The organism is Pseudomonas sp. GW823-FHT06E10 (genome assembly GCF_058794995.1).
Window position 1 is genome coordinate 57672 of the sequence record NZ_JBXAHJ010000006.1, and the last position, 57006, is coordinate 114677.

At 61.3% G+C, this 57006-nt stretch carries 50 protein-coding genes (1 of these 50 cut by a window edge); 29 read left to right on the forward strand and 21 right to left on the reverse strand.

Annotated elements, in window-relative coordinates:
* Positions 1–223: 223 nt before the first annotated feature.
* The 3 genes from ydcS to AC1Q6Y_RS11735 form a co-directional block, all read right to left on the reverse strand.
* The gene (gene ydcS, locus AC1Q6Y_RS11725; protein WP_057716218.1) at positions 224–1375 is read right to left on the reverse strand and encodes a putative ABC transporter substrate-binding protein YdcS; all 1152 of its coding nucleotides are present in this window, start codon (positions 1373–1375) and stop codon (positions 224–226) included.
* An 83-nt stretch (positions 1376–1458) separates the two neighbouring features.
* The gene (locus tag AC1Q6Y_RS11730) at positions 1459–2916 is read right to left on the reverse strand and encodes a gamma-aminobutyraldehyde dehydrogenase (protein ID WP_492587741.1); all 1458 of its coding nucleotides are present in this window, start codon (positions 2914–2916) and stop codon (positions 1459–1461) included.
* A gap of 147 nt (positions 2917–3063) precedes the next feature.
* Positions 3064–3978 carry a LysR family transcriptional regulator gene (locus tag AC1Q6Y_RS11735; protein WP_057716216.1) on the reverse strand — a complete coding sequence of 305 codons (915 nt, stop codon included), beginning with the start codon at positions 3976–3978 and terminating at the stop codon, positions 3064–3066.
* 195 nt (positions 3979–4173) lie between these two features.
* On the opposite strand from AC1Q6Y_RS11735, the gene AC1Q6Y_RS11740 reads away from it, so the two are divergent.
* The 15 genes from AC1Q6Y_RS11740 (at position 4174) to AC1Q6Y_RS11810 (ending at position 20708) form a co-directional block, all read left to right on the forward strand.
* A complete protein-coding gene (locus AC1Q6Y_RS11740) occupies positions 4174–4866 on the forward strand; it encodes a tellurite resistance TerB family protein (protein WP_492624604.1) in 693 nt (230 codons plus the stop codon).
* A gap of 177 nt (positions 4867–5043) precedes the next feature.
* Positions 5044–6666: a methyl-accepting chemotaxis protein gene (locus tag AC1Q6Y_RS11745; RefSeq protein ID WP_492587742.1), complete on the forward strand. Its 1623-nt coding sequence runs from the start codon at positions 5044–5046 to the stop codon at positions 6664–6666.
* Positions 6666–7202, forward strand: a complete 537-nt coding sequence (locus AC1Q6Y_RS11750) for a chemotaxis protein CheW (RefSeq protein WP_090453329.1) — start codon at positions 6666–6668, stop codon at positions 7200–7202. Before AC1Q6Y_RS11745 ends, AC1Q6Y_RS11750 begins: the two co-directional genes overlap by 1 nt.
* Positions 7199–8476 carry a CheR family methyltransferase gene (locus AC1Q6Y_RS11755; RefSeq protein WP_492624605.1) on the forward strand — a complete coding sequence of 426 codons (1278 nt, stop codon included), beginning with the start codon at positions 7199–7201 and terminating at the stop codon, positions 8474–8476. The genes AC1Q6Y_RS11750 and AC1Q6Y_RS11755 overlap by 4 nt, the downstream gene beginning before the upstream one ends.
* Positions 8473–9153: a chemotaxis protein CheW gene (locus AC1Q6Y_RS11760; protein ID WP_492624606.1), complete on the forward strand. Its 681-nt coding sequence runs from the start codon at positions 8473–8475 to the stop codon at positions 9151–9153. Before AC1Q6Y_RS11755 ends, AC1Q6Y_RS11760 begins: the two co-directional genes overlap by 4 nt.
* Positions 9150–11429, forward strand: coding sequence for a hybrid sensor histidine kinase/response regulator (locus AC1Q6Y_RS11765; protein ID WP_492624607.1), 2280 nt, complete (start codon positions 9150–9152; stop codon positions 11427–11429). The genes AC1Q6Y_RS11760 and AC1Q6Y_RS11765 overlap by 4 nt, the downstream gene beginning before the upstream one ends.
* Positions 11426–12436 carry a chemotaxis response regulator protein-glutamate methylesterase gene (locus AC1Q6Y_RS11770; protein WP_492624608.1) on the forward strand — a complete coding sequence of 337 codons (1011 nt, stop codon included), beginning with the start codon at positions 11426–11428 and terminating at the stop codon, positions 12434–12436. The genes AC1Q6Y_RS11765 and AC1Q6Y_RS11770 overlap by 4 nt, the downstream gene beginning before the upstream one ends.
* A 48-nt stretch (positions 12437–12484) precedes the next feature.
* On the forward strand, positions 12485–13486 hold the full coding sequence (locus AC1Q6Y_RS11775) for a response regulator (protein ID WP_057716208.1): 1002 nt from the start codon (positions 12485–12487) through the stop codon (positions 13484–13486).
* A 208-nt stretch (positions 13487–13694) separates the two neighbouring features.
* Positions 13695–14790 (forward strand): peptide chain release factor 2 gene (gene prfB / locus AC1Q6Y_RS11780; protein WP_109790603.1). Its coding sequence is split into 2 segments (ribosomal slippage): positions 13695–13766 and positions 13768–14790, totalling 1095 coding nucleotides; the frame shifts between segments, so codons are not numbered across the junction.
* Between the two features lie 114 nt (positions 14791–14904).
* Complete coding sequence (gene lysS / locus AC1Q6Y_RS11785; protein ID WP_057716207.1) at positions 14905–16407, forward strand: lysine--tRNA ligase; 1503 nt, start codon at positions 14905–14907, stop codon at positions 16405–16407.
* 98 nt (positions 16408–16505) lie between these two features.
* Positions 16506–17222 carry a TetR/AcrR family transcriptional regulator gene (locus AC1Q6Y_RS11790; protein ID WP_174245502.1) on the forward strand — a complete coding sequence of 239 codons (717 nt, stop codon included), beginning with the start codon at positions 16506–16508 and terminating at the stop codon, positions 17220–17222.
* 232 nt (positions 17223–17454) lie between these two features.
* Positions 17455–18009 carry a hypothetical protein gene (locus AC1Q6Y_RS11795; protein ID WP_090453338.1) on the forward strand — a complete coding sequence of 185 codons (555 nt, stop codon included), beginning with the start codon at positions 17455–17457 and terminating at the stop codon, positions 18007–18009.
* Between the two features lie 32 nt (positions 18010–18041).
* Positions 18042–19319 carry a flavohemoglobin expression-modulating QEGLA motif protein gene (locus AC1Q6Y_RS11800; RefSeq protein ID WP_057716204.1) on the forward strand — a complete coding sequence of 426 codons (1278 nt, stop codon included), beginning with the start codon at positions 18042–18044 and terminating at the stop codon, positions 19317–19319.
* Between the two features lie 148 nt (positions 19320–19467).
* Positions 19468–20382, forward strand: coding sequence for an alpha/beta hydrolase (locus AC1Q6Y_RS11805; RefSeq protein WP_218495024.1), 915 nt, complete (start codon positions 19468–19470; stop codon positions 20380–20382).
* Positions 20379–20708: a PA3694 family proteiin gene (locus AC1Q6Y_RS11810; protein ID WP_057716202.1), complete on the forward strand. Its 330-nt coding sequence runs from the start codon at positions 20379–20381 to the stop codon at positions 20706–20708. Before AC1Q6Y_RS11805 ends, AC1Q6Y_RS11810 begins: the two co-directional genes overlap by 4 nt.
* 138 nt (positions 20709–20846) lie before the next feature.
* Here AC1Q6Y_RS11810 and lptF read toward each other — a convergent pair whose 3' ends face one another.
* From lptF to AC1Q6Y_RS11825, 3 genes are all read right to left on the reverse strand, one after another.
* Positions 20847–21644 carry a lipotoxin F family OmpA-related lipoprotein LptF gene (gene lptF, locus AC1Q6Y_RS11815; RefSeq protein WP_492624609.1) on the reverse strand — a complete coding sequence of 266 codons (798 nt, stop codon included), beginning with the start codon at positions 21642–21644 and terminating at the stop codon, positions 20847–20849.
* A 45-nt stretch (positions 21645–21689) separates the two neighbouring features.
* On the reverse strand, positions 21690–22103 hold the full coding sequence (locus tag AC1Q6Y_RS11820; RefSeq protein ID WP_057716200.1) for a DUF4398 domain-containing protein: 414 nt from the start codon (positions 22101–22103) through the stop codon (positions 21690–21692).
* A 316-nt stretch (positions 22104–22419) separates the two neighbouring features.
* Positions 22420–22764 (reverse strand): hypothetical protein, encoded by a 345-nt coding sequence (locus tag AC1Q6Y_RS11825; protein ID WP_056721034.1) that lies wholly within the window; start codon positions 22762–22764, stop codon positions 22420–22422.
* A 202-nt stretch (positions 22765–22966) separates the two neighbouring features.
* Between AC1Q6Y_RS11825 and ppc the strand changes: the two genes are divergently transcribed.
* The 6 genes from ppc to AC1Q6Y_RS11855 all read left to right on the forward strand — a co-directional run bounded on the left by ppc (position 22967) and on the right by AC1Q6Y_RS11855 (position 29578).
* Positions 22967–25597: a phosphoenolpyruvate carboxylase gene (ppc, locus tag AC1Q6Y_RS11830; protein ID WP_492624610.1), complete on the forward strand. Its 2631-nt coding sequence runs from the start codon at positions 22967–22969 to the stop codon at positions 25595–25597.
* A 288-nt stretch (positions 25598–25885) separates the two neighbouring features.
* The gene (gene adk / locus AC1Q6Y_RS11835; protein WP_057716198.1) at positions 25886–26533 is read left to right on the forward strand and encodes an adenylate kinase; all 648 of its coding nucleotides are present in this window, start codon (positions 25886–25888) and stop codon (positions 26531–26533) included.
* A gap of 94 nt (positions 26534–26627) precedes the next feature.
* Positions 26628–27302: a tRNA (adenosine(37)-N6)-threonylcarbamoyltransferase complex dimerization subunit type 1 TsaB gene (gene tsaB / locus AC1Q6Y_RS11840; RefSeq protein ID WP_057716197.1), complete on the forward strand. Its 675-nt coding sequence runs from the start codon at positions 26628–26630 to the stop codon at positions 27300–27302.
* Positions 27303–27556: 254 nt separating this feature from the next.
* Positions 27557–27862, forward strand: coding sequence for a hypothetical protein (locus AC1Q6Y_RS11845; protein WP_057716196.1), 306 nt, complete (start codon positions 27557–27559; stop codon positions 27860–27862).
* On the forward strand, positions 27862–28722 hold the full coding sequence (locus tag AC1Q6Y_RS11850) for a DUF72 domain-containing protein (RefSeq protein ID WP_492624611.1): 861 nt from the start codon (positions 27862–27864) through the stop codon (positions 28720–28722). The genes AC1Q6Y_RS11845 and AC1Q6Y_RS11850 overlap by 1 nt, the downstream gene beginning before the upstream one ends.
* A gap of 34 nt (positions 28723–28756) precedes the next feature.
* Positions 28757–29578: an isocitrate lyase/PEP mutase family protein gene (locus AC1Q6Y_RS11855; protein ID WP_429520669.1), complete on the forward strand. Its 822-nt coding sequence runs from the start codon at positions 28757–28759 to the stop codon at positions 29576–29578.
* A gap of 22 nt (positions 29579–29600) precedes the next feature.
* On the opposite strand, the gene AC1Q6Y_RS11860 is transcribed toward AC1Q6Y_RS11855, so the two are convergent.
* Entirely contained in the window at positions 29601–30221 is a 621-nt protein-coding gene (locus AC1Q6Y_RS11860; RefSeq protein ID WP_492624612.1) for an energy transducer TonB, read from the reverse strand.
* A gap of 93 nt (positions 30222–30314) precedes the next feature.
* Here AC1Q6Y_RS11860 and AC1Q6Y_RS11865 point away from each other — a divergent pair, with 93 nt between their 5' ends.
* Positions 30315–31097, forward strand: coding sequence for a class I SAM-dependent methyltransferase (locus AC1Q6Y_RS11865; protein ID WP_492624613.1), 783 nt, complete (start codon positions 30315–30317; stop codon positions 31095–31097).
* A 112-nt stretch (positions 31098–31209) separates the two neighbouring features.
* On the opposite strand, the gene AC1Q6Y_RS11870 is transcribed toward AC1Q6Y_RS11865, so the two are convergent.
* Positions 31210–31848: a TetR/AcrR family transcriptional regulator gene (locus AC1Q6Y_RS11870; protein ID WP_340315477.1), complete on the reverse strand. Its 639-nt coding sequence runs from the start codon at positions 31846–31848 to the stop codon at positions 31210–31212.
* Between the two features lie 93 nt (positions 31849–31941).
* Here AC1Q6Y_RS11870 and AC1Q6Y_RS11875 point away from each other — a divergent pair, with 93 nt between their 5' ends.
* From AC1Q6Y_RS11875 to AC1Q6Y_RS11890, 4 genes are all read left to right on the forward strand, one after another.
* A complete protein-coding gene (locus AC1Q6Y_RS11875) occupies positions 31942–33042 on the forward strand; it encodes an efflux RND transporter periplasmic adaptor subunit (RefSeq protein ID WP_223504703.1) in 1101 nt (366 codons plus the stop codon).
* Positions 33043–33048: 6 nt separating this feature from the next.
* The gene (locus tag AC1Q6Y_RS11880; RefSeq protein ID WP_057716189.1) at positions 33049–36114 is read left to right on the forward strand and encodes an efflux RND transporter permease subunit; all 3066 of its coding nucleotides are present in this window, start codon (positions 33049–33051) and stop codon (positions 36112–36114) included.
* A gap of 902 nt (positions 36115–37016) precedes the next feature.
* Positions 37017–37298 carry a DUF6124 family protein gene (locus tag AC1Q6Y_RS11885; protein ID WP_492624614.1) on the forward strand — a complete coding sequence of 94 codons (282 nt, stop codon included), beginning with the start codon at positions 37017–37019 and terminating at the stop codon, positions 37296–37298.
* Between the two features lie 143 nt (positions 37299–37441).
* Positions 37442–38788, forward strand: a complete 1347-nt coding sequence (locus AC1Q6Y_RS11890) for a Fic family protein (protein ID WP_154861819.1) — start codon at positions 37442–37444, stop codon at positions 38786–38788.
* 45 nt (positions 38789–38833) lie between these two features.
* Here AC1Q6Y_RS11890 and AC1Q6Y_RS11895 read toward each other — a convergent pair whose 3' ends face one another.
* From AC1Q6Y_RS11895 to plsB, 3 genes are read right to left on the reverse strand one after another with little or no spacing between them, the layout of a single operon-like run.
* Entirely contained in the window at positions 38834–39523 is a 690-nt protein-coding gene (locus AC1Q6Y_RS11895) for a DUF4197 domain-containing protein (protein ID WP_057716186.1), read from the reverse strand.
* 27 nt (positions 39524–39550) lie between these two features.
* Positions 39551–39949 (reverse strand): YbaY family lipoprotein, encoded by a 399-nt coding sequence (locus AC1Q6Y_RS11900; RefSeq protein WP_090453364.1) that lies wholly within the window; start codon positions 39947–39949, stop codon positions 39551–39553.
* A gap of 60 nt (positions 39950–40009) precedes the next feature.
* Positions 40010–42502, reverse strand: coding sequence for a glycerol-3-phosphate 1-O-acyltransferase PlsB (plsB, locus tag AC1Q6Y_RS11905; protein ID WP_492624615.1), 2493 nt, complete (start codon positions 42500–42502; stop codon positions 40010–40012).
* Between the two features lie 236 nt (positions 42503–42738).
* Between plsB and AC1Q6Y_RS11910 the strand changes: the two genes are divergently transcribed.
* Positions 42739–42948 (forward strand): cold shock domain-containing protein, encoded by a 210-nt coding sequence (locus AC1Q6Y_RS11910; RefSeq protein WP_007954750.1) that lies wholly within the window; start codon positions 42739–42741, stop codon positions 42946–42948.
* Between the two features lie 136 nt (positions 42949–43084).
* Here the strand turns inward: AC1Q6Y_RS11910 and AC1Q6Y_RS11915 are convergent, their stop codons facing one another.
* The 4 genes from AC1Q6Y_RS11915 to AC1Q6Y_RS11930 form a co-directional block, all read right to left on the reverse strand.
* Entirely contained in the window at positions 43085–43462 is a 378-nt protein-coding gene (locus AC1Q6Y_RS11915) for a hypothetical protein (protein ID WP_057716183.1), read from the reverse strand.
* 81 nt (positions 43463–43543) lie between these two features.
* Positions 43544–44353, reverse strand: coding sequence for a putative RNA methyltransferase (locus AC1Q6Y_RS11920; protein ID WP_090453368.1), 810 nt, complete (start codon positions 44351–44353; stop codon positions 43544–43546).
* Complete coding sequence (gene dapE / locus AC1Q6Y_RS11925) at positions 44353–45504, reverse strand: succinyl-diaminopimelate desuccinylase (protein ID WP_223458812.1); 1152 nt, start codon at positions 45502–45504, stop codon at positions 44353–44355. Before dapE ends, AC1Q6Y_RS11920 begins: the two co-directional genes overlap by 1 nt.
* Positions 45505–45741: 237 nt before the next feature.
* Positions 45742–48333, reverse strand: coding sequence for a glycosyltransferase (locus AC1Q6Y_RS11930; protein WP_218495033.1), 2592 nt, complete (start codon positions 48331–48333; stop codon positions 45742–45744).
* A gap of 264 nt (positions 48334–48597) precedes the next feature.
* On the opposite strand from AC1Q6Y_RS11930, the gene tcdA reads away from it, so the two are divergent.
* Positions 48598–49416 (forward strand): tRNA cyclic N6-threonylcarbamoyladenosine(37) synthase TcdA, encoded by an 819-nt coding sequence (gene tcdA / locus AC1Q6Y_RS11935; RefSeq protein WP_046041104.1) that lies wholly within the window; start codon positions 48598–48600, stop codon positions 49414–49416.
* A gap of 104 nt (positions 49417–49520) precedes the next feature.
* Here tcdA and AC1Q6Y_RS11940 read toward each other — a convergent pair whose 3' ends face one another.
* The 4 genes from AC1Q6Y_RS11940 to AC1Q6Y_RS11955 form a co-directional block, all read right to left on the reverse strand.
* A complete protein-coding gene (locus AC1Q6Y_RS11940) occupies positions 49521–49925 on the reverse strand; it encodes a SufE family protein (RefSeq protein ID WP_057716179.1) in 405 nt (134 codons plus the stop codon).
* Positions 49922–51127 (reverse strand): aminotransferase class V-fold PLP-dependent enzyme, encoded by a 1206-nt coding sequence (locus AC1Q6Y_RS11945; protein WP_492624616.1) that lies wholly within the window; start codon positions 51125–51127, stop codon positions 49922–49924. Before AC1Q6Y_RS11945 ends, AC1Q6Y_RS11940 begins: the two co-directional genes overlap by 4 nt.
* 145 nt (positions 51128–51272) lie before the next feature.
* Positions 51273–52307: a 2,3,4,5-tetrahydropyridine-2,6-dicarboxylate N-succinyltransferase gene (gene dapD / locus AC1Q6Y_RS11950; protein WP_102669823.1), complete on the reverse strand. Its 1035-nt coding sequence runs from the start codon at positions 52305–52307 to the stop codon at positions 51273–51275.
* Positions 52308–52339: 32 nt separating this feature from the next.
* Positions 52340–52702, reverse strand: a complete 363-nt coding sequence (locus AC1Q6Y_RS11955; RefSeq protein ID WP_008052792.1) for an ArsC family reductase — start codon at positions 52700–52702, stop codon at positions 52340–52342.
* Between the two features lie 313 nt (positions 52703–53015).
* On the opposite strand from AC1Q6Y_RS11955, the gene AC1Q6Y_RS11960 reads away from it, so the two are divergent.
* The gene (locus AC1Q6Y_RS11960) at positions 53016–54647 is read left to right on the forward strand and encodes a Na+/H+ antiporter (protein ID WP_223502393.1); all 1632 of its coding nucleotides are present in this window, start codon (positions 53016–53018) and stop codon (positions 54645–54647) included.
* 20 nt (positions 54648–54667) lie between these two features.
* On the opposite strand, the gene dapC is transcribed toward AC1Q6Y_RS11960, so the two are convergent.
* Both dapC and AC1Q6Y_RS11970 read right to left on the reverse strand, forming a co-directional pair.
* Positions 54668–55867 (reverse strand): succinyldiaminopimelate transaminase, encoded by a 1200-nt coding sequence (gene dapC / locus AC1Q6Y_RS11965; RefSeq protein WP_492624617.1) that lies wholly within the window; start codon positions 55865–55867, stop codon positions 54668–54670.
* Positions 55868–56025: 158 nt separating this feature from the next.
* Positions 56026–57006, reverse strand: partial view of a [protein-PII] uridylyltransferase gene (locus AC1Q6Y_RS11970; protein ID WP_057716175.1) — the final stretch only. It continues 1722 nt past the right edge of the window; the window shows 981 of its 2703 coding nt (coding positions 1723–2703); its start codon lies off the right edge, out of view; the stop codon is at positions 56026–56028.

Below are 57006 nucleotides of genomic sequence, written 5' to 3' on the forward strand. Positions count from 1 at the left end.
AGCGGCCCTGCCTGGACTTCTGAAAAAACTGAATCGTGTTCGCGCATGTGTGGCTGGAATACTGACTGTGGCGAGGGGGCTTGCCCCCGTTGGGCTGCGCAGCAGCCCTGAAAACGGTGGGCGCGGCCTGCCAGACCGCAGTGACGGACTAGGGGAGGGCTTCGCCCTCCAACGGGGGCAAGCCCCCTCGCCACAAAAGCGTTTTTGCCACAGAAGCGGTGTGTTACCTGCCGCCCATGATCGCGATGTAGTCCTGGGTCCAGCGGCTGTACGGCACGAACTTGCCGCCTTCAGCCTGCGGGGTTTTCCAGAAGGCGATCTTGTCGAAATTGTCGAAACCGTTGGTCTTGCAGCCTTCGGCGCCGAGCAATTCACTGCCCTTGCACGCTGCCGGCACCGCTGGCAACGAACCGAACCAGGCCGCTACGTCACCCTGGACTTTCGGTTGCAGCGACCAGTCCATCCACTTGTAGGCGCAATTGGGGTGCTTGGCTTCGGCATGCAGCATGGTGGTGTCGGCCCACCCGGTGGCGCCTTCTTTCGGGATGGTCGAGGCAATTGGCTGCTTCTCGTTCATCAGGCCGTTGACCTGATATGGCCAGGCACCGGAGGCGACCACGCCTTCGTTCTTGAAATCGCTCATTTGCACAGTGGTGTCGTGCCAGTAGCGGTGGATCAACGGCTGCTGGGCGCGCAGCAGATCGAGCACGGCCTTGTACTGGGCTTCGGTCAGTTCGTACGGGCTCTGGATGCCCAGTTCCGGCTTGGCGGACTTCAGGTACAGCGCTGCGTCGGCGATGTAGATCGGGCCGTCATAGGCCTGCACGCGACCCTTGTTCGGCTTGCCGTCCGGCAGGTTTTCCGCGTTGAACAACACGCCCCAGCTGGTGGGCGCAGTCTTGAACACGTTGGTGTTGTACATCAGCACGTTCGGGCCCCATTGGTACGGGGTGCCGTAGGTCTGCTTGTTGACCACGTACCAGGGTGCATCCTTGAGGCGCGGGTCGAGGTTCTTCCAGTTCGGGATCAACGCGGTGTTGATCGGTTGCACACGCTTGCCAACGATCAGGCGCAGGGAGGCGTCGCCGGACGCCGTGACCAGGTCGTAACCGCCCTTGGCCATCAGGCTGACCATTTCATCGGAGGTGGCGGCGGTCTTGACGTTGACCTTGCAGCCGGTTTCCTTCTCGAAACCGGTCACCCAGTCGTAGGCCTTGTCGCTCTCGCCACGTTCGATGTAGCCGGGCCAGGCCACAATATCCAGTTGGCCTTCGCCCGCCCCGACAGCTTTGAGCGGCTCGGCGGCCTGGACACTGGCGCTGGCCAGCAGCGCGGTGGTGATTGCACTGAGCAGTGCGGTCTTGTGCACGAACATGGGAATTCCCTCTTCTTTAAATTATGGTCGGGGCAGTTGTGAACGTGGTGAAGCATGCCGTTGGCGGCTTGTTATTAGCTTAGTCAGAGATGTTCGCCATGGCGGGCCATGATGTGCCGCACCACGCTGTAGTCCTGAAGCGAATCGCTGGACAGGTCCTTGCCGTAGCCCGAACGTTTCAGGCCGCCATGGGGCATTTCGCTGACCAGCATGAAGTGGCTGTTGATCCAGGTGCAGCCGTACTGCAAGCGCGCCGCGACCTGCATGGCCTTGTCGAGGTTCTGGGTCCAGACCGACGAGGCCAGGCCGTATTCCGAGTCGTTGGCCCAGTCCACCGCTTGTTCCAGCTCATCGAAGCGGGTCACGGTGACCACCGGCCCGAACACTTCGCGCTGGACGATCTCGTCACTTTGCTTGCAACCGGCGAGCAGGGTTGGCTGGTAATAGAAGCCGGCGCCGGAGTGCACCGCTGCGCCGGTCACCCGCTCGATGTGCGGCTGGCCCAAGGCACGTTCGACGAAACTGGCTACGCGGTCGCGTTGGCGGGTACTGATCAGCGGGCCGATTTCGTTGTCGGCATCGCGCTTGCCGGCGAAACGCAGGCTACTGACGGCCGCACCGAGCTCGGCCACCAGGCGGTCATGAATCCCGGCCTGGGCGTAAATGCGGCAAGCGGCGGTGCAATCCTGTCCGGCGTTGTAGTAGCCGTAGGTGCGTACGCCTTCGACCACGGCCTGAATGTCGGCATCGTTGCAGACGATCACCGGGGCCTTGCCACCGAGTTCGAGGTGGGTGCGTTTGAGTGTCTTCGACGCGGCCTGGAGAATCTTTTGGCCGGTGACGATATCGCCGGTCAGCGACACCATGCGCACTTTAGGGTGGCTCACCAGGTGGCTGCCGACGCCTTCGCCGCCACCGCAAATAATGTTGATTACACCGCGCGGCAGGATCTCGGCCAGCGCTGGCGCCAGGGCCAGGATCGACAGCGGCGTGTGTTCCGACGGCTTGAACACCAGGGTGTTGCCGGCGGCGAGGGCCGGGGCGATTTTCCACGCGGCCATCATGATCGGGTAGTTCCACGGCGCAATCGACGCCACGACCCCGATAGGATCGCGCCGGACCATGCTGGTGTAACCCGGCAGGTATTCGCCGCTGAGCTGGCCGGTCTGGCAACGCACGGCACCGGCGAAGAAGCGGAACACGTCGACCGTGGCATTGAGGTCATCCTGACGGGCCAGGTGCAGTGGCTTGCCGCAATTCAGGGCTTCGAGACGGGCGAGATGGTCGGCGTTTTTTTCGATGGCGTTGGCGATCTCCAACAGCAGGTTTGAGCGCTGTTGTGGCGTGGTGCGCGACCAACCGGCAAAGGCGCGGTGGGCGGCGAGGATGGCTGCTTCGACTTGTTCGGTGCTGGCTTCGGCGATTTGCGTCAGGATTTCGCCGGTGGCCGGATTGATGATGGGTTCGGCAAAGCCTTGCCCTGCGACTATTTCACCATCGATCAACAAGGCGGTGAACAACGGGGTCTGCGCACCAGCCATTTTTCGGGTTCTCGTTTTTTGTGTGGCTTGTTGTGTAGACATGGCAGCGCTCCCTGTGACTGGGGCCCGGCCGTCTTTATTAGATGCAACAAGACTAGTTCGCGGACCCGAGGACAACAAATACTAAATACTGAAGGTAGCGTTCGATTAAATAGATGGCTTGCGCCCGCCATGGGGTTGTTCGCGCGCGACCGTGAGGAAGGGGTCCACCAATGCCGGCCGCGCGGTGCCGCGACGCCAGGCCAGGCCGACATCCAGGGTCTGGCTGAGGTCGGCGATCGGCCGCGCTTCGATGATGTCGCCCTCCAGTGACCACGGGCGATAGGTCATGTCGGGCTGGATCGATACGCCCAGGCCAGCGGCCACAAGGCTTCGCACCGCTTCGGTCGAGGCCGTGCGCAGGGTGATGCGCGGTTGCAAGGAGGCTGCCGACCACATGCGTTGGGCGTTGCGGTCCATTTCATCGACGTTCAGTTGAATCAATGGCTCGCGGGCCACGTCGGCGAGGTTGATGCTGTCGTGTTCCAGCAGCGGGTGCTGGGCCGGCAGCCATAGCCGGTGCGGCGAGCGGGTCAACACTTCGGTCTGCAATGCGTGGCGGTCTTCGAGGTTGGACAGGATCAACACGCCGACATCGATCTCGCCGCTGACCAGCAAATGCTCGATGTACGGGCGCTCATCCTCCATCACGCGGATTTCCACGTTGGGGTAGGCGCGCTGGAAACGGGTGAGCAGATCCGCCAGGTAATAACCGGCCACCAGGCTGGTCACGCCGACGATCAGTTGCCCGGCGACCTGGTCGGTGCTCTGTTGCAGGCTGCGCTTGGCGTTATCCACCGTGGCCAGGATCAAGTGCGCCTGACGCAGGAATTGATGCCCCTGGTGGGTCAGGGTCATGCCCTTGGCATGGCGGCTGAACAGGCTGACGCCGATTTCCTCCTCCAGTTGCTGGATCGCCAGGGTCAGGGTCGACTGGGAAATGAACGCAGTTTGCGCGGCGGCCGAGATCGAACCGGTCTCGGCCACGGCGATGAAATGACGGATCTGACGCAAGGTCATCATGGGGAAGCACCCGGTGGGCTGTTTTTATCGATTGGCGAGAGTGTATATCGTTTTTTCTGATGGGTCGGCGCAAGCGGCAATGGGCGCATTGAGGGGAGTGCAACATCTGGAAGCACTCTCGCCCACGGGGCGTGGGCACTTTCGTTTTAGGCTGGTGGTCTTGGTTTCAGGTTAAACGTCTTGTGGAGGCGGTAAATGAATACCCGTGGATTGCTCGATCAACTACTCAAGTCCGGCCAGGACCTGTTGCAGAACAAGGCCGGCAGCCCGCAGCAAAAGGGTGCGAGCGGTGGCAACGGAGGCCTCGGCAGTTTGCTCTCCGGCGCGAGTGGCGGGGCATTGGCGGCAGGCGCCATGGGCTTGCTGCTCGGCAGCAAAAAGGCCCGTAAAGTCGGGGGCAAGGTCGCGGTCTACGGCGGTCTCGCCGCGTTGGGCGTGCTGGCCTATAAAGCCTACGGTAACTGGCAGGCGCAGCAGGGCGGTGCGACCGGTGCGCAACCGCAAACCCTGGACCGCGTACCGGACGCGCAAGTCGAGCTGCACAGTCAGGCGATTCTCAAGGCGCTGGTTGCCGCGGCCAAGGCTGACGGTCATGTCGATGAGCGTGAGCGTGCCTTGATCGAAGGCGAATTCACCCGGCTCGACAGCGATCAGGAGCTGCAGCGCTGGCTGCACGCCGAGCTCAACAAACCACTGGACCCGAGCGATGTCGCCCGCGCCGCCCGCTCCCCGGAAATCGCCGCCGAGATGTACATCGCCAGCGTGATGATGGTGGACGAGGAAAACTTCATGGAGAAGGCCTATCTCGATGAGCTGGCGCGGCAGCTCAAGCTGGAGCCGGGGTTGAAGGCCGAGCTTGAGAAGCAGGTTCGCCAGGCTTCCTTGTAAACCTTCAGTCCGCCCCACATCCCCAATGACCATTCTACGGTCCCTTTCTGCCTAATCACCCCAGGCACCCATCCCGCCTTTTTTGGCGGGATGAGAAGTAGCGCGCAACCGTCTTATAAATGAAACACCGCCCTCGGCTATACTCCCCGCATTTCGAATCGGCTCCGAGGAATGACTGTGAAGAACTGGACGTTACGCCAACGCATTTTGGCGAGCTTTGCGGTAATTATCGCCATCATGTTGCTGATGGTGGTTGTCTCGTATTCGCGGCTGTTGAAGATCGAAAAAAGCGAGGCCAGCGTGCGTGAGGACGCTCTGCCAGGGTTGTATTACAGCTCGATGGTTCGTGGCGCGTGGTCCGACAGTTATGTACGCATTCAGGCCATGCTCGGCCTGGAGGAAGGGCAGAGCTTCACTGCCGAGGATGCCGCGAGCTTCAAGGGCTACGCCGAGCGGTTGAAAGAGCAGATGGACCTCTACCGTGGAACGATTGCCGACGAAGAAGACAGGGTCGAGTTCGCCGCGTTCGAAAAGCTTCATGAGGACTACCACCGGATTCTGGCCGCGGTGATCGAGTTGTATAAACGCAACCAGAACGCCGAGGCCGTCAACATGTTCAAGGGTGAACTGACCCCGACCTGGACAGCGGGTCGAATGAAGGTCAATGAAATCCTGCGCCACAACAAGTCTGTGGCGGACGCAGACATCGCGGCCATTGACGATGCAGTGCTCACCGCCAAAGTCATCATGGGTATTTCCCTGGTGATCGCGGTGCTGGCGGCCGCTCTCTGTGGTCTGTTGCTGATGCGCGCCATCATGGCGCCGATGAACCGCATCGTGAGAATCCTCGAAATCATGCGCACCGGCGACCTCAGCAGCCGCCTGAACCTGGAGCGCAAGGACGAATTCGGCGCGGTAGAGACCGGGTTCAACGACATGATGACCGAGCTCACTTCTCTGGTGTCCCAGGCCCAGCGCTCGTCGGTGCAGGTGACCACGTCGGTGACCGAGATCGCCGCGACGTCCAAGCAGCAACAAGCCACCGCCACCGAAACCGCCGCCACCACCACGGAAATCGGCGCGACCTCCCGTGAGATCGCCGCCACTTCCCGGGATCTGGTACGCACCATGACCGAGGTCTCCACCGCCGCCGATCAGGCTTCCGTGGCGGCCGGTTCCGGTCAGCAAGGCCTGGCACGCATGGAAGAAACCATGCACTCGGTGATGGGCGCGGCCGATCTGGTCAACGCCAAGCTGGCGATCCTCAACGAGAAGGCCGGCAACATCAATCAGGTGGTGGTGACCATCGTCAAGGTCGCCGACCAGACCAACCTGTTGTCGCTCAACGCCGCCATCGAGGCCGAGAAGGCCGGGGAATACGGACGCGGCTTTGCCGTGGTCGCCACCGAAGTGCGGCGCCTGGCGGACCAGACCGCTGTCGCCACCTACGACATCGAGCAAATGGTGCGCGAGATCCAGTCGGCGGTGTCGGCCGGGGTCATGGGCATGGACAAGTTTTCCGAAGAGGTGCGTCGCGGCATGTCCGAGGTGCAGCAGGTCGGCGAGCAGTTGTCGCAGATCATCCATCAGGTCCAGGCGCTGGCGCCGCGGGTGCTGATGGTCAACGAAGGCATGCAGGCCCAGGCCACCGGTGCCGAGCAGATCAACCATGCGCTGGTGCAGTTGGGTGATGCCAGCAGCCAGACGGTCGAGTCTCTGCGCCAGGCCAGTTTCGCCATCGATGAACTGAGCCAGGTGGCCGTCGGGCTGCGCAGCGGCGTTTCGCGATTCAAAGTCTGATGAGCGAAATCACGGCCAAACGCTCCGCCGTGAAGCAGGCGCTGCATGCCTTGTTTCTGGTGTTTCGCGTCGGCAACGAGCGCTATGCCTTGAAGGCTATCGAAGTGGCTGAAGTGCTGCCGCGCCTGCCGTTGAAGCCCATTCCCCATGCCCCCGCCTGGGTCGCCGGGGTGTTCGCCTATCGGGGCACCGTGGTGCCGGTGATCGACTTGAGCGCACTGACCTTTGGCATGCCCGCACAGGCCCGTACCAGCACGCGACTGGTGCTGGTCAACTATCGCCCGGATGAAACCGCCGAGACACAACTGCTCGGGCTGATTCTGGAACAGGCGACTGACACCTTGCGCTGCGATCCGGCGGATTTTCAGCCCTATGGCCTGGACAATCGCCAGACGCCTTACCTCGGGCCGGTGCGCAAGGACGAGCGGGGGTTGCTGCAATGGGTGCGGGTCGGCGATCTGCTGGACGATCAGGTGCGCGCATTGTTGTTTCCCTCGCCGCCAATGGATCCGGCACTGCTGCAGGAGCGGCCATGAACAGCGATCAGCGTTTTTTCGACTTTCTCAAGGAAACTATCGGACTCGACGTGACCTCGGTAGGGCCTGCGATCATCGAGCGAGCGGTGCGCCAGCGCAGCATCGTTTCGCAAGCAGTGTCGGCCGATGAGTATTGGCACACCTTGCAGGGCTCGCGGGACGAGCAGCAGGCCTTGATCGAGGCGGTGATCGTTCCGGAAACCTGGTTCTTCCGCTATCCGGAGTCCTTCGTCACCCTGGCGAAACTGGCAAGCAAGCGTCTGGCCGAGATCAACAACCTGCGCGCACTGCGAATTCTCAGCCTGCCATGCTCCACGGGCGAAGAACCGTACTCGATCGCCATGGCGTTGCTCGATGTCGGGCTCAAACCGCACCAGTTCAAGGTCGACGGCCTGGACGTCAGCCCGTTGTCAGTGGAAAAAGCCCGTCGGGCGTTGTACGGCAAGAATTCCTTTCGGGGTGACGACATTGCGTTTCGCGACCGTCATTTCATCGCCGAAGGCGAGAGCTATCGCCTCGATCAGCGGGTGCTCGAGCAAGTGCGCCTGCAGGTAGGCAATCTGCTGGATCCGGCCTTGCTGGCCGGTGAACCGCCATTCGATTTCGTGTTTTGTCGCAACCTGCTGATCTACTTCGACCAGCCGACCCAGAAGCTAGTCTTCGAAGTGCTCAAGTGCCTGACCCACGTTGACGGCGTGCTGTTTATCGGCCCGGCCGAAGGCGGTCTGCTGGGGCGTTTGGGGATGCGCTCGATTGGTATCGCGCAGTCCTTCGCGTTCAGTCGACAGGGAACTGCGGACCCTGATCCCTTGCCGACGTTCGTTCCTGCGCCATTGCCGGTGCCGCAACCGTTGCGCAATCCACCGCCTGCGCCAGTGCGCAGCCGTCCGTTTGCCCGGGTTGCGCCGCTGCGGCCTGCGCCTGCGCCTGCAACCTCCGGCTCCGACACTGCCGCGCTGCTGGCCAATATCGCCGTGCTGGCCGATGAAGGCAAAAGCGCCGAGGCGCGAGCAGCGTGTGAAAGCTACTTGCGCAGCCATGAGCCGGTGGCTCAGGTCTTTTATTGGTTGGGGCTGCTCAGCGATGTGGCTGGCAATACCCTTGAAGCACAGGGTTTTTACCGCAAGGCGTTGTACCTGGAACCGCAACATCCTGAAGCGTTGATGCACCTGGCCGGCTTGCTGCAGGCCCAGGGCGACGCGATGGGAGCCAGACGATTGCAGGAGCGTGCCGCCCGCAGCGCACGTTCCGTCGACAGTGAGCGTAAACGATGATCGCCTCCGATACCTTCAGCGTCACCCGGGATGCCCAGGCCATCGACGATTGCTGGAACCGCATTGGTATCCACGGTGACAAGTCCTGCCCGCTGCTCAGCGACCATATTCATTGCCGCAATTGTGCGGTGTATTCGGCGGCTGCCACACGCTTGCTCGATCGTTATGCATTGCAGCAGGAAGATCGCGGGACTGTGTCCGGCGCGGTCGAGAGCGAGGTGAAAACCCGCTCGCTGTTGATGTTCCGTCTGGGTGAAGAGTGGCTGGGGCTTGCGACCCGCAGCCTGGTCGAGGTGGCGCCGTTGCAAGCGATTCACTCGTTGCCGCATCAACGTTCCCGGGCCTTGCTCGGCGTGGCGAATGTACGCGGAGCGCTGGTTGCCTGCCTGTCGCTGGTGGAACTGCTCGGGCTCGACGGCGCCAGCAGCGTGGCCACCGGTGCACGGGTCATGCCACGCATGCTGATCATCGCCGCCGACGGCGGGCCGGTGGTGGTGCCCGTGGACGAAGTCGACGGGATTCACGCCATCGACGAGCACATCCTCGATACCGCATCGCGCTCAGGTGCTCAGGCCAGCGCCAAATACACCCGTGGCGTGTTGCAATTCAAAGGTCGCAGCCTGCGTTGGCTGGATGAAGAACAGCTGTTGTGCGCCGTGACCCGGAGCCTCACATGACCCCCGAGCAAATGCGCGACGCTTCGTTGCTTGAGCTGTTCAGCCTGGAGGCCGAAGCCCAGACCCAAGTCTTGAGTGCCGGCCTGCTGGCGCTTGAGCGCGACCCGACCCAGGCCGATCAACTTGAATCGTGCATGCGTGCCGCGCACTCGCTCAAGGGTGCGGCGCGGATCGTCGGTGTCGATGCCGGGGTCAGCGTCTCCCATGTGATGGAAGATTGTCTGGTCAGCGCCCAGGAAGGCCGCCTGTTGTTGCGCCCCGAGCATATCGATGCGTTGCTGCAAGGCACCGATCTGCTGATGCGCATCGCCACACCGAGCAACAACCCGGAAGTCGCGGACATCGAGGCCTATGTGGCGTTGATGGCGCGGTTGCTGGACCCGGCGGCCCCGCTGGTTGCGCCTGCCGCACCGGTGATGGCCGAACTTCATCTCGAAGCACCCGCGCCGAAGGTCGAGTCGCCGGCGCCTGTCGTCGAACCGCCATCGATGCCAGCTCCACGCAAGACCAAACGCACCACCGAAAACGGCGAACGTGTGCTGCGTGTCACCGCCGAGCGCCTGAACAGCCTGCTCGATCTGTCGAGCAAATCCCTGGTGGAAACCCTGCGGCTCAAACCGCACCTGGCGACCATGCAGCGACTCAAGCGCATGCAGAGCAACAGCCTGCGCGCACTGGAGAATCTCAATGTGCATCTCAAGGATCACGCCTTGAGCCTGGAGGCCCAGGAAGCCCTTGAGGATGCGCGGCGCTTGCTCGCGCAATCCCAGCAACTGCTCATGGAAAAGAACGCCGAACTCGACGAGTTCGCCTGGCATGCCAGCCAACGGGCGCAGGTGTTGTACGACACGGCGCTGGCCTGTCGCATGCGGCCCTTTGCCGATGTGCTGACCGGGCAAGTGCGGATGGTCCGGGATCTAGGGCGCGATCTGGGCAAACAGGTGCGCCTGGAAATTGAAGGCGAAAAGACCCAGGTCGATCGCGACGTACTGGAAAAGCTCGAAGCGCCGCTGACTCACCTGTTGCGCAACGCGGTCGACCACGGCATCGAAACCCCGGAGCAGCGCCTGCTGGCCGGCAAGCCGGCGGAAGGTTTGATTCGCCTGCGCGCGTCCCATCAGGCCGGTCTGCTGGTGCTTGAACTGAGCGACGACGGTAACGGCGTGGACCTGGAAAAGCTCCGTCGCAGCATCGTCGAACGAAATTTGTCCCTCGCGGAAACCGCCGCGCAGTTGAGCGAAGAGGAGTTGCTGACGTTCCTGTTCCTGCCCGGTTTCAGTCTGCGCGACAGGGTCACCGAGGTGTCCGGTCGCGGCGTCGGCCTGGATGCGGTGCAGCACATGGTCCGGCAGCTGCGCGGCGCGGTGGTGCTGGAGCAGACGGCGGGCGAGGGCAGTCGTTTCCACCTTGAGGTGCCGCTGACCCTGTCGGTGGTGCGCAGCCTGGTGGTGGAAGTCGGCGACGAAGCCTATGCCTTCCCGCTGGCGCACATTGAGCGCATGTGCGACCTGGAGCCGGCGGATATCGTGCAGGTCGAAGGGCGCCAGCATTTCTGGCACGAAGGCCGACATGTCGGTCTGGTGGCGGCCAGTCAGCTGTTGCAACGTCCGGCCAGCCAGAACAGCGGGCAAACCCTGAAGGTCGTGGTGATTCGCGAGCGCGATGCCATCTACGGCGTGGCCGTGGAGCGGTTCATCGGTGAGCGGACCTTGGTGGTGCTGCCGCTGGACGAGCGTCTGGGCAAGGTGCAGGACATTTCCGCCGGGGCCCTGCTCGACGACGGTTCGGTGGTGCTGATCGTCGATGTCGAAGACATGCTGCGTTCGGTGGAAAAACTGCTCAACACCGGTCGCCTGGAGCGCATTGCCCGTCACAGCAATCAGGTGGTCGAGGCGGCCCGCAAACGAATTCTGGTGGTGGATGATTCCCTGACCGTGCGAGAGTTGCAGCGCAAGCTGTTGCTCAATCGCGGCTATGACGTGGCGGTTGCGGTGGACGGCATGGATGGCTGGAACGCGCTGCGTTCGGAGGATTTCGATCTGCTGATCACCGACATTGATATGCCGCGCATGGACGGCATCGAACTGGTCACGCTGCTGCGTCGGGACAATCGCCTGCAATCGCTGCCGGTGATGGTGGTGTCCTACAAGGATCGTGAAGAGGACCGGCGCCGTGGACTGGATGCCGGGGCCGACTATTATCTAGCCAAGGCCAGTTTTCATGACGACGCCTTGCTCGATGCAGTGGTCGAGCTCATCGGAGGAGCGCGGGCATGAGGATCGCAATCGTCAATGACATGCCCATGGCGGTGGAGGCCCTGCGCCGCGCCCTGGCATTCGAGCCGGCTCACGAGGTGGTCTGGGTCGCCGGCAATGGTGCCGAGGCGGTTCGCCAGTGCGCGCTGGACACGCCGGACCTGATTCTGATGGACCTGATCATGCCGGTGATGGATGGCGTCGAGGCCACGCGGCGGATCATGGCCGAGACCCCGTGTGCCATCGTCATCGTCACCGTGGATCGCCAGCAGAACGTGCACCGGGTGTTCGAGGCCATGGGCCACGGTGCGCTGGACGTGGTCGACACCCCGGCCCTCGGTGCCGGCAATGCCCAGGAAGCGGCGGCGCCGTTGTTGCGCAAGATCTTGAACATCGTCTGGCTGATCGGCGACAAGGGTAACCGCCCGCGCTCGGCGTCGGCACCCTTGCGCTGTTCGGGCTCACGCCAGGGCCTGATCGCCATTGGCTCATCCGCCGGTGGGCCGGCAGCGCTGGAAGCCTTGCTCAAGGGGCTGCCGCGTGATTTCTCTCCGGCCATCGTGCTGGTGCAACACGTTGACCAGGTGTTTGCCGCCGGCATGGCTGAATGGCTCGGCACTGCCAGCGGCCTTGATGTGCGCCTGGCCCAGGAGGGCGAGCCGCCGCAAAGCGGCACGGTATTGCTGGCCGGCACCAATCACCATATTCGCTTGTTGAAAAACGGCACGCTGGCCTACACCGCCGAACCGGTCAACGAGATCTACCGGCCCTCCATCGATGTGTTCTTCGAGAGCGTGGCCAATAACTGGAGCGGTGATGCCGTGGGGGTTTTGCTCACCGGCATGGGGCGTGATGGCGCCCAAGGGCTTAAACTCATGCGCCAACAGGGCTACCTGACCATCGCACAAGACCAAAACAGCAGTGCGGTGTACGGCATGCCGAAGGCGGCCGCAGCCATCGACGCTGCCGTGGAGATTCGCCCGCTGGACAAGATAGCGCCACGATTGCTGGAGATTTTCGCCAAATGAGCACCTTTTCCCTCATTCCTGGCTCAGGTAGTACTCAGGTGACCGCACATGACTGAATTACAGCTCGACGACTTCAAGACCGACGAAAACGCCGCCATGGTGTTGCTGGTGGACGATCAGGCCATGATCGGCGAAGCCGTGCGTCGCGGCCTGTCGAACGAAGAGAACATTGATTTCCACTTCTGCTCCGACCCGCACCAGGCCATCGCCCACGCTGTGCGCATCAAGCCGACAGTGATCCTGCAGGATCTGGTCATGCCCGGTCTTGACGGTCTGAGCCTGGTGCGCGAATACCGCAATCACCCGGCGACCAAGGACATTCCGATCATCGTTCTGTCGACCAAGGAAGATCCGCTGATCAAGAGCGCGGCCTTTGCGGCCGGGGCCAACGATTATCTGGTCAAGCTGCCGGACAATATCGAACTGGTCGCGCGCATCCGCTATCACTCGCGCTCCTACATGACCCTGCTGCAACGGGATGCGGCGTACCGCGCGTTGCGGGTCAGCCAGCAGCAACTGCTCGACACCAACCTGGTGCTGCAACGCCTGATGAACTCCGATGGCCTGACAGGGTTGTCGAACCGTCGGCACTTCGATGAATACCTGGAACTGGAGTGGCGCCGTTCGCTGCGTGAGCAGAGCCAGTTGTCGTTGCTGATGATCGATGTCGACTACTTCAAGGCCTACAACGACAGCTTCGGCCACCTGGAAGGCGATGAAGCCCTGCGCAAGGTCGCCGCGGCGATCAAGGACGCCAGTGCCCGGCCTTCGGACCTCCCGGCCCGCTACGGCGGCGAAGAGTTCGCCCTGGTGCTGCCCAACACCTCCCAGGGCGGTGCACGTTTGGTGGCCGAGAAGCTGCGCCAGACCGTGGCAGCCCTGAAGATCCCGCACAACTCGCCGGCCGAAGGTTCGAGCCTGACCATCAGCATCGGCCTGTCGACTATTACCCCGAAAGCGGGCAGCAACTGCCGCGACCTGATCCTGGCGGCGGACAAGGGGCTGTATTCGGCGAAGAACAATGGGCGCAATCAGGTGGGCATCGGCTGAAGAGCCTCCCCCCTGTAGGAGCGAGCCTGCTCGCGATGAACGTTAACGATGACGATGGCTATCTGAATAAACGCAGTGCCTGAGCGTTTCTCGCGAGCAAGCTCGCTCCTACAAGGGCTTGGCTTTTCGGCCAGGCGGACTGCCGTTTTCGGCTGTTTCCCGGTATACTCGCCGGCTTTCAAAAGTTCGCCAACGAGTGCTGCCCGTCATGGAAATCAACCCGATCCTGAACACCATCAAGGACCTGTCCGAGCGCTCCGAAACTATTCGGGGGTATCTTTGACTACGATCAAAAGCATGAGCGACTGACCGAAGTCAATCGCGAGCTTGAAGATCCGAGTGTCTGGAACAAACCTGAATACGCCCAGGAACTGGGCCGCGAGCGCGCTGCGCTGGCGCAGATCGTCGATACCCTGGACGAGCTGAACACCGGTCTGGCCGATTGCCGCGACCTGCTGGACATGGCCGTCGAAGAGAACGACGAAGGCGCAGTGGGCGATGTCGTCGCCGAGCTGGCCCGTCTCGAGGAAAGTCTGGCCAAGCTGGAATTCCGCCGCATGTTCAGCCACGAAATGGACCCGAACAATGCCTACCTGGACATCCAGGCCGGTTCCGGCGGCACCGAAGCCCAGGACTGGGCCAACATTCTGCTGCGCATGTACCTGCGCTGGGCCGACAAGCGCGGCTTCGACGCGACCATCATGGAACTGTCCGCCGGTGAAGTCGCCGGGATCAAGGGCGCGACCGTGCACATCAAGGGCGAATACGCGTTTGGCTGGTTGCGGACCGAAATCGGTGTGCACCGTCTGGTGCGCAAGAGCCCGTTCGACTCCGGCAACCGTCGCCACACCTCGTTTTCCGCGGTTTTCGTCTCGCCAGAGATCGATGACAAGGTGGAAATCGAAATCAACCCGGCAGACCTGCGAATCGACACCTATCGTTCCTCCGGTGCCGGTGGTCAGCACGTAAACACCACCGACTCGGCCGTACGTATCACCCACGTACCGACCAACACCGTGGTCAGCTGCCAGAACGAACGTTCCCAGCACGCCAACAAGGACACCGCCATGAAAATGCTGCGGGCCAAGTTGTACGAGCAGGAAATGCAGAAGCGCAACGCGGCGTCCCAGGCGCTGGAAGACACCAAGTCCGATATCGGCTGGGGTCATCAGATCCGTTCGTACGTGCTCGATGCCTCGCGGATCAAGGATCTGCGCACCAACATCGAGCGCAGCGACTGCGACAAGGTGCTCGACGGCGACATCGACGAATACCTGGAAGCGAGCCTGAAGTCCGGGCTGTAAGCAATGCAATACAGGATCGGCTGACCCGGCGCGATCCTTGTAGGAGCCAGCTTGCTGGCGATCCCCAGGCCGCAGGCCTGGGGGCAACGAACCTGTGATGGAATATTTAAAGACATGAGCGACCTAGAACTCGACCCGCAAGCCCTGCAACAGGAAGAAAACTCCCTGATCGCCCTGCGCAAGGAAAAGCTTGCTGCCGAGCGCGCCAAGGGCAATGCCTTCCCGAACGACTTCCGCCGCGAAAACTACTGCGAACAACTGCAGAAACAGTACGCGGACAAGACCAAGGAAGAGCTGGCAGAGGCTGCGATCCCGGTCAAGGTTGCCGGTCGTATCATGCTCAACCGTGGCTCGTTCATGGTGATCCAGGACATGACCGGTCGTATCCAGGTCTACGTCAACCGCAAAACCCTGTCCGAAGAGACCCTGGCCGCGGTGAAAACCTGGGACATGGGCGACATCATTGCCGCCGAAGGCACCCTGGCCCGTTCCGGCAAGGGCGACCTGTACGTCGAAATGACCAGCGTGCGCCTGCTGACCAAATCCCTGCGCCCGCTGCCGGACAAGCACCACGGCCTGACCGACACCGAACAGCGCTACCGCCAGCGTTACGTCGACCTGATCGTCAACGAAGACGTGCGCCAGACGTTCCGCGTGCGTTCGCAAGTCATCGCCCACATCCGCAGCTTCCTGATGAAGCGTGACTTCCTGGAAGTGGAAACGCCGATGCTGCAGACCATTCCTGGCGGCGCGGCAGCCAAGCCGTTCGAAACCCACCACAATGCGCTGGACATGGGCATGTTCCTGCGTATCGCGCCGGAGCTGTACCTCAAGCGTCTGGTTGTTGGCGGGTTCGAGAAAGTGTTCGAGATCAACCGCAACTTCCGTAACGAAGGCGTTTCGACTCGTCACAACCCTGAATTCACCATGTTGGAGTTCTACCAGGCCTACGCCGACTACGAAGACAACATGGACCTGACCGAAGAACTGTTCCGCGAACTGGCGCAGCTGGTTCTGGGCAGCACCGACGTGCCGTACGGCGACAAGGTGTTCCACTTCGGCGAGCCGTTCGTGCGTCTGTCGGTGTTCGACTCGATCCTCAAGTACAACCCTGAGCTGACCGCCGATGATCTGAACGACATCGACAAGGCTCGCGCCATCGCCAAGAAGGCCGGCGCCAAGGTGCTGGGCTTCGAAGGCCTGGGCAAGCTGCAGGTGATGATTTTCGAAGAACTGGTCGAGCACAAGCTGGAGCAGCCGCACTTCATTACCCAGTACCCGTTCGAAGTGTCGCCGCTGGCCCGTCGTAACGACGACAACCCGAACGTCACCGACCGTTTCGAACTGTTCATCGGTGGTCGTGAAATCGCCAACGCCTACTCCGAGTTGAACGACGCGGAAGACCAGGCCGAGCGCTTCATGGCCCAGGTGGCCGACAAGGACGCCGGCGACGACGAAGCCATGCACTACGACGCCGACTTCGTTCGTGCGCTGGAGTACGGCATGCCGCCAACGGCGGGTGAAGGCATCGGTATCGACCGTCTGGTGATGCTGCTGACCAACTCCCCGTCGATCCGCGACGTGATCCTGTTCCCGCACATGCGGCCGCAAGCGTAAGTGTTTCAAATAAAAAGCCGCCTTTGAGGCGGCTTTTTATTGCCTGTCTGGTACAAACGTATCAACTTGTTAGTTTCATCTGAGAGGAAATACCTGTCGTGATTCGTGCAATGGCTCAAGAAGGTGCAGCGGGTATCGCCACTGCGGTCGCTGAAAGCGTTCAGTACCAGGGTCGCAAGGCCAGCCGACAGGGCAGTGAACAGCGACGACAGGACATTCTCGACGCCGCCATGCGCATTGTCGTGCGTGACGGCGTGCGTGCCGTCCGACACCGCGCGGTGGCCGCCGAGGCGCAAGTGCCGTTGTCGGCGACCACTTACTATTTCAAGGATATCGATGACCTGCTCACCGATACCTTCGCCCAATACGTGGAACGCAGTGCGGCGTACATGGGCAAGCTGTGGGTGAACAACGAGGGCCTGCTGCGCGACATGATCGCCAGTGGCGATGGCAGCCCGCAGGCACGCTCGAAACTGGCGGACGACATTGCACGGCTGATGACCGATTACGTTCACCGGCAATTGGTCAATCGTCGCGAACATTTGATGGCCGAGCAGGCGTTCCGTCAGGAGGCGTTGCTCAACCCGCGCCTGGCCGAACTGGTGCGCTCGCATCAGCAAATCCTGTTGCAGGGCTCTTGCCAGCTGTTCCAGGTATTGGGCTCGCGCGAGCCGCATCAGGATGCCAAGGTGTTGACGGCGATTATCGGCCGGATGGAATATCAGGGCCTGCTCAACGTAGACGAGCCTGCCGCCGAAGAGGAAATGCTCGGCATCCTGACGCGCTACATGCACCTGGTGCTGGCGTCGGTGTAGTCCGGCTGGCTCTTCACCCTGTGGGAGCGAGCTTTTGTGGCGAGGGGGCTTGCCCCCGTTGGGTGGCAAAGCCACCCCAAAATCTGCGGCCGCGGTGAGACAGTCAGTTCAGATGCGCAGGTTTTACGACTGCTTCGCAGCCGAACGGGGGCAAGCCCCCTCACCACACAAGCTTGCTCCCACAGGGGAAGGTGTCCACTTCAGGGCGGCGTATGTTCATAGGGAGTATTGAATGAAAGCCTGGCGTGTCGTTGTGATCGCCTTGTCGTTCCTGCTGCTCAGTGGCTGTCTGGTGACCTTCAAGGAACCGCTGCCCACGAGCGAGCCCGCGCCCAAAGGGTTGCTCGGCAAGTGGACCAGCACCAGCGCCTGGGGCGAGCCCGTCAATCTGGAGTTGACCCGCATCGCCGACAATCGCTACCAGGCCGTCAGCTACTTCAAGGCCAAACCCAAAGAGCGTGAAGCCTACCCCTTCACCGTATCGCGCCATGGCAACCGTTGGTACTTGTCGGCGAAGGTGCCGGCGCAGTTCGGCGGGTATTTCATCATCGGCGGCTTCGAGCTGACCGACCAGCGTGAACTGGTGCTGTACAACCTCGACCCCGAACAGATCAACCAGGCGCTGAAGCAAAACGCCCTGAGCGGAGAAGCGTTTCAGACTGACGACGGCGCAGGCGTGCTGATCAACAGCTCCATGGATCAAGTCGCCGCCTACCTCGACGACCCGGCCAATTCCGATGTGTTCGTCGAAGCCGTACGCTACCAGCGTCAGGCCAAAGCCAAATAAGCAGCACAATCAGGTTTCTACAGGAGTTTCGGGTGGACGATTACCAACAGTCGATACGCATTTTGTCCGATCGCATCGTGCTGGCGCAGACGCCGATCCGCGTCCTCGATGCGGTCAAGTGGGACGACAACATTCGTAAGGGCTTCCTCAAGGCCAAAGGCAAGGAAATGCCGGCGGTGGACCGCGACTACTACCTCAACCGGCCGCTGGCGTTCGATTCCAGCAAAGTGAAGCTGGAGTTCCAGAACATCGAGCGCGACATCACCCGCCAGCTCGGCCAGTTCAACCCGGTCGGCCAGATCATGCGTCGCATGTGCAAGGAATACCGCATGGTGGTGCGCATGCTCGAAGCGCGCGGCACCGAGGATTTCGGCCTGATCTCGCAGGAATTGTATGGTGCCGCCTCCGATGCGTTCCACGCCGGCGACCCGACGCTGTCCGACCTGGGCATGATGTTGTCCGAATACCTGAACAACATCGACGGCCGCGGCGACCTCAAGGATGAGCCGAAGACGCTGACGGCCAAGGATGCGGTCGACCTGTTGCAGCATCGCTTGAACAAGGTATTTGGCGAAGCCGAGGAAACCATCCGGGTGTTCGAGTCCGACGGCATCGTCGCCGATGCGGCGGCCGGCGCCGACTACATCAAGATCCGCTCCGATGCGATGTTCAATCAGCGCGATGTGCGCGCCCTGGAGGTCCACGAAGGGCTGGTGCATGTCGGCACCACCCTCAACGGTCTGAACCAGCCGATTTGCACCTTCCTCTCCAAGGGGCCGCCCTCGTCGACGGTGACCCAGGAAGGCCTGGCGATCCTGATGGAAATCATCACCTTCGCCTCGTACCCCAGTCGCCTGCGCAAACTGACCAACCGCACGCGGGCCATTCATATGGTGGAGGAGGGTGCCGACTTCCTGCAGGTGTTCGAGTTCTTCCGCGAGCAAGGCTTCGAAATGCCCGAGAGCTACAGCAACGCCAGTCGCGTTTTCCGCGGCTCGGTGCCGACAGGTCTGCCATTTACCAAAGACTTGTCCTACCTCAAGGGCTTCATCATGATTTACAACTACATTCAACTGGCCGTGCGTAAAGGCAAGCTGGAGCAGATACCGCTGTTGTTCTGCGGCAAGACCACCCTGGAAGACATGCGTACCTTGCGCCAGTTGGTGGATGAAGGTCTGGTGGTTCCGCCCAAGTACCTGCCGGAACAGTTCCGCGACATGAACGCGCTGTCGGCGTGGATGTGCTTCTCCAACTTCCTCAACCACCTGAGCCTGGACCGGATCGAGGCGGATTACTCCAACATCCTTTAAGGATCACGCGGACTCAATGTGGGAGCGGGCTTGCTCGCGAAAGCGGTGTATCAGATAGCAGAGATGGTGAATGTCAGTCCGCATTCGCGAGCAAGCCCGCTCCCACATTGGGTCGTATTCCAATCCCATTTTCGCGAGGTTTCACCGGATGAGAATCCTCGGCATCGTCTGCCTTCTCCTGGCCCTGAACGGCTGCAGTTCGCTGCTGTTCTACCCCGAACCCGGCCAGTTGTTCACGCCGGAAAAGGCCGGGCTCGAATACCGCACCGTCACCTTGAACACCGCCGATGGCCTCAAGCTGAACGCGTGGTGGCTGCCGGTGAAGCAGGGTGTCGAGGTCAAAGGCACGGTGCTGCACCTGCACGGTAACGGCGGCAATCTGCCAATGCATCTGGGCGGGAGTTGGTGGTTGCCGGAACAGGGCTATCAAGTGCTGCTGGTGGACTATCGCGGTTATGGCTTGTCCGAAGGCAAACCTAGCCTGCCGGCGATCTATCAGGACATCGATGCGGCGTTCAAATGGCTCGACCAGGCCCCCGAGGTCAAGGGCAAGCCGCTGATCCTGCTCGGCCAAAGCCTTGGCGGTTCGATGGCTGTTCACTACCTCGTTCAACACCCCGAGCGGCAGAAACAACTCAAGGCTTTTGTCCTCGACGGCGTGCCCGCCAGTTATCGCAGTGTCGGCCGGTATGCGCTGAGTAATTCATGGGTGTTCTGGACGTTCCAGGTGCCGCTGTCGTGGCTGGTGCCGGACGGCGACAGCGCGATCAACTCCATGACGCAACTCAAGGACGTGCCGAAACTGATCTACCACAGCATCGACGATCCGATCGTGCCTCTTTCCAACGGCATCCGACTGTATCAAGCTGCGCCGCCGCCGCGGGTGCTGCAACTGACCCGTGGCGGTCATGTGCAGACGTTCGCCGACCCGGTCTGGCGCAAGGTCATGCTGCGTTATCTCGATGACCCGCAACATTTCAACGGCCTGCGCCGCCTGGGTGAAATCCCCAATTACCCGGCGCCCCCGAATTCAGAAGATGAACCACCAGAGAGTCCGCAATGAGTGAAGAACGCAACGCCATCCCGCTGATCATCACCGGTATCTGCAGCATCCTCGGCACCGTCGGTGCCCTGTGGTGGTACGGCTACCTGCACTTCGCCAAGCCCGAGGATGCGTTGCTGCTCAGCGACTTCACCATGCTCAAGACCGTGCCGGGCGAGGACTACAAGGTTTCCCTGGCGCCGGCGGCCCAAGTGGCCCAGTGCATCGATGGCGTGCTGGTGCTGTTCGACACCGAACAGAAAGGCCTGACCGGCGTGCTGGTCGACAGCAAGAAAAAAGCCGTGCGCTGCATGGGGCAGGAGACGCCGCAGAAGCTGGAGCAGTAACGCGATTCTGGCTGGCAATAAAGAACCAATGTGGGAGTGAGCTTGCTCGCGATGGCGGTGTAGCAGTCAACATGGATGTTGAATGTTATGGCCTCATCGCGAGCAAGCTCGCTCCCACAGGTTTTGCATTGAGGCAAATTACTGGGTGTAAGAGCTAACCGCCGAACGCGGAATCACCGGTTGGTTATCGTTGGAAATCGTCACCTCCACCCGACGGTTCATCGCCCGGCCCGATGTACTGCTGTTATCCGCCACCGGATATTCCTTGCCGTAACCCTGGGCGACAATACGCGCAGGATCAACACCCATCTTCACCAGTGCCGCACGCACGGAACCCGCGCGACGTTCCGACAGCGACTGGTTGTGCGACGCCGTACCGGTGCTGTCGGTATAGCCCTCGACAATCACTTTGCGCTCGGGGTTTTCCTGTAGGTACTGGGCCAGTTTGTTGATGTTCGCCAGACCGTTGGATTTCAGCTCGGCCTTGTCGGTGGCGAACAGCACATCACCGAAGGTCACCAGTGTCCCGCGATCGGTCTGCCTGGCGTTGAGGCTGTCCTTCAACTGTTTGATCTGCTGATCACGGGCATCGAGGCGCGCCTGAGCCCGTTGCGCCGAGGCATCTTTCAGGCTGGCCTCGGCGGTGCGCAGGGCGATGGTCTGCTTGGCCACTTCGACGCGCTGGTTGGTCAAATAGGCAAGCTGGTCGACCGTGGCCACGTCCTCCTTGTCCCTGTAGGCCCTATCGGCCTTGTCCAGATAGTCGCTGGCTTCCTTGGTTTCCAGGGCCGCAACCTTGGCCGCTTGCGGATCGGTTTGCAGGCCGGTGTAGTTGGTGCGGGCCTGTTCGAGGTTGGCGTTCGGTGGTGTGGAGCAGGCTGCCAGGGTTACGGTGACAGCCAGCAGGGCAGGGATCATCAATTGATTGGATTTCATGATTTCGTCCTTTTAGTCGAGTGGGAATGCGTGGTGCCGCGCCGCTTACTGAACGGTGCGCTGGCTTTCCTGACGCAATTCCTGAACGCCTTTCTGCGCGTCCTTCACTGATTGTTCGGCCTTCATCGCCTGGGCCTTGCGCTCGGCCACGCGAGCGTCCCACTCGGCCTGTTCGGCGAGCATCCGGGCCTGGTCGTATTTTTTGTCGTGCATGGCGATTTCGGCTTGCTTGAGCTTGTCCTGGGCCGACTTCATTTCCACGGCGGCGAACTCGGTGCCGCCGGCGCTCACGGCGTCGTTGACGGCCGATTGGGTGACCGCGTACTGCTCGGTCGGCGGGTTACCGGCGCAGCCGGCCAGGACCAGGCTGCTGCCCAGGGCCAACGCCGCCAGTTTGAGGCTACGCGAACAGGTGAATGAGGGGCTTCCGATTCGGGTTTTCATGGTCTTCAACTCCATTGGGCCAGTTCCTGAAAAACGTCGAAGTCCACCCTGGGCAGGGCGCTGAAACCATCAATTGCGGGGTATTTTGAAACGCTCGTCCCAGGCGTGGTTACTTGGGTTGACCCGAGGCTTTTTTTGAAAGTTCAGAGAAATTAGTCAGCTATTGAAAAAACCGTGAACGAATCGACAGGGCTCTAAATCGCATACTTGTGGGAGCGAGCCTGCTCGCGATGGACTTCACTACGCCGCGTTTAATCAGTCATCACGCGGTTTCGTTAACGCCCATCGCGAGCAGGCTCGCTCCCACATAGGGAGGAGTGCGGGGAGTAAATCAGTGTTTCTGTTTGTCCTCAGGCACCGACAAATCGTGCAAATGCCGACGGGACAGCGCCAGAAAGCGCGGGGTCGGCCCAATGTCTTCGTACAGCGGATCGCCTTCTTCATCGGTGGCGACCACGGTTGTGCCCTTGACGTACGGGAAGCTTCTTTCCAGCTCTTCCAGTGCGGCGCCGATCAGATCGCCGAGCAGTTCTTCAGGATGCCGCTTGGGATACATCTCGACGAGCGCGGCCAGGCGTGCGGCAGACTCCACGTCCAGATGAATCGAGTAGCCGGTGTCGGTCAGGCGACCCTTGGCGTTTTCTTCCCAGTGGTGGGCAAGCTCGCGGATTTTCATATTGACCTCATTGCGCTCCCGCTCGTGGCAGGCAGAGTGAGTGTCCGGCATTGGCCGGCGACAACCGTTGTACGGCTTACCGTTCAGACTAGCCTCAACAGGCAAGGTTTACAGTCCCTTCGTCGTCTTGCTTGTAAGAACCTGTCTGGGGCGGCACTCTCTTGTTTCTTAGCCGCCCGGATTTTTTGCTGGAGACCTGCTGATGACCGATATTGATGCACGCTTGCGCGAGGACGTTCACCTGTTGGGTGAGCTGTTGGGCAACACCATTCGTGAACAATATGGCGACGGTTTTCTCGACAAGATCGAGCAGATCCGCAAAGGCGCCAAGGCTGACCGGCGCGGCTCCATGGACGCCGAGCTCAGCGCCAGCCTCAACCAGTTGACCGAAGACGAGTTGCTGCCGGTGGCGCGGGCGTTCAACCAGTTCCTCAACCTGGCCAACATCGCCGAGCAATATCAGTTGATTCACCGTCGCGAGGAATCCCGGGAGGCGCCGTTCGAAGCCCGGGTGCTGCCGGAGTTGCTCGCGCGCCTGCGCGCCGAAGGGCATGCCGCCGACGCGTTGGCCCGGCAACTGGGTCGGCTGGAGATCGAGCTGGTACTCACGGCGCACCCTACCGAAGTTGCACGCCGCACACTGATCCAGAAGTACGACGCCATCGCCGCGCAACTGGCGGCTCAGGATCACCGTGATCTGACCAGTACCGAGCGCGAGCAGATCAAGACCACCTTGCAACGCCTGATCGCCGAAGCCTGGCACACCGAGGAGATCCGCCGCACGCGCCCGACGCCGGTGGACGAAGCCAAGTGGGGTTTCGCGGTGATCGAGCATTCGCTGTGGCAAGCAATTCCCAATTATCTGCGCAAGGCCGATCAGGCCCTGTACGCCGCCACCGGCCTGCGTCTGCCACTGGAGGCAGCACCGATTCGCTTTGCCTCGTGGATGGGCGGCGACCGCGACGGCAACCCGAACGTGACGGCGGCGGTGACCCGAGAGGTTTTACTGTTGGCGCGCTGGATGGCGGCCGATTTGTACCTGCGCGATGTCGATCGCCTGGCCGCTGAGCTGTCGATGCAGCAGGCCAGCGATGAATTGAAAGCCAGGGCGGGAGACAGCGCCGAGCCGTACCGGGCAGTGCTCAAACACCTGCGCGAACGCCTGCGGGCAACGCGTAACTGGGCACATGCCGCCTTGTCGACGTCCGCGCCGGCACCGATCGATGTGCTGCAGGACAACCGCGAACTGCTCGATCCACTGGAGCTTTGCTACCACTCCCTGCACGAGTGCGGCATGGGCGTGATCGCCGATGGGCCGTTGCTCGATTGCCTGCGTCGGGCAGTGACATTCGGTCTGTTCCTGGTTCGTCTGGATGTGCGCCAGGACTCGTCGCGGCACACCGCCGCGATGACCGAAATCACCGACTATCTTGGCCTGGGGCGCTACGAAGACTGGAGCGAGGAGGAGCGCATCGCCTTCCTGATGCGCGAATTGAGCAATCGTCGGCCCTTGTTGCCGAACTACTTCAAACCTTGCGCCGACACCGCCGAGGTGCTGGCGACCTGCCGGGAAATCGCCGCTGCGCCGCCTGCATCCCTCGGTTCCTATGTGATTTCCATGGCCGGTGCGGCTTCCGATGTACTCGCCGTGCAATTGCTGCTCAAAGAGTCCGGCGTGTTGCGGCCGATGCGTGTGGTGCCACTGTTCGAAACCCTGGCCGACCTCGACAACGCAGGTCCGGTGATCGAGAAGCTGCTGCTGTTGCCGGGCTATCGCGCACGCCTGCAAGGGCCGCAGGAAGTGATGATCGGCTACTCGGATTCGGCCAAGGACGCCGGCACCACCGCGGCGGCCTGGGCGCAGTACCGGGCGCAGGAGCGACTGGTGGATATCTGCCGCTCGCACGACGTCGAGCTGCTGTTGTTCCACGGTCGCGGCGGCACGGTGGGGCGTGGCGGCGGCCCGGCCCACGCGGCGATCCTGTCGCAGCCACCGGGTTCGGTGGCGGGGCGTTTCCGCACCACCGAACAGGGCGAAATGATTCGATTCAAATTCGGCCTGCCGGACATCGCCGAGCAAAACCTCAATCTGTACCTGGCCGCCGTGCTTGAGGCGACCTTGCTGCCTCCGCCGCCACCTACGCCCGAGTGGCGCCATTTGATGGACGAACTGGCTGCGGATGGTGTCAGCGCCTACCGCGCCGTGGTGCGGGAAAACCCGCAGTTCGTGGAGTACTTCCGCCAGTCCACGCCGGAGCAGGAGCTCGGCCGTTTGCCGCTGGGCAGTCGTCCGGCCAAGCGCCGGGCCGGGGGGATCGAAAGCCTGCGGGCGATCCCATGGATTTTCGGCTGGACCCAGACGCGCCTGATGCTGCCGGCCTGGCTGGGTTGGGAAGCGGCCCTGAGCAAGGCGCTGGAGCGTGGCGAAGGCGAACTGCTGGGGCAAATGCGCGAGCAGTGGCCGTTCTTCCGCACCCGCATCGACATGCTGGAAATGGTCCTGGCCAAGGCCGATGCCGACATTGCACAGTCCTACGATGAGCGTCTGGTAGAGCCGAATCTGTTGCCATTGGGTGCGTACTTACGCGACCTATTGTCGCAGGCGTGCACCATCGTTCTCGGCCTGACCGGGCAGTCGCAGCTACTGGCACATAGCCCAGCGACCCTTGAGTTCATCCGCTTGCGCAACACCTACCTCGACCCGCTTCATCTATTACAGGCCGAGTTGCTGGCCCGTTCAAGAGTGCAGGACGTGGTGCAGGGCAGCCCGGTAGAACAGGCCTTGCTGGTGTCTGTGGCGGGGATTGCCGCCGGTTTGCGCAACACCGGCTAAGGTCTTTGCCATGGGGTCAGGCGTCCGGCAGGTGAGCCGGATGCCGCCGTTTGACGGGTGCAAAAGTGCTGCCAGGCGACAGTTAATGACGGGGTTGCGACTTGGGAAACTGTGCGCAATGGTCGCAGGAGGCAGCGGTTTCTCCGACTTTTGGCGTCTTGTGTGGGCGCAGCCTGCTGTGTATCTTGATCAGCCTTTGACCGTTTGGGCGGTCACGACCCTATTTTTGAGATTGGCCCCACGAGGCGAATCTGACGTTATCCATATAAAAAATTGAGGAGCACATCGATGCGCGTCATTCTGCTGGGAGCTCCCGGGGCCGGTAAAGGTACTCAGGCACAGTTCATCACCGAAAAATTCGGCATTCCGCAAATCTCCACCGGCGACATGTTGCGTGCAGCGGTCAAGGCCGGCACCGAGCTGGGCATCAAGGCCAAGAGCATCATGGATGCCGGAGGCCTGGTGTCCGATGACCTGATCATTGCACTGGTCAAGGACCGCATCGCCCAGTCCGACTGCGCCAACGGTTTCCTGTTCGATGGCTTCCCGCGCACCATTCCCCAGGCTGAAGCCCTGGTGACTGCAGGCGTCGAGCTCGATGCCGTGGTTGAAATCGCCGTTGAAGACGAAGAAATCGTCCAGCGTATCGCCGGTCGCCGTGTTCACGAGGCCAGCGGCCGCGTGTACCACATCGTCTACAACCCGCCGAAAGTGGCTGGCATTGACGACGTCACCGGTGAAGAGCTGGTACAGCGCAAGGACGACACCGAAGAAACCGTGCGTCATCGCCTGTCGGTCTACCACTCCCAGACCAAGCCGCTGGTGGACTTTTACCAGAAGCTGTCGGCTGCCAATGGCAAGCCGAAGTACAGCCACATCGAAGGCGTCGGTTCGGTTGAAGCGATCACCGCCAAGGTGCTTGCAGCCCTGAGCTGAAAAGTCTGACCCGCTGCATCATCCACGGCCCGCTTGCGGGCCGTAGTTGTTTATACTGACGCACTTTTTTCTGATCTCTCTTGTGGATACATCGATGAGCACCTTGCTGGCCCTGGACACCGCGACTGAAGCTTGCTCCGTTGCCTTGCTGCATGACGGCAAGGTCACGAGCCATTACGAGGTGATCCCGCGCCTGCACGCGCAGAAGCTGTTGCCGATGATCAAGCAATTGCTGGCCGATGCGGGCACCACGCTGCAAGCGGTCGATGCCATTGCGTTCGGCCGTGGCCCGGGCGCCTTCACCGGTGTGCGTATCGCCATCGGCGTGGTGCAAGGCCTGGCGTTTGCCCTGGATCGCCCGGTGCTGCCGGTGTCGAACCTGGCCGTGCTGGCGCAACGTGCGCTGCGCGAACACGGCGCCACTCAGGTCGCCGCCGCCATCGATGCGCGCATGGATGAAGTGTATTGGGGTTGCTACCGCGAAACGGCCGGGGAAATGCGCCTGGTGGGGGCGGAAGCGGTACTGCCGCCGGAGTCCGCTGCATTGCCGGCCGATGCCGGCGGCGAATGGTTCGGCGCAGGCACCGGTTGGGGCTATGGCGAGCGTATCGCCGTCAGCCTGAGCGGGCAGGACGCTGGCATGTTGCCCCACGCGCAAGACTTGCTGACACTGGCGCGATTTGCCTGGGCGCGCGGCGAGGCGATCGTGGCCGATGAGGCGCAGCCGGTGTATCTGCGCGATAAAGTGGCGACGCCCAAGGCGCGTTGATTCACGCAGTACCTGTGGGAGCGGGCTTGCTCGCGAAGGCGGTATAACATTCAATATTTCTGTTGCCTGGCACACCGTCTTCGCGAGCAAGCCCGCTCCCACAGGATTAGTGTTCTGCGCTAACTCTGCCAATCGTCATTTTCTAATCCGGCTTTTAAACCTTTTGCCTTTTATGTGTTCTAGTTATCACTCGGCGGTTTGCGAAGTGGATTTCGCGCCACTAAACTGCCATCACTGATTCCGAGTATGCACTTATGCGTATAGACGGCGTTTCCTCTCAGTCCTACCCCATCAAGCGCAAACCCCGCAAAGGCCGCGTGGTGGAAGACGACGCCATTGATATCGAAGGCGAGCTGGAATTCCCGACTGAAGAGCAACTGGCTGCCCGCGCCGCCAAAGCCTCTGCGCAAAAACTGAGCAATCTTCCCGCCCGTCAGCAAGACATGATTTACCACCGTGCCATGAGCAAAAGCGTAGCGACAGCCCTGGCCAGCTACCTGAGCACCGCCGGTTTCGTCGATTGGGAAGCGGATGTGCTGGGTCTCGACCTGTACATCTGATGGTGCTGCCGTATTACCTCGGTTGCCCATCCTGGAGCGAAAACGCCTGGCGCGACTACCTGTATCCGCCGGACGCCAAACCCGCCGATTTTCTTGATCTCTATTGCCAGGTTTTCAATGCCGTGGAAGGCAACACGACCTTCTACGCGAGCCCGGCTGCCAGCACCGTGCAGCGTTGGGCCGAAACCATGCCCGAACATTTTCGCTTCACCGCCAAGTTTCCCGGCGAGATCAGCCACGGTGGCGATCTGCGCGAGCAACTGACCGCCGCTGAAACCTTCCTGCAATTGCTCAGCCCTCTGGGTGAACGGGTGTCGCCGTTGTGGTTGCAGTTGTCGAAAAGCTTCACGCCCCAACGTTTGCCTGAGCTGGTCGGATTTATCGATGCCCTGCAGCGACCACTGGCCGTTGAAGTGCGGCATGACGAGTTTTTCGCCAAGGGTGATAGCGAACGAATGCTCAACCGGCTGCTGCTGGATCGCGGTGTCGAACGCATCTGTCTCGATCCCCGTGCGCTGTTCAGTTGTACCTCGACCGAGCCTTCGGTGCTCCACGCCCAGTCGAAGAAACCCCGTGTGCCACCGCGGCCGGCGGCATTCACGCAATTTCCGCAGGTGCGTTTTATCGGCCATCCGACGCTTGAGGCCAACGATACGTTCCTGGAACCATGGGTCGAGAAAATCGCGTTATGGATCGAAGAAGGTCGTACGCCGTACATCTTCCTGCACACGGCCGACAACCTGCTGGCCGCGAAACTGGCGCAGCGTTTTCACGCCCGGCTGATGCTGCGTTTGCCTGGCTTGCCGGCGCTGCCTGAGCTATACAGAGAACCCGTCGCCGAGCAACTTGGCCTGCTCTGAGGCGGATTCTTTCCCCTCTTCAGGAGCCTGCCCAATGGATGCGCAAACCCTTCGAGCCCAGGCGTTCAAAGCCCTTCACGAACGCCCCGGGGCATTTGTGATTCCCAATCCGTGGGATGCCGGTTCGGCAAAAATGCTTGCCAGCCTCGGCTTCGAGGCGCTGGCGACTACCAGTGCCGGTTATGCCTTTTCCCAGGGGCGTGCCGATGGCGGATTGACCCTCGACGATACCCTGATGAACGTTCAGGCGATTGTCGCCGCCACCGACCTGCCGGTTGCCGTGGACCTGGAAAACGGCTTTGCCGACAACCCGGCTGATTGCGCCAAAAGTATCTTGCGCGCGGCAGAGGCCGGCGCCGTCGGTGGTTCGATCGAAGATGCCACCGGCCGCGAAGAAGGCCCGATCTACTGTTTCGAACATGCCGTGGCGCGCATCGAAGCCGCTGTGGCTGCCGCTCGCAGTCTGCCGTTCGACTTTACGTTGACTGCCCGGGCGGAAAACTTCCTGCACGGCAATCCCGATCTGGCCGACACCATCCGCCGTTTGCAGGCATTCGCCGAGGCCGGTGCCGATGTGCTCTACGCACCGGGTCTGCGCAGTGCCGAGGATGTGCTGGCGGTGGTGCGCGCCGTGGCGCCAAAACCGGTGAATGTGTTGATGTCGGGCGGCTTGAAGCTGACGGTCGCGCAGTTGGGTGAGATGGGCGTCAAACGTATCAGCGTCGGTTCGGCGCTGGCATTGGCGGCCTATGGCGAATTCTTCCGCGCCGCCGAAGAAATCCAGACGTCAGGCACGTTCGGTTTCACATCCCGGTCGATGCCGTATCAGAAGGCGAATCAGTTTTTCAAAGGTTGAGGGAAGAGGGCGCGGCTGAGGTTCAGGCGGCGATGCGCAGGTTCTGCAGGATGATCGGGCGCGCCCAGCCATTGTCGAAATCGAGTTGTTTCTGCTGCTCCACCCGTTCTTCTGGCGAGAACGGCGGGAACGGCTTGTCGAGCAGATCGAGTTCGAACTCGGCGATGGGCAGGTGCAGCGGACGCGGTTGCGGGGCAGGGCCAGCTTCTGGCAGCGGTTGACCGGCGTTCAATACGATCGGGCGAACCCAGCCGCTTTCGAAGTCCTGCTGTTTTTGCTGGGCGACGATTTCGTCCGCCGGGAACGGTGGGAACGGCTTGTCCGCCAGGTCCATTTCGAATTCGGCAATCGGCAGGAACAGCGGCTCGGGCGGGCGGATTACGTTGTCCTTCACGTCGCATTCACGCTGGGACACGATGTGGGCCAGCAGGTCGCTGCCGACCGTGGGTTCAACAGGGCTTTCGAGATCGACCGGTGGAAAATTCAGAGACTCAGGTAGCACTTCACCCGACTGTTCGGCCAGCGTTCGGGCAAAGAAATCCTGCCAGATGTGGCTGACGCCGCTCAGTGCCTGGGTGTTTCGCAGGTTGTAGTCGCCGTAGGGCGAGATAAAACCTGTGATTGTGGGTTGAATGTCTGACATTTCTCTCGGTAGACGCTCAGCTCTGGCAAAATGCTCGATAGTTTTGTTATCGGCAGTTTTTGCCGATCATTAATTTTTTGAGCGTGTTTTCCGATGATTGATCAACCTGCGGCCTGCCGCATCCATGTCCAGGCCCTCGACGCGGCTTTCGAGCCACAAGCCGAGCAATGGGCCGAGCGCCTGGGCTTGCCAATGCAAGTAGCGGACGGCGAATTTGCCTTGCAGGTGGGTGACATGGGCTTGCAGCTGCAACAGCTGGGGCCGGATGCGCCGGGGCCGGTGCGGGTGGACTTCGTCGAGGGTGGTGCGGCCCATCGCCGACTGTACGGCGGCGGCAGCGGGCAGATGATCGCCAAGGCTGTTGGCGTCGCCCAAGGCGTGCGCCCGCGGGTGCTGGATGCCACGGCGGGGCTGGGCAAGGATGCGTTCGTGCTGGCCAGCCTCGGTTGCGAGATGAGCCTGATCGAGCGTCAGCCGCTGATCGGTGCCTTGCTGGAAGACGGCCTGGCCCGTGGCGCGGAAGATTTCGACGTGGCGCCGATCGTGGCGCGCATGCGCTTGCTCAAGGGCAATTCGATCGAGGTCATGCGCAACTGGGAGGGCGAACCGCCCCAGGTGATCTACCTCGACCCGATGTTCCCGCACCGCGAGAAAACCGCGCTGGTGAAGAAGGAAATGCGCCTGTTCCGGCCGCTGGTGGGCGATGATCCGGATGCGCCGGCATTGCTCGAGGTCGCGTTGGCCCTGGCCAGCCACAGGGTGGTGGTCAAGCGCCCGCGCAAGGCGCCTTGCATTGAAGGGCCGAAGCCGAGTCATGCGCTGGATGGCAAATCCAGTCGGTATGACATTTATCCGAAGAAGGCGCTCAAGCCGTAGGGCCGAGTCGCCCCAATCGCGAGCTCGCTCGCTCCTACAGGTACGGTGAAATCCTTGTGGGAGCGAGCTTGCTCGCGATGGCGTCAGTCCAGACACCAACAATCCATCAGGCTCACTCAGGCCGATAAGCCCGCATAAACAACCCCACCACCTCCCGCACATGGCTCTCCGCCTCTTCGCCAACCGGCGGCTCGCCGCAGCCATACAGCAAACGGAAATTTCCGGCGCCCTTGAGCAAGCAGAAGAAGTGCTCGGCCGCGTTGTGCGGCTTGTCGATGCGCAGCACACCACTTTCATCGATCTTGCTCAGCAGGCGCTCCATGCCATGCAGCATGCGCTCTGGGCCGGCCTCAAAGAAAATTTGCGCGAGTTTCGGATCCTGGCTGCCCAGGGTCATCATCAGGCGGTGCAGGTTCACTGATTCATCACTGTTGATCAGTTGATGAAAACCGCGCGCGATGTTCAGCAGCACGGTTTCCACGGCCACGCCTTCCGGCAGTTCGAAGAACAGCGGTGGCAACTGTTCCTCGCACTTGGCCATCACGGCGGAGGAGAACAGCGTCTCCTTGTCGTTGAAGTGGCTATAGACCGTCAGCTTCGACACACCGGCCTCGGCCGCGACGGCATCCATGCTGGTATTGGCATAACCCTTACTCAGAAACAGCACTTTCGCTGCATCGAGAATGGCCTGGCGCTTGACCAGGTCCTTGGGTCTGCCTGGGCCATTGGGTGCTGAAAGATTGTTTGGCATATTCGTTTTTATTACTGGACTGGTGAGTTTGCTATTAATAACATACTGCTCAGTATAATTATTCAAAGCACCATTAGCGAAAGGTCCTTCACCATGTTCCGCTATGCCTTGTCCCTCGCGTTGCCAGTCACCCTGGCTTTTTTATTGTCTGCGTGTGGTCATGAAGAAGCGCCGCAAGTCAGCGTGCGCCCGGCCATGGTGGTCCAGCCAGAGCCTTCGGCACAGGCCATGGAAAGCTATCCCGGTGAAGTTCGCGCGCGGTATGAGCCGGATCTGGCGTTCCGCATCGGCGGCAAAGTCAGCCGACGACTGGTCGAGGAGGGGCAGCGGGTCAAGGCCGATCAACCCTTGGCGGAGCTCGATCCCCAGGACGTGCGCCTGCAACTGGAGGCCACTCGCGCCCAGGTCGCAGCCGCCGAAGCCAATCTGAACCTGGTGCGATCCGAGCGTGATCGCTACAAGACCCTGATGGAGCGCCAACTGGTCAGTCGTTCGCAATACGACAACGCCGAAAACCTCTACCGTTCCGGTGAAGCGCGCCTCAAGCAAATCAAAGCCGAATTCAACGTTTCCAATAACCAGGCCAGCTACGCCGTGTTGCGTGCGCCGCAGGACGGCGTCGTGGCCAAGCGCCTGGTGGAAGTCGGGCAAGTCGTGGCAGCCGGGCAAACGGTGTTCACACTGGCAACCGATGGCGAGCGTGAGGTCTTGATCAGCCTGCCGGAGCAGAACTTCGGCCGCTTCAAGGTCGGTGAACCGGTGTCGGTGGAACTCTGGACCCAGCCCGACCAGCGTCTCGCCGGGCGCATCCGTGAATTGTCGCCGTCAGCCGATCCCAAGTCGCGTACCTTCGCGGCGCGTATCGCCTTCAAGACCGGCACTGTGCCAGTCGAACTGGGCCAGAGCGCCCGAGTGTTCGTGCAGGCCGCCGACGTGGTTCCACTGTCCGTTCCGCTGTCTGCGCTGACGGCGGAAAACGGCGTGACCTATGTCTGGGTCGTCCGCGCCAACAACACCTTGCAAAGGACCCCGGTGCGGGTCGGTGCCTTCGGCGAGAAAACCGTACCGGTGCTTGAAGGACTCAACGCCAGCGACTGGGTGGTGGCCGCCGGTGTTCATGTGCTTCTCGAAGGGCAGCAGGTGCGCCCGGTGGATCGCTCCAATCGCGTGGTCAATCTGGCGGACAAGGAGTAAGCCCCGATGCGCTTCAACGTTTCCGAATGGGCGCTGCGTAATCGCCAGATCGTCCTGTTCCTGATGCTGTTGCTGGCCATCGTCGGCGCACTTTCCTACACCAAACTCGGCCAGAGTGAGGACCCGCCGTTCACCTTCAAGGCCATGGTGATTCGCACCAACTGGCCGGGGGCGACCGCCGAGGAAGTCTCGCGCCAGGTCACCGAACGCATCGAAAAGAAACTGATGGAAACCGGCGAATACGAACGCATCGTGTCGTTCTCCCGCCCCGGCGAATCCCAGGTGACCTTCATTGCGCGCGACTCCATGCACTCGGTGGAGATCCCGGAGCTCTGGTATCAGGTGCGCAAGAAGATCAACGACATCCGTCATACCCTGCCGCCGGGGATTCAGGGACCGTTTTTCAACGATGAATTCGGCACCACTTTCGGCAATATTTACGCCCTGAGCGGCGAGGGTTTCGACTACGCCGTGCTCAAGGATTACGCCGACCGCATCCAGATCCAGCTGCAACGGGTCAAGGATGTGGGCAAGGTCGAGCTGCTGGGGTTGCAGGACGAGAAAATCTGGATCGAACTCTCCAACGTCAAGCTCGCCACCCTCGGCTTGCCGTTGGCGGTCGTCCAGCAAGCCCTTGAAGAACAGAACGCGGTGTCGACGGCAGGTTTCTTCGAAACCAGCAGCGAGCGTTTGCAGCTACGGGTGACGGGGAATTTTCAAACGGTCGACGAGATCAAGAACTTCCCGATCCGGGTCGGTGATCGCACCTTCCGCATCTCCGACGTGGCTGACGTGCGCCGTGGTTTCAACGATCCACCGGCACCGCGCATGCGCTTCATGGCGCAAGACGCCATCGGCCTGGCGGTGGCAATGAAGAACGGCGGTGACATCCTGGTACTGGGCAAGGCGCTGGAAATCGAGTTCGCCCGCATACAGAAAAACCTCCCGGCCGGCATGGAGTTGCGCAAAGTCTCCGACCAACCGGCGGCGGTGAAAACCGGTGTTGGTGAGTTCGTGCAAGTGTTGGTCGAGGCGCTGGCCATTGTGTTGCTGGTGAGCTTCTTCTCCCTTGGCGTGCGCACCGGCATGGTGGTGGCGCTGGCGATTCCGCTGGTGCTGGCGATGACGTTCGCGTGCATGTATTACCTGGGCATCGGCCTGCACAAGATCTCCCTCGGCGCGCTGGTACTGGCCCTGGGTTTGCTGGTGGACGACGCGATCATCGCCGTGGAAATGATGGCGATCAAAATGGAGCAGGGCTTCGACCGGGTCAAAGCGGCGAGTTATGCCTGGACCAGTACCGCGTTCCCGATGCTCACCGGTACGCTGATCACCGCGGCCGGCTTCCTGCCGATTGCCACGGCGCAATCGGGCACTGGCGAATACACCCGCTCGATCTTCGAGGTGGTCACCATCGCGCTGTTGGCGTCGTGGGTGGCCGCGGTGGTCTTCGTGCCGTACCTCGGGGAAAAACTCCTGCCGGACCTGGCGAAGATTCATGCCGCCAAACACGGTGCCGGCCAGCCCGATCCCTATGCCACGCCGTTTTATCAGCGCGTCCGGCGTCTGGTGGAGTGGTGCGTGCGCTGGCGCAAGACCGTGATCCTGGCGACCGTGCTGTTGTTCATCGCTTCCATCGTGCTGTTCAAGTTTGTGCCGCAGCAGTTCTTCCCGGCATCGGGTCGCCTGGAGCTGATGGTCGATCTGAAACTGGCCGAAGGCGCTTCGCTGAGCAACACCGCCGACGAGGTCAAACGCCTCGAAGCGCTGCTCAAGGACAAGGCCGGGATCGACAACTACGTGGCCTACGTCGGTACCGGTTCGCCACGATTCTACCTGCCGCTGGATCAGCAACTGCCGGCGGCGAGCTTCGCCCAGTTTGTCGTCCTGGCGAAAACCATCGAAGAGCGGGAAGCCCTGCGCACCTGGTTGATCTCAACCCTTAACGAGCAATTCCCGGCACTGCGTTCGCGGGTCACGCGTCTGGAAAACGGTCCGCCGGTTGGCTACCCGGTGCAGTTCCGCGTGACCGGGGAGCACATCGAGGAGGTGCGGGCGCTGGCGCGCAAGGTCGCGGCCAAGGTTCGCGAGAACCCGCATGTGGTCAATGTCCACCTGGATTGGGAAGAACCGAGCAAGGTGGTGTACCTGAACATCGATCAGGACCGTGCGCGGGCGCTGGGCGTGAGCACGGCCAACCTGTCGAGGTTCCTGCAAAGCTCCCTGACCGGCTCCAGTGTCAGCCAGTACCGTGAAGACAACGAGTTGATCGAGATTCTGTTGCGCGGCACCGTGCATGAGCGCACCGAGTTGTCGTTGCTGCCGAGCCTGGCGGTACCGACCGATAACGGTCGCAGTGTCGCGCTGTCGCAGATCGCGACCCTGGAGTACGGCTTCGAGGAGGGCATCATCTGGCACCGCAACCGCCTGCCCAACGTGACGGTTCGCGCCGACATCTATGGCAAGGAACAACCGGCGACGCTGGTGCAGCAGATCATGCCGACCCTCGATCCGATTCGCGCCGAACTGCCGGATGGTTACTTGCTGGATGTCGGCGGCACGGTGGAAGACTCGGCGCGCGGACAGAACTCGGTGAAGGCCGGTGTGCCGTTGTTCATCGTGGTGGTGTTGACCTTGCTGATGCTGCAGCTGCGAAGTTTTTCGCGCACGGCGATGGTGTTCCTGACGGCGCCGCTGGGGTTGATCGGGGTGACACTGTTTCTGTTGGTGTTCCGCCAGCCCTTTGGTTTCGTGGCCATGTTGGGGACTATCGCCTTGTCCGGGATGATCATGCGTAACTCGGTGATTCTGGTGGATCAGATCGAGCAGGATATTGCGGCGGGGCTCAAGCCTTGGCAGGCGATCATCGAGGCGACGGTGCGGCGGTTCCGGCCGATCGTGCTGACGGCGCTGGCAGCGGTGTTGGCGATGATTCCTCTGTCGCGCAGTGTGTTCTTTGGGCCGATGGCGGTGGCGATCATGGGGGGGTTGATTGTGGCTACGGCGTTGACGCTGCTGTTTTTGCCTGCCCTTTATGCCGCCTGGTTTCGGGTTCGCAAAGAGTCGGTTTGACCTTGGCGGCCTTCGGGCCGACCAGGCTGTTTTTTGATGGTGTACATATCCATTCCTGCGGTAACGGCCACTGGCGGTTTCGCCCTTACGGCGAGTCCCTTTTGGCAAGCGCCCCAAAAGGAACCAAAAGGTCTCGCCCCGAACGTCCGGCCCCTCGCCAAGGCTCGGGGTTCCTTCGCTGCGGTATTCATCCGGGGGCATTGCCCTCCGGTCGGCTTCGCTTCGACCTACATGCAATGAGTTCGACTGCGTCGAACGGCGCTGCGCGCCAATCCCCGGATGAACACCTCCACTCAGCCTCCCGAGGGGGCGGGTGGATCAAGATCAAAAGCTGCAGGCGAGCTAACGCTCGACCTGATGAGTGGTGAAAATCAGTGGGTGTACGCCGACCCATTGTGGGAGCGAGCCTGCTCGCGAAGGCGGCCTGCCAGCCGACCTGTTTCTTCCGAATGTACTCGGTCAAATTGTGGGAGCTGGCTTGCCTGCGATGGCGGCCTGCTAGCCAACCAATCCCTCACGGATGTACCCGACTCAATTGTGGGAGCGAGCTTGCTCGCGATGGCCGCCCAACAGTCAACAATGTTTTTCGCCCAAGCCAACCATTCAGACCATTCCCACAAGACTTTCAGGTTGCCCGTCGGAAGCACGATCTCTAGCCTTCGCCCGTCGCTGCCAATTCAGTGACCGGGACTGCAAGCCCGCCAATAGTTTGTTAGGCGCCCACTGGCGCACCTATAATCGTGGCGCTTTTTTAGCGACCACCGATTTATGGTGGCTGTGTGCGGGAGATCTTCGGGTCTGCCGAGGTTGCCTAACGACTCGGTCTTGCAGACCTGCACACAGCTGCCACCCATCATCTGCAAGTGATGCTGGCGGCTCCAACTTTCGTTAGGAGCTTCACAATGATCAAACCCAGCCCAAACCCCCCGGCTTCAGAAACCGCAGAACATATCGGCGCTTCAAGTCGCCCCTGCCCAATTTTCACCATCCGCCCCGGCATCAATTCCGAAACCCTGCTGGTCCATGCCTACGAAACCCTTGCCTCAGCGAATGTAATGGCAACCGAACTGTCGTCCATCCTGAGCGGCCCAACCTGCAATCTGGCGCTCGGCATTCAGCAGATGATCGTCCTCGCGCAGCTATCAGTGAACCGGGTCCTCGATCAGCTGGATCCGCAGCAATAGCCAAAGGAAGAAGCCCGCTGAACCTGTACCAACCAACGGGCCTTCATTGTTCCTACATCTATCTCGGACCCGTCTGATATTGAGGCTGAAAAACTCAGGTGTTGTACTCAGAACCCCGTTTCACGCATGTTTGAGACAGCGCCATGAAAAATCCACCCACATTGAGGGGCCGGTCCGATCCGGTGTTTGATCGGCTGTTGCGATCGCCCCACAAGGAACGCCTTTCGGAGTACCTCGCCTTGCTCAAGCCCCTGGACGATCAGGGGCGTTACCTGCCGTTCGATTCATTGCGCTACCGCTGGGCGCCCGGGCTGGATTCGAACCTGTGCTGGGCCTTGGTCAAGAAAGCGCGGACTGCACAGTATTCGAGCCTTTTGCCATTGGGTGAACCGGCGTGCTGGCTGAAGTTCATGCTGACGCCGCAGGCGCAAAAAGCCATTTCCGTAGTGGATCGTCAGGCGACAACCGCAGTGCTGGAATACATGACCGGCCAGATTGGCGAGCGCGCTCATTTCAGCTATTTGCTCAATGATCTGATCGAAGACGAGGCCATCAGCAGCAGCCAGCTCGAAGGTGCGGCCACCACGACGCGGGTGGCCAAGGACATGCTTAAGCGCCATCGTTCGCCGCGCACGCCGGATGAGCGAATGGTCATCGGTAACTTCAAGATGATGAACTTCGCCTGGGAGCAGCGTTACGAGCCACTGAGCGTTGAGCTGATTGCGGCCATGCATCGAGTTGGCGTCGAGGGGATCGACGATTCGCAGTACTCGCCTGGAGCATTCAGGACCAACGATGACGTCGTAGTCCAGGATGGCGAGGGCAACACCGTGCATTCGCCACCACCTGCAACAGGGCTCGTGTCACGTTTGCAGGGGCTGGCGAAGTGGATCAATCAACCCCACAACAACCCTCATCAAGCGGACTACCTTCATCCATTGATCAAAGCCATCGCGCTGCATTTTGTCTTGGGTTACGAGCATCCTTTTCGCGACGGCAACGGTCGGGTAGCGCGCGCGTTGTTTTACTGGTTCATGTTCAAAAATGACTACTCGGCGTTTCGCTACATCGCCATCAGTGTTTTGTTGCGCAATGCGCCGTTGAAGTACGGGCGGTCGTATTTGAATACCGAAGCGGATGAGCTGGATCTGACGTACTTCATCGATTTCCAGTGTTCGGTGGTGTTGCGGGCTGTGGGCAGTTTTACCGGGACTTATCGGAAAAGTCTGGACGATGCTGAGCAATTTGATTGCTGGTTGCGTGAAAGTGGTTTTCTCGACCAGCTCACCGAGAAACAGCGGGCATTGTTTCAGGTAGCCAGGAGCGGAATGGCCAAGGAGTTCACGGCGGTCAATGTGAAGGAAAATCTCGGTTGCTCTTACAACACGGCATCAGCCACGCTAAATGGGCTGGTCGCGTTGAAGTTGTTCGAGAAACGCAAGATGGGGCGCGAGTGGGTGTTCTTTCTAAGACCCGTATCAGCGGCCTGAACCTTTGTGGGAGCAAGACTGCTCCCACAGGTTTTGTGTAGCGGCTCAGAGCGTGCCAAACACTTTCTTCGCCAAACTGGTCGCTGCAGCCGCCGGGTTCTGGCGGATGGTTTCTTCCTGTTTGCCGATCATCTCGAACAAGCCATTCAGCGCCTGCTCGGTGACGTAGTTTTCGACGTTGGCGTTTTTCGCATCCACTACGCCCATTGTCGCCGCTTGTCCGGCGAACGAGTTGTACTGCTGGGCCAGGCCAACCTTGTCGGTGGCTTGCTTGACGATGGGCAGGAATTTGGCGCGGATCTGTTCGCGGCTGGTCTTGTTCAGGTATTGGGTGGCCGAGTCGTTGCCGCCGCTGAGGATGCCCTTGGCATCTTCCACGGTCATTTTCTTCACGGCATCGACGAGGATTGGCTGAGCCTGGGTCACGGCGGTTTCTGCCGCTTTGTTCATGCTGGCTTCCAGCTCATCGACCTGGTCACCCATGCCGAACTGTTTCATCTTGCTCGCGACTTTGCCCAGCTTGCCCGGCAGTTCGATTTTCACATCGGGATTGTTGCTGAAACCACCCGGGGTGCCGAGTTGTTTGACGGCCAGTTGCGCGCCTTGGGTCAGTGCGTCCTTGAGGCCGCCGGTGGCGTCTTTCTGCGACAGGTCGGTGAGGGACAGCGCCAGGGCGTTGGCACAGATCATCAAGCCTGCGCACAGGCCGGCAAAGCGGAGGGTAGGGCGGAACATGGCAACTTCCTTTTTCGAAAAAGACACTTAGCGGGCCGGGTCGACACGGACCTTCAGCGGTTGTGGATCGGTGCCGTCCAGGCGCACGGCATGATTTTCGGTGGTGATGAACATCAGTTTGCCGTCGACTTCGATGCGCGCGTTCACCGAGTAACGGTGGTTGGGCTCTATCTTCAGCGGGTCGTAGCTGAGATGGAAGGCCAGCGGCACCTGCCCTTTGATCTGGCCGCGCTGTTCGTCGATGACCTTCGCCGGGGCATCGGCGAGTGAAATGTCCTGCAGGCTGACACTCAGGACCGCCGTCGGTGGCAGGGCGATGCGTTGCAGGTAGAAGACTTCTCCATCAAGGGAAGCCTTGGGCGCCGGTGTCGGGTGCTGGCAGGCTGTCAGCAGGATGGCGGCTGCGATCAGTGGCAGTTTTTTCATCGGTCAATCTCCGTATCGAGGGCGCCAGAACCGACTGGCGCCCTGATCAATCTAGACGGTTTACAAAGGTGGGGTGGCGTCGGCTGCATCTTCACTGCGATGCAACGCCACCTGACGGATCGACAAACGAATCTCCGCCGGCAATACGCGCTTGGCCGCGCCTTCGGCCAGTTCACCGAGCAGTTCGTGATAACTCAGCTTGCCCGCTTCATCGCGCTTGAGCACGTCAAGGTCGAGCATGGTCTGGATGAAGTGGCGAAACAGGCTCTTGTCGAAGAATTCCGGGGCGTTCAGGCCATGCAGGATCGACAGGCGTTGGGCCATGACCGTGCACAGGTCTTCCAGTTCTTCGGCGCTGATGCTGTTCTGGCCGCTGTTGAGCAGCAGGGACACGGTCATGTAGAAACGCTGCAAGGTCTGGGCGATGCTTTTCGACAGCAAGGTCAGCAGCACGAAATGCCGCGAGCTTGGCGCCGGGCGCAAGTACACGTCGTTCTCGAAGCGCAGCAGGCCTTGCTCGACGAACGCCTCCAGCCATTGATCGATCACCGCATCCAGTTCGTCCAGCGACCAGCGAATGAACAGCTCCGCTTGCAGGTAGGGATACAACGCGCGGGTGTAGCGCAGGATCTGTTCGCGACTCATGCGCGAGGCGCTCTGGAAGAAGCTCGCCAGCAACGCCGGCAGCGCGAAGATGTGCAGTACGTTGTTGCGGTAATAGGTCATCAGGACGGCGTTTTGTTCGTCCAGATAGAGAATCTTGCCCAGGGCATCGCTTTGCTCGGACAGCAGGTCCATGTCCTTCACATGCTCGATCAACGCCCGGCCATCGCCTTCCGGCAAGGTGGTGTGTGGCGAATAGGGGACCTTGCGTAGCAGCGCCAGGTACAGATCCAGCACCCGCGCCATGGCCCGGTCATCCAGCGCCAGTCGGGTGGTCGACAGCAGCGCCAGTGCCACCAGGTTGACCGGGTTGATCGCCGCTGCTTCGTTCAGATGCCGGGCGACTTTCTCGCCGAGGCGGTTGGTGGTTTCGTTGAGCCAGGCCGGTCTGAACTGCGGGCCGAGTTCCTGTTTGCGCCAGTCCGGCTGTTCGCTGTCGAGAAATTCCGCCAGTTTGATCGGCTCACCGAAGTTCACCGCCACCTGGCCGAAGCGCTGCTTGAGTGCGCCAATGACTTTGAAAATATCGAAGATCGACTCTTTCTTCTTGGCCGCACCGCGCAGTTCGCCGAGGTAGGTCCGGCCTTCCAGCACGCGCTCATAGCCGATGTACACCGGCACGAAGACGATGGGCATGCGCGATGAGCGCAGGAAGCTGCGCAGGGTGATCGCCAGCATTCCGGTTTTCGGTTGCAGCATGCGCCCGGTGCGCGAGCGGCCGCCTTCGACGAAGTACTCCACCGGGAAACCCTTGGTGAACAGGGTGTGCAGGTATTCGTTGAACACCGAGGTGTACAGCGGGTTGCCCTTGAAGGTGCGGCGCATGAAGAACGCACCGCCGCGACGCAGCAGGCCGCCGATCACTGGCATGTTCAGGTTGATGCCCGCGGCAATGTGCGGCGGGGTCAAACCGTTGCGGAACAATAGATAGGACAGCAGAAGATAGTCGATGTGGCTGCGATGGCACGGCACGTAGATCACTTCGTGACCCTGGGCGACCTTCTGCACGCCTTCGATGTGGTTGACCTTGATACCGTCGTAGATCTTGTTCCAGAACCAGCTGAGCACCACTTCCATAAAACGGATCGCAGTGTAGGTGTAGTCCGAGGCGATTTCGTTGCCGTAGCGTAGCGCTTGAGCTTTGGCTTTCTCCGGCGAGATGTTCTCGCGCTCGGCTTCGTCGAGGATCGCTTGTTTGACCTGTGGCTGGTTCAGCAAGCCTTTGACCAGGTTGCGGCGGTGGGAAATGTCCGGGCCGATTACCGCAGCCTTCAGGTTGCGAAAGTGAACCCGCAGGATGCGCTGGGCCATGCGCACGGTGCGCTCGTGGCCCTTGTCGTGCTCGATCAGTTCGCGCAGGTGGATCGGCGCGGAGAACTGCACGCGGGTCTTGCGTCCCAGGACGATGACGCTCAGTAACCGACGCAGACGCCCGGTAACGGCCCAGCTATCGGCGAACAGGAGTTTCCATGGGCTGTTTTCGCTGTCCGGCGACTGCCCCCAGAACACGCTGACCGGGATGATCTGCGCATCTTCGGCGGCGTTCTGGCTCAGGGCGCTGACCAGGCGGGTCAGTGTCGGCGGCGCTCCGCGCTTGTCCTGGCGGCCGAGCCAGTCCGGGTCCGGCGTCAGGTAGAAGAACGCGGCAGGCTCCAGCAGGTTGCCCACCGATACCGGCAGTACCGGGCGTGGCAGGCCGGCCTTGCTGCATTCGGTGTCGACCACGGCGAGGTCGGTCAGCGAAGGGTTTTGCAGGACGTAGAACACCGGACGACTGCGGTCGAGGTTGAGGGTGAACGACGACTGGTTGATCGTCTCGGAGCGAACCCAGAGGTACAACAGTCGGCGCAGGGTGCCAAACACAAGACGGCGGAACGGGGAGCGGGTCATACGGCTTCTGCGTGAGTGAATAAAACCGAGCGTTTGCTCGGGAGGCCGATAGTGTGCCGGATTCGCTGAAAATCGGCAAAAAAGCGCGAAAGTAAACTCTTGTTGAGAGTTTTAACGTCTGTCATATACTCGGCGCTCTGTCGCCGTTGCCCTCATGGGACCGGTATGCGCAGGCTGACGTTCCCGAGGCTTTCCTGCGAAAAGCCCGACCAATAATAAAAAGGGAGTATGAACAAATGGCAACACGCGAAACCGGCAACGTGAAGTGGTTCAACGACGCCAAGGGCTACGGCTTCATCCAGCGCGAGGACGGGGTGGACGTGTTCGTGCATTACCGCGCGATTCGCGGTGAAGGCCACCGTTCGCTGACCGAAGGCCAGCAGGTTGAATATGCGGTGGTGGAAGGGCAGAAAGGGTTGCAGGCTGAGGATGTTGTAGGTCTGTAACCAGAATCTTCAGAACGCCCAAAAACACTGTGGGAGCGAGCTTGCTCGCGATAGCGGTCTGACATTCAACATGGATGTTGACTGAAAGGGCCTCATCGCGAGCAAGCTCGCTCCCACAGGTTTGGTGTGTAGGTTTTTACGCGGTTTTCCAGGTGATTTCTTCTTCACCATCGGCGCTGATGCGAATCCAGCGGTCCGCCGTCTCTTCACCTTCTTCCTCGACCCAGGTGCCCGGTGCACAACGCACTTCCACGTTGAGCGCGGCAAACGCGGCGCGGGCGCAGGCGATGTCGTCGTCCCATGGGGTCTGGTCGCTTTCCAGATACAGGCTGTTCCATTTGCCGACGGCTTTTGGCAGCCAGGTCACTGGCACGTTGCCAGCCTTGCACTTGTAGGTCTGGCCCTTCTGGACCCAATCGGTGCACGGACCCAATGCCGCACCGAGCCAGGCGGCAATGGCTTTGTGGTCGACGTCGGCGTCTTTCAGGTAAATCTCGATATCGGGTTGGCGCATGGATGTCCTCACTGCGGGTCTGAAAAATCCATTCGCGGATTTAGCCGGTCTTGAGCATTTGCCCGAGACCAAAAATTAAGATTATTGAAGTACGAAATAATCGTAGCGCATCGACACGGTGACCTCGAACGGCTCGGCCTGCTCGATAACGGCAGCACGGCGCTCGGCACTGGCGCGCCAGCCGTGGGGCGTCATGGCCAGCAGGTTCGCCCGGTCTTGACCGCTTTCCAGCGTCAGTTTGAATTCCAGGGTTTCGCTGTGGGCCAGCGCCATGCCTCCCGGCACCAGGGCCAGGTGCTTGTCGTCAGTGTATTCACGGACTTCGTCGTACAGCCGCTCGCGCAGTTCCATCAGGTGGCCGCTGGTCGGCCCGACTTTCATCAGGCCGCCGCCAACACTGAGCAGGCGCTTGGCTTCTTCCCAATCCAGCGGGCTGAAGACGCTGGCCAGGAACTGGCAACTGCCGGAAGCCAACGGCACCCGCGCCATGCTGGCGATCAACCAGGTCAGCTGCGGGTTGCGTTTGCAGGCGCGTTTGACTGCTTCGCGGGAGATGTCCAGGGCATAACCTTCGGCATCTGGCAGGGCCTCGGCGATTTGCGCGGTGTAGTAACCCTCGCCACAACCGATGTCCAGCCAGTGCTGTGGTGCATAACTGGCAGCCAGCTCCGCCAGACGCTTGGCCACCGGGGCGTAGTGCCCGGCATTCAGGAAGTCGCGGCGGGCTTCGACCATCGCCTGGTTATCCCCAGGGTCACGGCTGTTCTTGTGCTGCACCGGCAACAGGTTCAAGTAACCCTGGCGCGCACGGTCGAAACGATGCCCGGCGGGGCAGGCTACGCCGTTGTCCACCGCATTGAGCGGCTCACTGCAGATCGGGCACGCAAGCATCAGGCGAGCAACTTGATCAGGGTCTGGTAGTAGATTTCGGTCAGCACGTCGAGATCGGCTGCCAGCACACGTTCGTTGACCTGGTGGATGGTCGCGTTGACCGGGCCCAGCTCAACAACCTGGGTACCCATGGTCGCGATGAAGCGGCCATCGGAGGTACCACCGCTGGTGGACGCTTTTGTTTCGCGACCGGTGATGTCCTTGATGCTCGCCGACACCGCGTCGAGTAGCGCGCCAGGTTCGGTGAGGAACGGCAGGCCGGACAGCGCCCAGTCGATGTGCCAGTCCAGGCCATGCTTGTCGAGGATGTCGGCGACGCGCTTTTGCAGGCCTTCGACCGTCGATTCGGTGGAGAAACGGAAGTTGAACACCGCCACCAGGTCACCCGGGATCACGTTGGTCGCACCGGTGCCGGAGTTGACGTTGGAGATCTGAAAACTGGTCGGCGGGAAGAAATCGTTACCGTGGTCCCAGTGCTCGGCTGCCAGTTCGGCCAGGGCCGGGGCGGCGAGGTGGATCGGGTTCTTGGCCAGGTGCGGGTAGGCCACGTGGCCTTGCACACCGCGCACGGTCAGCTTGGCGCCGAGGGAGCCGCGACGACCGTTCTTGACCACGTCACCCACCAGGGTGGTGCTCGACGGTTCGCCGACGATGCACCAGTCCAGACGTTCCTTGCGCGCGGCGAGGCGTTCGACCACGGCCTTGGTGCCGTGGTGCGCCGGGCCTTCTTCGTCGCTGGTGATCAGGAAGGCGACTTTGCCCTTGTGATTCGGGTAGTCGGCGACAAAACGCTCGGAGGCGACGGTCATGGCGGCGAGGCTGCCTTTCATGTCGGCGGCGCCACGGCCGCAGAGCATGCCGTGTTCGTCGATCAGCGCGTTGAACGGTTCGATCTGCCAGGCCGCCACCGGGCCGGTCGGGACCACGTCGGTGTGGCCGGCGAAGCACAGCACCGGACCGTCGTCCTGGCCGTGGGTGGCCCAGAAGTTATCCACATCTTCGATGCGCATCGGTTCCAGGGTGAAACCGGCATCGCCCAGGCGCTGCATCATCTGCTTCTGGCAATCGGCGTCGATCGGCGTCACGGACGGACGGCGGATCAGGTCGATGGCGAGTTGGAGGGTCGGCGAAAGGTCGGCGTGGGCCGTCATGGAAAACTCCGAAAATCATGAATGTGGGCGCGGGCTAAATGTGGGAGCGAGCTTGCTCGCGATGGCGTTGTGTCAGTCAACATAAACTTTGATTGTTACATCGCCATCGCGAGCAAGCTCGCTCCCACAGGTATCGGGTTCGTTCTGTAAACCCCGACACGCCAGGCCCCGCAAAATGGCGCTTATCTTAAAGCAAAACGGCGACCATTGGCCGCCGCTTAGTGCATCCGCGCAGATTTAGACGACAGGTGCCGTTTCAGGCTCGGTGGCCGGTTTCGGCAGCGACGACAGGAACGCCATGATCAGCGCCGCGACGTACGGCAGCGACTGCACCAGCAGCATGATGACCCAGAAGCGCATGTCGTTGCTCGGCATGCCGTTCACCAGGTAGATCCCCAGGGCCGCGCTCCACAACAGCAGCATGATGAACATCTCTTCCCGGGCTTCGGAAATCGCCACCCAGAAGCCGTGGTTGTCGGCATTCTTCGGCGTACGGAAGAACGGAATGCTGCTGGTGAAGAAACCGTACAGCACCGCTTTGGCGATGGTGTGGGACAACGCCAGACCGGCCAGTGCCGCGCAGAAGGCATCCTTCAGATTCACCCCGACCGCACGACGGTAGAGGAAGATGATCTTGGCGACCTTGAACACGAACAGCGCCAATGGCGGGATTGCGAAGATCAGCAGCGGCGGATCGACCCGTTGCGGCACGATGATCATTGCCGCCGACCACAGCAGCGCGCCAACGGTGAAGAAGATGTTCATGCCGTCCGCCACCCACGGCAACCAGCCCGCGAGGAAGTGGTAGCGCTGGCCACGTGTCAGCTCGGTGTCTTTGCCGCGCAGCAGGCTGGCGGTGTGGCGCTTGATGATCTGGATTGCTCCGTAGGCCCAGCGGAAACGCTGTTTCTTGAAGTCGATGAAGGTATCGGGCATCAGACCCTTGCCGTAGCTGGTGTGGTAATACGCTGCCGACAGGCCTTTTTCGAATACCCGCAGGCCCAGTTCGGCGTCTTCACAGATGCACCAGTCGGCCCAGCCCAGCTCTTCGAGCACCGAGCGACGGGTCATGGTCATGGTGCCGTGCTGGATGATCGCGTCGCGGTCGTTGCGGGTGACCATGCCGATGTGGAAGAAGCCTTTGTATTCCGCGTAGCAGAGCTTCTTGAAGGTGCTTTCGTTCTGGTCGCGGTAATCCTGCGGCGACTGCACCACGGCGATTTTCGGGTCGGCGAAGTGCGGCACCATGTGCTTGAGCCAGTTCGGGTGCACGCAGTAATCGGAGTCGATCACCGCGATCACTTCGGCGTCCTTGGCGGTGTGCGGGATCAGGTAGTTCAGCGCGCCGCCCTTGAAGCCGGCCAGTGGTGCCACGTGGAAGAACTTGAAGCGCGGGCCGAGGGTTTCGCAATAATCGCGCACCGGTTCCCAGACAGCCGGGTCCTTGGTGTTGTTGTCGATGATCAGGACTTCGAAGTCCGGATAGTCGAGGTTGGCCAGGGCGTTGAGGGTCTGTTTGACCATCTCCGGCGGCTCGTTGTAACAGGGCACGTGAATCGACACTTTCGGGCGGTAGCTGGAGTCGCCTTCCACCGGCAGGAACTCGCGCCGGCGCTTGTGCACCCACACCGCTTCGGCCAGTTCATGGGCTTCGGTCAGCAGCACGATAAACACCCCGAGCGCACCGAGGGCGAGCAAAAAGCCCACCGTCAGGCTGAACCAGGTGCTGTATTGCTGGCTGTAGTCGTAACCGATCCACACCAGTACCGAACCACACAGGAACGCAATGAAGGTCAGGAAGGTACGGCCACGCTGGCGCAGGGCCGAGCCGTCGATCATCAGCAGGGTCAGCGACAACAGCGCCAATACCACCGAACCAATGGCCAGCACGCGCCATTGCGGAATCGCCACCACCGGGCCTTCGAAGTTGAACTTCTGCTGGCGCGCGGCGTTGAACACGCCCCAGTAGGCGCCGACGGAACCTTCGTCGCTGGCTTTCCACGGCTGGTCAAACGCTTCGATCACGAAGTAGTTGAAGCCCTGGCGATTGAGCTTGTTGACCAGGGTTCGCAGATAAATCGCCTGGTCCGCCGGGGAGGCGTCGGCGCCACCACGCATGCGGCCGTTGCTCGGCCAGCCCACCTCGGACAGCAGCAGTGGTTTTTTCGGGAACATCTTTTTCAGGTCGCGGGCGCGGTCGAGGACGAACTGCCCGGCCTTGTCCATCGGGACGAATTCCCAGTAAGGCAGGACGTGCGCGGCAATCAGGTCGACGTGCTTGGCCAGTTCCGGGTGTTCTTCCCACACGTGCCACTGTTCGGACGTGGTCACCGGCACTTTCACGGCGGCACGCACGCGATCGAGCATGACGCTGAGTTCCTGGGCGGTGATTTCCTTGCGGTAAATGGCCTCGTTGCCGACCACCACACGAACCACGCTGCGCGAGGAGTTGGCGATTTCAATGGCACGGGTGATTTCCCGTTCGTTGCGTTCCAGGTCCGGGCTGATCCAGATCCCCAGAGTCACCCGCAAGCCGAACTCTTCCGCCAGTTTCGGGATGTTCTGCAGCGTGCCGTCGACCGAGTAGATGCGGATGTTGTCCGTCAGCTTGCTCATGATCTCCAGGTCGCGACGCATTTGATCGTCGGTCGGGTACTGGTCTTTCTGCGGGAACTGGCCCTGCTGGAATGGCGAGTACGAGAAGCCGGAGATCTGTTCAGGCCAGTTGGGGGCGGTGACCGGGCGGTTGATCAGCGCCCAGAAGCCGGTAAACAAGGCTGCGATGGCGAGCACCACGACCAGGTTGAGTCCAAATTTACGCGATGACATAGTTATTTCGGGTTCCAAAGACTGTGGAACGAAGGAACGGTTGGCGGTCGCCAAGGGGCGCGCATCCTACACCGGGCATTCTCTGGTCGTACAGCGGACAGGGAATTGCCGGACATTGGGCAATCCAAGTCGGTTTAAGTTCTTTCTTTAGAGCGTGTAGGACGAATCTTTGTTCGATGTATTTTTCGTGGATGTTGCCCGTTCATAGCGCAATGATGCTCTTGGGCGCCGACGGCCCTATAATGCGCGCCGGTTTTTGGGGTAATGGTCATGAGTACAGAAGATCCGCGGTTTGCTGGCATCGCCCGCTTGTATGGCATTGAAGGCCTTGAGCGCCTGAAAGCGGCCCATGTGGCGATCGTGGGCGTCGGTGGCGTCGGTTCCTGGGCGGCGGAAGCCATGGCCCGTTGTGGTGTTGGCGAAATTTCGCTGTTCGACCTCGATGACGTCTGCGTCAGCAATGCCAACCGCCAGTTGCACGCGCTGGACAGCACGGTGGGCAAGCCCAAGGTTGAGGTGATGGCCGAGCGTCTGCGCGGGATCAACCCGGACTGCACGGTGCATGCGGTGCCTGACTTCGTGACCCGCGACACCATGGCCGAGTACATCACGCCGAACATCGACTGCGTGATCGACTGCATCGACAGCGTCAATGCCAAGGCCGCGCTGATCGCCTGGTGCAAGCGGCGCAAGATCCAGATCATCACCACCGGCGGCGCGGGCGGGCAGATTGACCCGACGTTGATCCAGGTCTGCGATCTCAATCGCACGTTCAATGATCCATTGGCGTCGAAGGTGCGCTCCACGCTGCGCCGCGACTACGGCTTCTCACGCACCGTGACCCGCCACTACAGCGTGCCGTGCGTGTTTTCCACCGAGCAACTGCGCTACCCGAAACCGGACGGCAGCATTTGCCTGCAGAAGAGTTTTGTCGGTGATGGCGTGAAGCTCGACTGTGCTGGCGGGTTTGGCGCAGTGATGATGGTAACGGCGACGTTTGGCATGGTCGCGGCGACCAAGGCTGTGGACAAGATTGTCGCGGGTGTGCGGCGGCCGGCGGAGCGGGTCAAACCGCAGGTTTAGTCGGTGTGGCTGAAGGCCTCATCGCGAGCAAGCTCGCTCCCACATTGGAATGCGTTCCTCCTGTGGGAGCGGGCTTGCCCGCGATGGGCTGCGAAGCAGCCCTCTTATTGAGCCAACTCCCGCATCCGCTGAAGCACCGCATTCAAGCCATTGCTGCGGGACTCGGACAACTGCCGCCCCAACCCCAGCTGATTGAACCAGTCCGGCAAATCCACCTGCTGCAACTCGGCCGCGGACAAGCCGTTGACCCGCGCCAGCAGCAACGCCACCAACCCGCGAATCAACCGTGCATCACTGTTGGCGCTGAACTGCCAATGACCGTCGCGCAACTCGCCCACCAGCCACACCTGGCTTTCACAGCCGTGTACCCGATTGGCGTCGCACATTTGCGTGTCGCTCAACGCGGGCAGGCGCTCGCCCCATTGCATCAGCAGGCGTGCGCGTTGTTCCCAGCCTGCCGCTTTCTGAAAGATATCGAGTGCCGTCACGGCATCGGCAGGCAGGTTCATCGCAATAGCTCCAGCGCCTGATCCAGGGCTTCAAAGAACCGCTCCAGGTCTTCGGAATCGTTGTACAGCGCCAACGACACCCGAATCGCTCCGGCCAGTTCGAAGCGTTTGAGCAGCGGCATCGCGCAGTGGTGGCCGGCACGCACCGCGATCCCTTGTTCGGTCAGCAAATGCGCGAGATCGGAGTTATGCACACCCTCGACGGTGAAACTGGCCAGTGCCACTTGCGGCTTGCCCAGCAGGCGAATGCCGTTGCGCGCCTCCAGGCCCTTGAGCAGACAGGCATGCAACGCGGCTTCATGGGCAGACACGGCGTCCTGATCGAGCCCGGCGAGGTAGTCCAGGGTCGCTCCCAGGCCGATCACGCTGGCAATCGGCGGCGTCCCGGCCTCGAAACCCAGCGGTGCCGGGCGAAAGCGTGCGTCGTGATAATTGGCATCGAGCACCATTTCACCACCGAACTGCCAGGGACGCAGTTGTTGCAGTGCTGTGTTGCGCCCGAACAGCACACCCAGGCCATCGGGGCCGTAGAGCTTGTGGCTGGAGAACACATAGAAATCACAGCCCAGCGCCTGCACGTCGTGGCGACCATGGACCACGCCCTGGGCGCCGTCGATCACGGTCAGGGCGTTGTGCGCCTTGGCCAGTGCCAGCAATTCAGACAGCGGCTGCCATGCGCCAATCACGTTGGACAACTGGCTGACCGCCAACAGACGCGTGCGTGGGCCGATCAAACCGGCGGCGGCTTCAAGGTCGATCACGCCGTCGGCATCCAGCGGCAGGATCACCAGTTTCAGGTCGCGACGGTGCGCCAGTTGCTGCCACGGCAGCAGGTTGGCGTGATGCTCCAGGGCGCTGATGACAATCTCGTCGCCCGGATTGAAAAGATGTTCCAGGCCATAGGCCAGGAGATTCAGCGCGGACGTCGCGCCGTGGGTAAATATGATCTGCCCGCAATCGCCAGTATTGAGCCATTGCGCGACTTTGCGGCGGCTGTCCTCGAACGCCTGGGTGGCGTGGGCGCCGGGTAAATGCTGTGCCCGATGCACGTTGGCCGCGCCGTTGGCGTAGTAGTGCGCCAGTGCATCGAGCAGGGCTTGAGGTTTTTGCGTAGTGGCGGCGTTGTCCAGATAGGTCTGGTCTTGCCGTTGCAGGGCGGCGATGGCCGGAAAATCGACACGCCAGGGGGAGAGAATCATCATGCTGTTCGGCCTATGCACTTGATCCCTGTGGGAGCGAGCTGGCTCGCGATGATCGCTTGGACGACACGGGCTGTCTGATGCCCCGCGTTATCGTTGACGTCCATCGCGAGCAGGCTCGCTCCTACAGGAACAGGGATCGTGTGGCTTAGTTGTGAGCGTGCAGCGCTTCGTTCAGCTCGATGGCCGATTTGTGGGTTTTGCATTCCACGGCACCGGTCTCCGAATTGCGACGGAACAGCAGGTCTGGCTGGCCGGCCAGTTCACGGGCCTTGACCACTTTGACCAGTTGATTGTTCTCGTCCAGCAGCGCGACTTTGGTACCAGCGGTCACGTACAGGCCCGACTCGACGGTGTTGCGGTCGCCCAACGGGATACCGATACCGGCGTTGGCGCCGATCAGGCAGCCTTCGCCGACCTTGATCACGATGTTGCCGCCGCCCGACAGGGTGCCCATGGTCGAGCAGCCGCCGCCCAGGTCCGAACCCTTGCCGACGAATACGCCAGCGGATACGCGGCCTTCGATCATGCCCGGGCCTTCGGTGCCGGCGTTGAAGTTGATGAAACCTTCGTGCATCACGGTGGTGCCTTCGCCCACGTAGGCACCCAGACGCAGGCGCGCAGCGTCAGCGATACGCACGCCGGCCGGAACCACGTAGTCGGTCATTTTCGGGAACTTGTCCACCGAGAACACTTCCAGCAGTTCGCCGCGCAGGCGGGCTTCGAGTTGCAGTTCGGCCAGTTCGCTCAGGTCGACAGCGCCCTGGCTGGTCCAGGCCACGTTCGGCAGCAGCGGGAAGATCCCGGCCAGGTTCAGGCCGTGTGGCTTGACCAGGCGATGGCTCAGCAGGTGCAGCTTGAGGTAGGCCTCAGGGGTGGACGACAGCTGGGCGTCTTCGGCCAGCAAGGTGGCAACCAGCGGCTTGTGGCTCTCGGCCAGGCGGGTCAGCAGTTTGCCTTGTACCGCGTCGATGCCTTTCACGGCTTCAGCCAGTTGCGCGGCCTGCGCGGTGGTGAAGGTGATGGCCTGGTTGCCTTCGCTGTAACCGAGGATCGGCGCAATGGCGGCGACCAGTTCGGCGGGCGGGTTGAGCAGTGGCTGGGCGTAGAACACTTCCAGCCATGCGCCTTGACGGTTTTGAGTGCCGACACCAAAGGCCAGGCTGAACAGGGTAGTAGACATGTTGATACCTCTAGCAAATTGAAACGGGCTGCTTACTTGAGCGCGGCCGCGTAGATATCTGGCTTGAAGCCAATCAGGGTTCGGTCACCGAGATCAAGCACCGGGCGCTTGATCATCGAGGGTTGTGCGAGCATCAGTTCGATGGCTTTCGTCTGGTCGAGATCGGCTTTGCGTTCGTCGTCGAGCTTGCGAAAGGTCGTGCCTGCACGGTTCAACACCACTTCCCAGCCGTGCTCGTTGCACCATTGGGTCAGGTGTTCACGGTCGATACCGACCGCCTTGTAATCATGAAAGTCATAGCTGACAGCGTGTTCATCGAGCCAGGTGCGCGCCTTTTTCATGGTGTCGCAGGCTTTGATGCCGAAAAGGTGCAACGTTTTGCTTGAAACGGTCAAGGAATTGCCCCCTTTGCAGGTGCCGTAAATAAAAGGTGACGGATTATGCCATGGCCGGACGGTTTCGCGGCGGCTGTGGTCGGGTTTGTCGCTGAGTCATGGCATAAAACCTTTGTAGGAGCGAGCTCGCGAAGAACCTGAGAACGCCGCGGGGTGTCAGGTATACAGCGTCATCGTTAACGACCATCGCGAGCGAGCTCGCTCCTACAGGGGGTTGTAGTTCTGGCGTGCGACATTGGTGCAAGGGTCAGTAGACAGTCTAAGCGGCTAATATGGCACTTCAATGCTGTTGATCGTCCGGGAACCACGCTTTATGCAAACCGCTTATACCGTCCTGATCCTGTTGATGCTGGTTGGCGTTTCGCGCCTGATCGGACGGGTGGTTCCGCTGCCGTTGCCGTTGGTGCAGATTGCCGCTGGGGCTTTGCTCGCCTGGCCGACCCTGGGCCTGCACGTGGCCCTCGACCCCGAACTGTTCCTGTTTCTGTTCCTGCCGCCGCTGTTGTTCTCCGACGGCTGGCGCATGCCCAAGCGCGAATTCTGGCACTTGCGCGGCCCGATCCTGACCCTGGCAGTGGGCCTGGTGCTGTTCACTGTGGTCGGCGCCGGGTATTTCATTCACTGGTTGTTGCCCGGTGTGCCGTTGCCGGTGGCGTTCGCCCTGGCAGCCGTGCTGTCACCGACGGATGCGGTGGCGGTGTCGGCCATTTCCCGCAACAGACTGCCGACCCCCTTGATGCACATCTTGCAGGGCGAGGCGCTGATGAACGACGCCTCGGGCCTGGTGACATTCAAGTTTGCCCTGGTGGCGGCGGTGACCGGTGTGTTCTCGCTGGCCAATGCCAGCCTGACGTTCGTGCTGGTCGCTGTCGGTGGCCTGGCGGTCGGGGTGGCCTTGAGTTGGCTGGTCGGCCGTCTGCGAGCGTGGATGATCGAGCGGGGCTGGGATGATCCGGCGACGCATGTGGTGTTCATGTTGCTGCTGCCGTTTGCGGCCTACGTGCTGGCCGAGCGCATGGAAGTGTCGGGCATCCTCTCGGCGGTGGCGGCGGGAATGATGCAGAGCTGGCTCGACCTGTTGCCGCGCCAGACCAACACGCGCTTGCTCAACCGAAGTGTCTGGTCGCTGCTGGAGTTCGCGTTCAACGGTTTGATCTTCCTGCTGTTGGGTTTGCAGTTGCCGGACATCATCAAGGCGGTGGCCAGTCACGAAACTTCGTTATGGCCGACGTTGTTGTATCGCGGGCTCGACGTGGTGGCGATTTTCCTGGTGCTGCTGGTTTTGCGGTTCGTCTGGGTGCAAAGCATCTGGCGATTGTCGGTACTGCTGCGGCGATTGCGCGGCAAGGGTGAAGTGACCCGGGTGCCGACGGCGCGATCCTGTTGGTTGCTGACCGTGGGCGGCGTGCGCGGGGCCGTGACGCTGGCGGGTGTGATGTCGGTGCCGATGCTCATGGGAGGGAGCGCATTTCCCGAGCGCGACCTGCTGATTTTCATCGCCGCCGGGGTGATTCTGCTGTCGTTGATTGCGGCCTGCATCGCGCTGCCACTGTTGTTGCGTGGCATCGAAGCCAGTCCGGACGACAAGCGGCGCAACGAAGTGCGCGACGCCTGGCGCAAGACCGCCGAGGCGGCCATTCATGCGCTTGAGACAGAAGAGGTCAATCCACAGGACGCCGCCCAGTCCGCACTGGCCGTCGAGCTCAAGGCGCGGATCATGTCCGAGTACCGACATCAGTTGGAGGTGTTCAACGACTCCGCTGAGGCGCAAGCCCTGGCGTTTCAGATGGACTTGCTGGAACGGCGTTTGCGCTTGAAGGCGCTACGGGCGCAGCGCCTGGAGTTGTACAGCCTCAGTCGTCATCACCAGATTGGTGATGACGTGTTGCGTGAGGTGTTGGGGGAACTGGATCTGAGCGAGGCCAAACTCGGTCAGGTGAAGTAACACCTGCCCCCCGTGGGGGGTTATTTGCGGCGCTGGATGAAATCGCGAATCCGCTCGGCTGCTTCAACACACTCTGCCAGCGGCGCAACCAGCGCCATGCGCACACGCCCGGCCCCCGGATTAACGCCATCGACGTCCCGCGACAGGTAAGAACCCGGCACCACGGTCACGTGCTCCTGCTCGTACAGGTCTCGGCAGAACGCGGCGTCGTCACCGGCGACATTCGGCCACAGGTAGAAACTGCCATCCGGACGCTGTACGTCCAGCACCGGGCTGAGGATTTCCAGCACCGCATCGAACTTCTCGCGATACAGCGCCCGGTTGGCGCGCACGTGCACTTCGTCATTCCACGCGGCAACGCTGGCCAGTTGGGTTTGAACCGGCATCGCACAGCCATGGTAGGTGCGATAGAGCAGGAAGCCCTTGAGGACGTCGGCATCACCGGCCACAAAGCCCGAGCGCAGGCCTGGCAGATTCGAACGCTTGGACAGGCTGTGGAACACCACGCAACGCTTGAAGTCCTTGCGACCCAGTTCCGCGCAAGCGCTGAGCAGGCCTGGCGGCGGCGTTTGTTCGTCGAAGTACAGCTCGCTGTAGCACTCATCGGCGGCAATCACGAAGTCGTATTCGTCGGCCAGGGCAATCAGCTTTTTCAGGGTCTCGACCGGGATCAGGGCGCCGGTCGGATTGCCAGGCGAGCACAGGAACAGGATCTGGCAGCGTTGCCAGATGTCCGGAGATACGGCGTCGAAATCCGGGTTGAAGCCGTTTTCGTCCAGGCATGGCAGGTAATGCGGCTTGGCCCCGGCGAGGAACGCCGCGCCTTCGTAGATCTGGTAGAAGGGGTTCGGGCTGACCACCAGCGCGTCATCGCCACGGTTGACTACGGTCTGGGTGAAGGCGAACAGCGCTTCGCGGGTACCGTTGACCGGCAGCACGTTGCGCGCCGGGTCGATCCAGCCCTTGGGCACATCGAAGCGACGCTCGCACCATGCCGCGATGGCTTCACGCAGCTCCGGGATACCGAGTGTGGTCGGGTACACGGCCATTTTTTCCAGATTGCTGGCCAGGGCCTCGGCGACAAAGCTTGGCGAACGGTGTTTCGGCTCGCCGATGGACAGCGCGATCGGACGCTTGTCCGGATTGGGCGTCACGCTGCCGAGCAGAGCGCGGAGTTTCTCGAACGGGTAGGGCTGGAGCTGGGACAGAGCGTTGTTCATCGATAAATCTCGTTCGGTGTTGGAGCGGCGCTGGTCCCTGTAGGAGCGAGCTTGCTCGCGATGGTCGTCAACGATAACGCGTTCTTGCCAGAATAACGCGGCGTATTTGAGTTCATCGCGAGCAAGCTTGCTCCTACAAAAGGCGGGCCGTTGTTAAGTCAGATGCTGATGCGCGACAGTTTGATATCAGGTTCCTGGTTGACGCTCAGTTGTTCGACGATCGCATCCTGCAGGCGGCTGCACAGCAGCGGGTCGGACAACGGCTGATTGTTGGCGTCGGTGATGAAGAACACGTCTTCCACGCGTTCGCCGAGGGTGGCGATCTTGGCGTTCTGCAGCGACAGATCGAACTCCAGGAAGATCGTGCCAATCCGCGCCAGCAGGCCCGGGCGGTCGGGCGCGGTGAGTTCCAGCACCGTCACCGGGCGTTGGGCGTCGTTGTGGATCGTCACTTGTGGTGCAAAGGCGAAATGCTTGAGCTGACGTGGCACCCGGCGCTGGATGATGGTCGGGTAGTTGTCCGGGTTACGCAGGGCTTCGGTCAGACCCTCGCGGATCTGTTTGACCCGCGCCGGATTATCGCCAATCGAGTCGCCGTCGGTGTCGAGCACGATATAGGTGTCGAGGGTGAACTGGCTGCTGGAGGTGATGACCCGGGCGTCGTGAATGTTCAGGTTGAGCTGGTCCATCGTTGCCACGGTCACGGCAAAGAAGTCGTGCTGGTCCGGGGCATAGATGAAGATCTGCGTGCCACCTTCGAACTCGCGCTGGGTGGTTTCCTTGATCAGCACCAGTGGTCCGCCGTCGGCCGGTTGCTGGAGTATCGCGTCGCTGTGCCAGGCCACGTCGCCGGCGGTGTGGCGCAGGAAATAGTCATCACCCAACTGCGCCCACAATTGCTCGACATCGTCCGGGTCGGTGCCGCCGCGCACCAGGATATCCAGGGCGGCGCTCTGGGTCTGGCGGATCTGCTCTTCGCGATCCACCGGGTTCTCCAGGCCACGGCGCAGGGCGCGCTTGGTCTCGGTGTAGAGCTGGCGCAGCAGGCTGGCGCGCCAGGAGTTCCACAGGGTCGGGTTGGTGGCGTTGATGTCTGCGACAGTCAGCACATACAGGTAGTCGAGGCGGGTTTCGTCGCC

Bases quoted from the DNA above. Each gene is read 5' to 3' on its own strand.
- ydcS (WP_057716218.1), bottom strand. From the start codon at position 1,375: ATGTTCGTGCACAAGACCGCACTGCTCAGTGCAATCACCACCGCGCTG.
- AC1Q6Y_RS11730 (WP_492587741.1), bottom strand. From the start codon at position 2,916: ATGGCTGGTGCGCAGACCCCGTTGTTCACCGCCTTGTTGATCGATGGT.
- AC1Q6Y_RS11735 (WP_057716216.1), bottom strand. From the start codon at position 3,978: ATGATGACCTTGCGTCAGATCCGTCATTTCATCGCCGTGGCCGAGACC.
- AC1Q6Y_RS11740 (WP_492624604.1), top strand. From the start codon at position 4,174: ATGAATACCCGTGGATTGCTCGATCAACTACTCAAGTCCGGCCAGGAC.
- AC1Q6Y_RS11750 (WP_090453329.1), top strand. From the start codon at position 6,666: ATGAGCGAAATCACGGCCAAACGCTCCGCCGTGAAGCAGGCGCTGCAT.
- AC1Q6Y_RS11755 (WP_492624605.1), top strand. From the start codon at position 7,199: ATGAACAGCGATCAGCGTTTTTTCGACTTTCTCAAGGAAACTATCGGA.
- AC1Q6Y_RS11760 (WP_492624606.1), top strand. From the start codon at position 8,473: ATGATCGCCTCCGATACCTTCAGCGTCACCCGGGATGCCCAGGCCATC.
- AC1Q6Y_RS11765 (WP_492624607.1), top strand. From the start codon at position 9,150: ATGACCCCCGAGCAAATGCGCGACGCTTCGTTGCTTGAGCTGTTCAGC.
- AC1Q6Y_RS11770 (WP_492624608.1), top strand. From the start codon at position 11,426: ATGAGGATCGCAATCGTCAATGACATGCCCATGGCGGTGGAGGCCCTG.
- AC1Q6Y_RS11775 (WP_057716208.1), top strand. From the start codon at position 12,485: ATGACTGAATTACAGCTCGACGACTTCAAGACCGACGAAAACGCCGCC.
- lysS (WP_057716207.1), top strand. From the start codon at position 14,905: ATGAGCGACCTAGAACTCGACCCGCAAGCCCTGCAACAGGAAGAAAAC.
- AC1Q6Y_RS11795 (WP_090453338.1), top strand. From the start codon at position 17,455: ATGAAAGCCTGGCGTGTCGTTGTGATCGCCTTGTCGTTCCTGCTGCTC.
- AC1Q6Y_RS11805 (WP_218495024.1), top strand. From the start codon at position 19,468: ATGAGAATCCTCGGCATCGTCTGCCTTCTCCTGGCCCTGAACGGCTGC.
- AC1Q6Y_RS11810 (WP_057716202.1), top strand. From the start codon at position 20,379: ATGAGTGAAGAACGCAACGCCATCCCGCTGATCATCACCGGTATCTGC.
- lptF (WP_492624609.1), bottom strand. From the start codon at position 21,644: ATGAAATCCAATCAATTGATGATCCCTGCCCTGCTGGCTGTCACCGTA.
- AC1Q6Y_RS11820 (WP_057716200.1), bottom strand. From the start codon at position 22,103: ATGGAGTTGAAGACCATGAAAACCCGAATCGGAAGCCCCTCATTCACC.
- AC1Q6Y_RS11825 (WP_056721034.1), bottom strand. From the start codon at position 22,764: ATGAAAATCCGCGAGCTTGCCCACCACTGGGAAGAAAACGCCAAGGGT.
- ppc (WP_492624610.1), top strand. From the start codon at position 22,967: ATGACCGATATTGATGCACGCTTGCGCGAGGACGTTCACCTGTTGGGT.
- adk (WP_057716198.1), top strand. From the start codon at position 25,886: ATGCGCGTCATTCTGCTGGGAGCTCCCGGGGCCGGTAAAGGTACTCAG.
- tsaB (WP_057716197.1), top strand. From the start codon at position 26,628: ATGAGCACCTTGCTGGCCCTGGACACCGCGACTGAAGCTTGCTCCGTT.
- AC1Q6Y_RS11845 (WP_057716196.1), top strand. From the start codon at position 27,557: ATGCGTATAGACGGCGTTTCCTCTCAGTCCTACCCCATCAAGCGCAAA.
- AC1Q6Y_RS11850 (WP_492624611.1), top strand. From the start codon at position 27,862: ATGGTGCTGCCGTATTACCTCGGTTGCCCATCCTGGAGCGAAAACGCC.
- AC1Q6Y_RS11855 (WP_429520669.1), top strand. From the start codon at position 28,757: ATGGATGCGCAAACCCTTCGAGCCCAGGCGTTCAAAGCCCTTCACGAA.
- AC1Q6Y_RS11860 (WP_492624612.1), bottom strand. From the start codon at position 30,221: ATGTCAGACATTCAACCCACAATCACAGGTTTTATCTCGCCCTACGGC.
- AC1Q6Y_RS11865 (WP_492624613.1), top strand. From the start codon at position 30,315: ATGATTGATCAACCTGCGGCCTGCCGCATCCATGTCCAGGCCCTCGAC.
- AC1Q6Y_RS11870 (WP_340315477.1), bottom strand. From the start codon at position 31,848: ATGCCAAACAATCTTTCAGCACCCAATGGCCCAGGCAGACCCAAGGAC.
- AC1Q6Y_RS11875 (WP_223504703.1), top strand. From the start codon at position 31,942: ATGTTCCGCTATGCCTTGTCCCTCGCGTTGCCAGTCACCCTGGCTTTT.
- AC1Q6Y_RS11880 (WP_057716189.1), top strand. From the start codon at position 33,049: ATGCGCTTCAACGTTTCCGAATGGGCGCTGCGTAATCGCCAGATCGTC.
- AC1Q6Y_RS11885 (WP_492624614.1), top strand. From the start codon at position 37,017: ATGATCAAACCCAGCCCAAACCCCCCGGCTTCAGAAACCGCAGAACAT.
- AC1Q6Y_RS11890 (WP_154861819.1), top strand. From the start codon at position 37,442: ATGAAAAATCCACCCACATTGAGGGGCCGGTCCGATCCGGTGTTTGAT.
- AC1Q6Y_RS11895 (WP_057716186.1), bottom strand. From the start codon at position 39,523: ATGTTCCGCCCTACCCTCCGCTTTGCCGGCCTGTGCGCAGGCTTGATG.
- AC1Q6Y_RS11900 (WP_090453364.1), bottom strand. From the start codon at position 39,949: ATGAAAAAACTGCCACTGATCGCAGCCGCCATCCTGCTGACAGCCTGC.
- plsB (WP_492624615.1), bottom strand. From the start codon at position 42,502: ATGACCCGCTCCCCGTTCCGCCGTCTTGTGTTTGGCACCCTGCGCCGA.
- AC1Q6Y_RS11910 (WP_007954750.1), top strand. From the start codon at position 42,739: ATGGCAACACGCGAAACCGGCAACGTGAAGTGGTTCAACGACGCCAAG.
- AC1Q6Y_RS11915 (WP_057716183.1), bottom strand. From the start codon at position 43,462: ATGCGCCAACCCGATATCGAGATTTACCTGAAAGACGCCGACGTCGAC.
- AC1Q6Y_RS11920 (WP_090453368.1), bottom strand. From the start codon at position 44,353: ATGCTTGCGTGCCCGATCTGCAGTGAGCCGCTCAATGCGGTGGACAAC.
- dapE (WP_223458812.1), bottom strand. From the start codon at position 45,504: ATGACGGCCCACGCCGACCTTTCGCCGACCCTCCAACTCGCCATCGAC.
- AC1Q6Y_RS11930 (WP_218495033.1), bottom strand. From the start codon at position 48,333: ATGTCATCGCGTAAATTTGGACTCAACCTGGTCGTGGTGCTCGCCATC.
- tcdA (WP_046041104.1), top strand. From the start codon at position 48,598: ATGGTCATGAGTACAGAAGATCCGCGGTTTGCTGGCATCGCCCGCTTG.
- AC1Q6Y_RS11940 (WP_057716179.1), bottom strand. From the start codon at position 49,925: ATGAACCTGCCTGCCGATGCCGTGACGGCACTCGATATCTTTCAGAAA.
- AC1Q6Y_RS11945 (WP_492624616.1), bottom strand. From the start codon at position 51,127: ATGATGATTCTCTCCCCCTGGCGTGTCGATTTTCCGGCCATCGCCGCC.
- dapD (WP_102669823.1), bottom strand. From the start codon at position 52,307: ATGTCTACTACCCTGTTCAGCCTGGCCTTTGGTGTCGGCACTCAAAAC.
- AC1Q6Y_RS11960 (WP_223502393.1), top strand. From the start codon at position 53,016: ATGCAAACCGCTTATACCGTCCTGATCCTGTTGATGCTGGTTGGCGTT.
- dapC (WP_492624617.1), bottom strand. From the start codon at position 55,867: ATGAACAACGCTCTGTCCCAGCTCCAGCCCTACCCGTTCGAGAAACTC.